This window comes from Janthinobacterium sp. BHSEK (genome assembly GCF_056174685.1).
The window spans coordinates 1-57,135 of record NZ_JBWBYV010000083.1 but is presented as its reverse complement, the minus strand read 5'-3'; the positions used below and the strand labels follow the sequence as shown (position 1 = coordinate 57,135).

Genomic DNA, 57,135 nt, shown 5'->3' with positions numbered 1-57,135 from the left:
CGGCCAGGCTTTCCGCTTTTACATCATCGACCAGCTTGTTGTTGTAGGCGATATGGTCATCCATGCTCTTTTTCGCCGCGGCGGCCGTGATGGCCAGCGGCGTACCGGCCAGCAAGGTGGCGCGCACGCCATCCATGTCGCCCGCGTAGGCGGCGGCAAAGAATGGCACCAGCGCCCGGCGGTAGGCTTCCATGGCGGCCTGGTCGGCGTCGAGCATCTTGCTGTCCGTCGCATCGTACAGGCGCTCGGCGCGGTAGGTGGCGATCACCTTGTCGAAATTCGTGTTGGCGTCGGCCACGGCCTTGTCCAGTGCCGTCTTGTCGGCCAGATTCGAGAACACGGACAGGCGGTAGCCGGCCAGGCGCGAATCGGCCAGGAAACCCTTGGCCGCATTCAAGCCCTGGATGCTGGGAATGATGCGGTTTTGCACGGTGTCGAAACGCTCCTGGGCGCGCTGCAGCTGGATGGCGCCGCCGGCGCCCAGCAATAGCAGGGCCAGCAAGGCGATGGTGAGGGTCAGGATTAATTGCTTGGTGATATTCATGGTGTTTCACAGTAAAAAGGGTGGCCTGGCAAGGCCAGGCGGGATGAGTAGCTGCCGATCAGGTGGCCGGGACCGGTTGCAGGCGGCGCGGGCTTAGGCCGCCAGCGGGGCAGCATCAGGCGTGCGGCGCAGCAAGTCGCCATGCTGGCGGCAAAACGCCAGGCCCGCCTTGTGGCCCACGTCGAACAGCAGCTGCATGTTCGAGCTGGACCAGTCCAGGGTGTCGGGCCAGTGCTGTTCCGGAATGCCGCCCATCAAGTCGAGTTTCAACAGACGCCGCTTGGGCTGGCCCGTACTTCTGTCCGTGTTGTGCTCGAGTTCAAACAGGCGCAGTTCGCTCTTGGAAATCTTCACCAGCGGCGTGATGATGGAGCGTACCCAGGCGTCGTACAGGTTGCGCGGCTTGCGCAGCAGGCGCTCGTCGCCGAGGATGTCGAGGATGACCAGGGTGTCGGCGTCATGGTGCTCGCCCTTGCCTTCGATAAAGGGGTCGAAATTGAGCGTGTCGAGCGCCGCGCCCTCGATGTAGTCGTCGCCGGCGATGGTCGTCGGTGCATACAGGAAAGGAAACGACAGCGCGGCGCGCACGTGGATGGCTTCGATCTCGTGCTTGCCCCAGATTTGCATGCGGTGCTCGCTGAGGTTGTAGGCATTGATGTAGAAATCGGGACGCATGCGCGCCACGCCCGAGAAATCGACGGCTTTTTCCAGGAAGGGCAAATGCGCGCACAGCCCCAGGCTTTTCGCCGACAGGTCCGATGGCGACAGCGATGACACCATCAGCTTGCCCCAGTCCGACCAGGCCGAGGGAATGCCCGCAAACGTTTGCTGGAAGGCCTGAAAAAAAGGATTGTTGGCCGGCGGCTGGAAGGCGTCGCGGAAGGTGCTCGCGTGCATGCCCGGCTTCTGGAACACCTTGTAGTTGATCGGGATCATCTTGTAGATGCTGTCGGCCACGCCCGTGTCGGCCCAGCTTTGCAAGGCCTGGCGCGGCGTGGCTTCATGCGGCGTCGTGTAAAGCAAACCCATCAGCACACCGGCGCCGGAGGCGGAAATGACGTCGAACTCGATGCCCTCGTCGAGGAAAGCGGCCAGGGCACCGGCGATCAGGGTGGAATTTGGTGCGCCGCCACCCAGCAGCAAACCCGTTTTGCGTGCCGGTTTCGCGGTCGCGGCTGGCGCCGGATTCGGCGGCGTCGTCATCACTGTCTTCATGCACACTCCCTGAACGGAACGGGGTTACCATCCCTTAATTGTTGGTTACTACACGCTTATGGCGCCTAATCCTGCACATGTCCCGGCAACGGCCGAAGCGATGCAATGTTGCAGAAACAGATATGAAATTAACATAAATAAATTCCTTATGGCAATTTCCATAACGAATAACCGGTATTCAGGAAGGGTATAAGCTGATGCTGTGCGGCATAGACTGATGCAGCGCAGCAAATATAAATCCAGCAGCACTAGGATTAATCTCTTTGGGGTAGGAATATTCCGCAACCAGCCGCCAGCGCGGCAGCCAGCGGTATCAAGGGAAGGACGCAGGGTCCGGAGGGGATGAGGAAAAATGCAGGTGGGTACACAAATGGTCAACAAAGACGCGAATCTTGGGCGACAGGTGGCGGCTTGACGGCCACAGTACCCAGAACTTGCTCGAGTAGAGCAAGCAGTCGGCCAGCACGGCTTGCAGTTCGCCGCGCGCGATGGCGTCGCGCACGATAAAGTCCGGTAAATAAGCGAGGCCCACGCCCTGCGTGGCGGCACCGATCAGCGCTTCGATATTGTTGCAAGTCAAGGCGGTCGGCAAGCGCAACTCGCCGCCGCTGTCGCCCCCGGCGCGCTGCAGCGCCCATTCCTGCAACTTGCCCGTGGTGGGGAATTTATAGCGCACGCAGGCGTGCCCTTCCAGCGCACGCGGCGTGGCCGGCACGCCGTGGCGGGCAAAATACGCTGGAGAACCGACGATGGCAAAGGCAAACGGCCCCAGTTCGCGCGCCATCAGCCGCGAATCCGTGAGCGTTCCGCTGCGCACGGCCACGTCGACGCCCTCGGCCACCACGTCGACCAGGCGGTCGTTGAAATCGAGGTCGAGCTCGATCTCCGGGTACTGGCGCGTAAAATCCGCCAGCAGGGGCAGGATGATGCGGTAGCCGATCACGGGCAAGCTGACGCGCAGCTTGCCGCGCGGCGCCTCGGCCAGGTGCGACAGTTCCGCCTCGGCATCGCCCAGGTCGGCCAGGATGCGCTGGCAGCGCTCGTAAAACAGCGCGCCCTCGTTGCTCAGGCTGATGCGCCGCGTGCTGCGGTTGAGCAGGCGCACGCCCAGCTTTTCTTCCAGCCGCGCCACGCTCTTGCCCACGGCCGAGGCCGACACGCCGAGCAGCCGCCCGGCCGCCACATAACTGCGCGTTTCCGCCGCGCGCACGAAGGCGGCAATGCCATTCAGATTATCCATGTCTTCACGATTAAGGAATATTTGTCCGCTATGAGTGGATTTTCAGCCACTTTTTCATGGATTGCATCCATATTATCATCAGATTCCCTCTTTCTGGAATCATTCCCATGGATACGAATCTTCCCGCGCATGCCCCGGACCAAGCGACTCTACGGCGTATGCTGGTCCTGGCCGCCGTCTGCCTGGCCGCGCTATGCATGCCGCTCAGTTTCACGGGGCCGGCCATCGCCATTCCCGCCATCGCCGCCGACCTGCACGGCTCGCCGCTGGCGCTGGCCTGGATCACGAATGCCTTCATGCTCAGCTTTGGCGGCTGTCTGATGGTGGCCGGCGCGCTGGCCGACCGCTATGGCCGCAAGCGCGTGTTCTTGCTGGGCATGGGCGTGTTTTCCGCCGCCGCGCTGGCCCTGGCGGCCGCGCCCGGCATCCTGTGGCTCGACGTGCTGCGCGCCGTCCAGGGCCTGGGCTGCGCCATGGCCCTGTCGAGCGGACTGGCGGCCCTGGCGCAGGAATTCGACGGCACGGCCCGCGCGCGCGCCTTCAGCCTGATCGGCACGGCCTTCGGCGTGGGCCTGGCCTTCGGCCCCTTCCTGGCCGGCACCTTGATCACGCATACGGGCTGGCGCGCCATCTTTGTCTCCACGGCCGTGGCCGGCCTGGCCGCCCTGCTGGCCGCCGCGCGCGCCATGCGCGAATCGCGCGACCCGCAGGCGCAAGGCGTCGATTGGCCCGGCGCCCTGACGTTTACGGGCGCGCTGTCCCTGTTTACCTATGGCTTGCTGCAGGCGCCGCACAAAGGCTGGGGCAGCGCCGCCAGCCTGGGGCTGTTTGGCGGCGCGGCCTTGCTGCTGGCCGCGTTCATCCGCGTGGAGCGGCGCGCGGCGCGGCCCATGCTGGACTTGACCCTGTTCCGCCTGCCAGCCTTTGCCGGCGTTCAATTGCTGGCGGCCGCGCCCGCGTTTTCCTTCGTCGTGCTGCTGGTGCTGCTGCCGGCCCGCTTCATCGGCATCGAAGGCTACAGCGCGCTGGAAGCGGGACGCATGATGATCGCCCTGTCCGCGCCCATGCTGGTGCTGCCGGTCCTGGCCGGCCTGGCGGCGCAGCGCCTTGCCGCCGCGCACATCTGCGCCAGCGGCCTGCTGCTGGCGGCGGGCGGCTTGCTGTGGCTCTCCACCTGCGCGCCAGGGCAAGCGCCCGCTACCGTGATCGGGCCGCTGCTGTTGATCGGCTGCGGCATCAGCCTGCCGTGGGGCTTGATGGATGGCCTGGCCATCAGCGTCGTGCCCGTCGAACGGGCCGGCATGGCGGCCGGCATCTTCAATACGACGAGGGTGGCGGGCGAAGGCCTGGCGCTGGCCATCGTCAGCGCGCTGCTGGGCACGTTTACTGTCGCAGCGCTGGGCGGCGCCGGCATTGCCGGCATCGGCGCGGAGCAGGCGGCGCGCGCGGGCCCGTTCCTGGCCCTCGGCGAGCTGCGCCATGCAGCGACCCTGTTGCCGCAAACCGGCGCCGCCGAACTGGCGCAAGCGTACGGCACGGCCTTCCGCCACTTGCTGTATGTGCTGGCCAGCATCACGATGGCGTCGGCCTTGCTGATCCTGGTCTTTTTGCGCCATCCGGCCCCTGCGGCAACGGACACGACCGCCCTGCCCGCCTGCGACGCTCCCTCCTGATTCCCTCTTGCCGTACCCGGCGGCGCCCATGTGCCGCCGCCCTCCCTGATGTTTCTCCGCAACACCTCAAAAGTTTCAAGGATTAAAACTAGTTTACCGATCAAAGCGCTTTGAACTATACTCAAAGCGCTTTGAAACATAACTAAAGCGCTTTGGCTGCGCAAAGTGATGCGCGCCGATCCCACACCTATAAAAACACTGGAGACGCAATGAACCAACATTTCTTGAAAACTTTGCCTGCCGCCGTGGCGTTGGCCTTGAGCGCTTCGGCCGCCCAGGCCGCCCTGCCGATCGATTTCGGCGGCTACATCCGTTCGGGCTTCGGCACCAGCAGCGAAGGCGGCAAGGAAGCGTGTTTCGGCCTGGCCGGCGCCTCGTCCAAGTATCGCTTGGGCAATGAGTGCGAAACCTACGGCGAGCTGAAATTCGGCGGCGAAGCCTTCAAGGCAGCCAACGGCACCACCTTCCGCATCAATACCCTGGTGGCGTTCTCCGTCAACCAGAACCAGGACTGGGAACAATCGGACCCGTCGTGGCGCGAAATGAACGTGGTGGCCGACAAGATCGGTTCGGGCGCCTTCGCCGACGCGCGCGCCTGGGTCGGCAAGCGCTATTACGACCGCCAGGACGTGCACATCACCGATTACTACTTCTGGAATAACAGCGGCCCCGGCGCCGGCCTGGAAAACATCGACCTGGGCGCCGCCAAGCTGGCCTACGCCATCGTGCGCACGGCAGACGACAAGGACAGCAATCGCATGGGCCTGTCCCACGACCTGCGCTTCTCCGGCATCAAGGTCAACCCGGACGGCGAACTGACCTTGGGCCTGCAATTCAACCAGAAACGCAACGCGCAAGGCGCGGCGCCCGTCGCCAGCGGCCACTTGCTGACCGTCATGCATACGCAAGGCAACCTGCTGGGCGGCTTCAACAAGGTGGCATTGCAGTACGGCAAAGGCAGCGCCGCCAACACGGGCGGCTTCAGCCTGGGCGCCGGCAAGGATGACAAGGTCGTGCGCCTGACGGAACAGATCATGATCCAGCCCAAAGGCGCCTGGTCGGGCATGGGCACTTTCGTCTACGAAGACAAGGAAACGGCGGGCGTGAGCAGCAAGTGGACGTCGATCGGCGCGCGTCCCGTCTACCACTTCACGGACAACTACAGCCTGGCCGTGGAACTGGGCCACGACATCGTCAAGCCGGAAGGCGGCGAGAGCCGCAACCTGACCAAGCTGACGTTCGCGCCGCAACTGTCGGCCGGCAACAGCTTCTGGTCACGCCCCGTGCTGCGCGCCTTCTACACCTACGCCAAATGGAACAAGGCAGCCCAGTCGGCCGCCGCGGCCGAATCGGCGCTGTCGTCGACGGGCGTGTTTGGTGGCAAGACCAACGGCAGCTCGGTCGGTTTCCAGGTCGAGTCCTGGTGGTAATCGCCGGCATCTAGAACGTTGGCACGCGTCCCCGGACGCTTGCCGGTGGCAGCAACACCGCCCGCTATCAAAGGGGTACGCATTACCCGGACCCACCATTTCGCCGCTGCACGCGATGGCCGGCAGCTTCAATGTAGTGATTCAGCAGTATCCTCTTTTAGCGCGGGCGCCCCTGGGTTTGCCCGCGTATTTTTTTGGGCACTGCCGCCGCTGGCCATACCCCTGATCATTCCGGCATTTATCAGATAAACTACCCGTCATCGCACCGCATCGCTCCCGACTCACCCTGGATAGACCCCGACTGCAGCATTCATGAACCTCAAAAATCTCGCCAAAACGCTAGGAATATCCGAAACCACCGTCAGCCGCGCCTTGAATGGCTATCCGGAAGTGAGCGAACGCACGCGCGAGCGGGTGCTGGCCGCCGCGCAGGCGGCCGGCTACCGCCCCAATCCCATGGCGCGCAGCCTGGCCGTGGGACGCACGAACATCGTCGGTATCATCTACCCGCTGATGCCGAACGACCTGGCCGACCCCATGTTCATCGACATCGTCGGCGGCATGTCCGAAGCGCTGGAAGCGCAGCAGATGGACATGATGATCGCGCCCGCCTCGGCCACCAATGAATTCCACACCTATGAACGCATGGTCAAGGGCCGCCGCATCGATGGCCTGATCGTCGGGCGCACGAAACCGTTCGACGAGCGCATCGCCTATCTGGCGCAGCAGGGCATGCCGTTCGTCGCGCATGGCCGCACGCAGCTGAACCAGCCGCACGCGTGGTTCGACTACGACAACGAGGCGGGCATGCGCCTGGCCGTCGAACGCCTGGCGCAGCTGGGCCACCAGCGCATCGGCCTGATCAGCGCCACGCCGGACCTGAACTTCGTGCGCCAGCGCGTCGAGAGTTTCCAGCACGCCATGCAGGCGGGCGGCCTCGCCGTCGATCCCGACAATCTGGTCGACAATGCGCACGACCGCCGCGCCGGCTACCAGGCCATGCAGCGCCTGCTGGCCCGCTCGCCCCGCCCCACCGCCGTCATCGTCGACAACCACATGTCGGGCGTGGGCGCCGTGCGCGCCCTGCTCGACGCGGGCATCGCCATCGGCAGCGAAATGTCGCTGATCGTCTGGGGCGTGATGGAAGATTCCCTGGCCGGCCACAACGTCACCACCGTCGTCCAGCCCGACCCGCGCGGCGCCGGCGCGAAGATGATCCACATGCTGCTGGCCCTGATGGACGGCACGCCCGTCACCGACCTGCAGGAACTGTGGCCGTGCGAACTGTTGCCAGGGGAGTCGGCGGGGCAGGTGCCGAACTAGGCGATTTCCGCCCATCCATGCCGCCGGCCGCCTGGCCGGCGGTGCCATCTTGTTGTCCTGAATCACCCTCATAAAAAAATCGTATGTCTGGCGCGTGTATCGCTTTACTTTTCAAAGCGCTTTGAACTATACTCATTTCATACCCAAAGCGCTTTGAATTTTAAAATAAGACGTTCGCCTACCAACCAGCAGCGCGCCCTGATAGCCACGGCTACAGGCAACTTTTAAGAAATCATTCATGCCGACCATCCAGAACAATCTCGCCCACCTGCCCGCCGACTGGTGGCGCAGCGCCGTCATCTACCAGGTCTATCCACGCAGCTTCCTCGACAGCAATGGCGACGGCATCGGCGATTTGCCCGGCATTACCTCCAAGCTCGATTACATCGCCGCCCTGGGCGCCGACATCGTGTGGATTTCGCCCTTCTTCACGTCGCCGATGAAAGACTTCGGTTACGACGTGGCCGACTTCTGCGACGTCGACCCCATGTTCGGCACCCTGGCCGATTTCGACCGCCTGGTGGCGCGCGCCCATGAGCTGGGCTTGAAAGTGATGATCGACCAGGTGCTGTCGCACTCGTCCGACGTCCACCCGTGGTTCGTGGAAAGCCGCTCCAGCCGCGACAATCCCAAGGCCGACTGGTATGTATGGGCCGACCAGAAACCGGACGGCACGCCGCCGAACAACTGGTTGTCCGTGTTCGGCGGTTCCGCCTGGCAATGGGAACCGCGCCGCGGCCAGTACTACCTGCACGATTTTCTCGTCAGCCAGCCCGACCTGAACTTCCACAACCCCGCCGTGCAGCAAGCGCAGCTGGACAACCTGCGTTTCTGGCTCGAGCGCGGCGTCGACGGTTTCCGCTTCGATTCCTGCAACTTCCCCTACCACGATCAGTTGCTGCGCGACAATCCGCCCGCCGCGCAACGCGACGCCAGCAGTGTGTCGGCCATCAATCCGTACGGCATGCAGGCGCACGTGTACGACAAGACGCAACCGGAAAACATCGCCTATCTGCAGCGCGTGCGCGCCGTGCTTGACGAATATCAAGCCATTTCCATCGGCGAAGTGGGCGACGACAATGCGCTGGCCACCATGGCCGCCTACACGGGCGCCGACAAGCTGCACATGGCTTACAGTTTCAACCTGCTGACGGCCGAGTTTTCCGCCGCGCATATCCGCAAGCAGGTGGAAGAATTCGAGGCGCAAGTGGCCGACGGCTGGGCATCCTGGTCCGTGGGCAACCACGACAGCGTGCGCGTGATGACGCGCTGGGGCGGCCAGAACCCGTCGCCGTCGCTGGCCAAGGTGGTGCTGGCCGTGCAGGCGGCCTTGAAAGGCACGCCGTGCCTGTACCAGGGCGACGAGCTGGCCCTGACGGAAGCGGACATTCCTTTCGAGGCGCTGCAAGACCCGTACGGCATCCCGTTCTGGCCCCAGTTCAAGGGCCGCGACGGCTGCCGCACGCCGATGCCATGGGTGGCCGATGCGCCGCATGGCGGCTTCAGTAATGCCAAACCTTGGCTGCCCGTGCCGCCCGAACACCTGGCGCGCGCGGTGGATGTCGAAGAAAACGATTCTGCTTCACCATTGCAGTTTGCGCAAAATATCCTCGCCTGGCGCCGCACCTTGCCGCAATTGCTGCGCGGCGATATCGTCTTCTTCGATGCGCCGGAACCCGTGCTGGCCCTGCGCCGCGACTTGCCGGGACAGCCGTCCGTGCTGGCGGCCTTCAACCTGGGCACACAAGCGGTCACCTTCGCCTGGCCCGATGCGGCGCCAGCGGCCGACCTGACCGGTCACGGCTTGCCAGGCAGTAAAGATGGCCAACAGATCAGCCTGCCCCCGCATGGCGGCTGGTTCGGCACCCTGGCGTAAATCGCAGGCATTGGCGGCCATGCCGCCAATTACAATAACGAGCCCCGCGCATCAGCAGGGACGGATAGACACAGTGAGGACGACATGGCAGGACTGAAATTAGCAGGGCTGAAGAAGGCATATGGCGACGTGCAAACCCTGCATGGCATCGACCTGGAGATCGCCGATGGCGAATTCATGGTCTTCGTGGGCCCGTCGGGTTGCGGCAAATCCACCTTGCTGCGCAGCATCTGCGGCCTGGAAGAAATCAGCGGCGGCGACTTATTCATCGGCAAGACGCGCATGAACGACGTGCCGCCCGCCAAGCGCGGCATCGCCATGGTATTCCAGAGCTACGCTCTGTACCCGCACATGAGCGTGGCACAGAACATGGCCTTCGGCTTGAAACTGGCCGGCATGAGCAAGGTCCAGATTGCCGACGCCGTGCAGCGCGCCGCGCAGATCCTGCGCATCGAACCTTTGCTGGAACGCAAACCGAAAGACTTGTCGGGCGGCCAGCGCCAGCGCGTGGCCATCGGCCGCGCCATCGTGCGCAAGCCCGACGTCTTCCTGTTCGACGAGCCGCTGTCGAACCTGGATGCCTCCTTGCGCGTGCAGATGCGCATCGAACTGGCGAATCTGCACCGTGAATTGCGCTCGACCATGATCTACGTCACGCATGACCAGGTCGAAGCGATGACCCTGGCCGACCGCATCGTCGTGCTCAACGCGGGACGCATCGAGCAGGTGGGCGCGCCGCTGGAGTTGTACCACCATCCCGCCAACCTGTTCGTGGCCGGCTTCCTCGGTTCGCCCCGCATGAACTTCCTTAAAGGCAAGATCCACAGCTATGTCGACGGCGTGGCCACCGTCGCCACGAATGCGGGCGGCATGCTGCAGGCGGCGTTGACGCAGCCGCTGGCCAGCGGTATGCCCGTCACCGTCGGCGCGCGCCCCGAGCACGTGCAGGCGTGCGCACCCGGCGCCGCTGCCGCCATCACGGCCACCGTGCAGGCGGTGGAAAAGCTGGGCGACATCAGCTATCTGTATGTGCAGGTACCCGGCGGCGACGAGCCGCTGGTGGTGCGCGCCGATGCGGATACGGACTGGGCGATTGGCCAGTCCGTATCTCTGCAGGTGGCGCCCGCCCGTGTCCACGTGTTCGACGAACACGGCCAGACCCGCACCTGATCTATCCGCTTTAGGGGCCAGGCGCTACAGGCGCCGCCTGGCCTGGTTGCATCGTTTCAGCCTTGATACTCAACATAAACTTAGCATAAAAAAAGATACTGGAGATTGACATGTCCTTCACGCACCCGAAACGCAGCTTCATCAAAACCACCCTGATCGCCGCCGCCCTGGCCGGCATCGGCAACCTGGCCGCCGTCAGCATGGCAAACGCGGCCGAAGCAGGCACCCTGTTGATCTGGATCAATGGCGACAAAGGCTACAAGGGCCTGGCCAAGGTCGGTGAGGAATTCACCAAGAAGACGGGCATCAAGGTCGTCGTCGAGCATCCGGAAGATGCGCCGAACAAATTCCAGCAAGCGGCCGCCGCCGGCAAGGGCCCGGACATCTGGATCTGGCCGCATGACCGCATCGGCACCTGGATCGACGCGGGCTTGCTGCAACCAGTGACGCCAAGTAAGGAAGCGCGCGCCGCCATCCTGCCGCTGGCCTGGAACGCCTTCACCGTGGGCGGCAAGACCTGGGGCTACCCGATCTCGATCGAAGCCGTCGCCCTCGTCTACAACAAGGATCTGGTGCCGACCCCGCCAAAGACCTTCGAGGAAATCGCCGCGCTGGACAAGAAACTCTCCGCGCAAGGCAAGAAAGCCATCCTGTGGGATTACACGAATACCTATTTCACGTGGCCTTTGCTGGGCGCGGGCGGCGGCTTCCCGTTTGAAGTCAAGTCCGACGGCCGCTACGATGCAGCCAAGACGGGCGTGAACAATGCCGGTTCGCAAGCCGGCGTGAACGCGTTGATGACCCTGATCAACAGCGGCGCGATGCCGAAGGGCGCCGGCTACGCGGAAATGGAAGCGGGTTTCAACCAGGGCAAGATCGCCATGATGATCAACGGTCCATGGTCGTGGGACAATGCGCGCAAATCGAAGATCAATTACGGCGTGGCAACGATTCCTACCGTGGCAGGCAAGACGGCCACCCCATTCGTGGGCGTGCTGGGCGCGATGATTTCGAAAGCCAGCCCGAACAAGGATCTGGCGACGGAATTCCTGGAAAACCAGATGCTGCAACTCAATGGCCTGAAAACCATCAATGCCGACGTCCCGCTGGGCACGCCGGCGAACAAGGTGCTGTTCGCGGAATTGAAAGCCAATCCGAACATCCAGGCGACGATGGAAAGCGCGCAAGCGGGCCGCCCGATGCCGAACAACCCGGAAATGGGCCGCTTCTGGTCGTCGATGCAATCGGCGCTGGAAAACATCACCCAAGGCCGTCAGAGCACCAAGGATGGCCTGGATGCGGCGGCGAAGCGGATTACGACCGCCAATTAAGCCATATTTTGATTGAGCGTAGGTCGGATTAGCGTGTAGCGCGTAATCCGACATGTGCCGCCAACAATGTTGTCGGATTACGGCCCTTTGGGCCTAATCCGACCTACGTATCACTACAGGTATCCCATCGTGCGCAAGTTTATCGGCCCTACGGTATTGACCATCAGCATGGCGCTGGGTCTGTATCTGCTCTTCATGTTGTACATTTCCGGCCAGACCATGCTGGCCGCCGTTTTCCTCGGCTTGCTGACCCTGACGACGTTTGTCTTCACGTCGCCGCGCGCCTATGCCTACCGTTATCTGTTTCCCGGCATCACGGCGGTGATCGTCTTCGTGCTGTTGCCGATGGTGTACACGGTGTCGATCGGCTTTACCAATTTCAGCTCGCGCAACCTGCTCACCTACGACAGGGCCACGCAATACCTGCTCGACGAGACGCAGCGCGTGGAAAGCGCCGGCTATGCCATGACTGTGCATGCCGACAACAAGGAATACCGCTTGCGCCTGGAAAGCCCGGACACGGGCGAAGTGCTCTTGACGCCGCCGCTGGCCCTGAAGCGCGCCGTCCCGCTGAAGGTGGACGTGGCGCCGGCTGACCCCGTGCAGGCGCCCGTGCTAACCCCTGCCCTGCCCATCAAGGACATCATCGCCCTGCAAAAGGATCTGAAGCTGCTCACTCTCGTGCTTCCGAACAGGATCGAGCTGCGCATGGTGGGCTTGCGCGAATTCGGTCCCGTCGCGCATGTCTACAAGCAATTGCCGGACAAGACCCTCAAAAAAGTCGCCACGGGCGAACTCGTGACGCCGAACTTCAAGACGGGCTTTTATGAAATGCCGGACGGCACCAAGCTGGAACCGGGCTTCAAGGTCAACGTGGGCTTTGCCAACTTCGTGAAAATCTTCTCGGACGAAGCGTTCCGCGGCCCCTTCCTTCGCATTTTCGTCTGGACCATCGTTTTCGCGCTGATCAGCGTGGCCACCACGACGGGCCTGGGCATGGTGCTGGCCGTGCTCTTGAACTGGGATGCGCTGCGCTTCCGCGGCCTGTACCGCACCCTGCTGTTCCTGCCGTACGCCGTGCCCGGTTTCATTTCCATCCTGGTCTTCAAGGGGCTGTTCAATAACAACTTCGGCGAAATCAACCTGGTGCTCGACGCCCTGTTCGGCATCAAGCCCGCCTGGTTCTCGGACACCACCCTGGCCAAGGCGATGATCCTGATCGTCAACACCTGGCTCGGCTATCCCTACATGATGGTCGTGTGCATGGGCTTGATCAAGGCGATCCCGTCGGACCTGTACGAAGCGTCGGCCCTGGCTGGCGCGGGACCGCTGACGAATTTCTTCAAGATCACCTTGCCGCTGATCATCAAACCGCTGACGCCGCTGATGGTGGCCAGCCTGGGCTTCAATTTCAATAATTTTGTCTTGATCAGCTTGCTGACGGGCGGGCGTCCCGATTTCCTCGACACGACGTTACCGGCCGGCACGACGGACTTGCTCGTGTCCTACACCTACCGCATCGCGTTCGAGGATTCCGGCCAGAACTTTGGCCTGGCCGCTGCCATCTCGACCCTGATCTTCTTCCTCGTGGCCGCGATTTCGCTGGTCAACATGCGCCTGACGCGCATGAACAAAGCATAAAGGACAGCATATGGCTATCGTTGTCGACCGTTCCAACCGCTGGCGCATCCTGGCGGCCCACGTCGCCGTAATCGCGCTGATCGCGCTGGTGATGTTCCCCTTCCTGATGATCCTGTCGATTTCATTACGCCCAGGCAACTTCGCCTCGGGCAGTCTGATACCGCCCGAGATCAGCTTCGAGCACTGGCGATTGGCGCTGGGCATGTCTTACCAGGCGCCCAACGGCGCCCTCGTCGAGCCGGACTTCCCCGTGCTGCTGTGGCTGTGGAATTCCATCAAGGTGGCCAGCATGAGCGCCACCGTCACCGTGCTGCTGTCGACCACGTGCGCGTATGCGTTCGCGCGCATGCAATTCCGCTTCAAGTCGCAGACGCTGTCCGCGCTGATGCTGCTGCAGATGTTCCCCGCCGTGCTGGCCCTGGTGGCCATCTACGCCATCTTCGACGTGCTGGGCAGCTACGTGCCGTGGCTGGGCATCGACCACCACGGCAGCCTGGTGCTGGCCTACACGGGCGGCATCGCGCTGCATATCTGGACCATCAAGGGCTATTATCAAACCATTCCCGTCGAGATCGAGGAAGCGGCCAAGGTCGACGGCGCCACGCAGTGGCAGGCCTTCGTCTACGTGCTGCTGCCGATGACGGTGCCCATCCTGATGGTGGTGTTTTTGTTGTCCTTCATCGGCGCCATCATCGAATACCCGATCGCGTCCGTGCTGCTGCATGAACAGAACAACCTGACCCTGGCCGTCGGCTCGAAACTGTTCCTGTACGAGCAAAAATACCTGTGGGGCGACTTCGCCGCGGCGGCCATCCTGTCCGGCTTGCCCATCACGGCAGTGTTCCTGCTGGCGCAAAAATGGATGATCTCCGGCCTGACGGCCGGCGGCGTGAAGGGCTGACCATGCGACGCTCCCTGACTACGCTGGCCGCCCTGTTACTCAGCGCTTCGGCGCAGGCAGGCAGCTTCAGCTTCAGCTTCGCCGACAACCCCATCGTCTACTTTGCCGTGACGGACCGTTTCGCCAACGGCAATCCCGGCAACGACAATTCTTACGGCCGCGCCGCCGACCCGCAAGGCGGCGACGTGGGCAGCTTTCACGGCGGCGACATCGCCGGCATCACGCAGCAGCTGAAAGCCGGCTATTTCCGCGACCTGGGCGTCAACGCCCTGTGGATCACGGCGCCCTACGAACAGATCCACGGCTGGGTGGTGGGCGGCAAGCAGCAATTCCAGCACTACGCCTACCACGGCTACTGGGCGCTCGATTACACCACGATGGACGCCAACATGGGCACGCGCGACGAGCTGCGCGAGATGATCGCCACGGCGCATGCGCAAGGCATCCGCGTGCTGTTCGACGTGGTGCTGAACCATCCCGGCTATGCAGACTTGCGCACCCTGGCCGAATACAAGGTGCCCGTGCTGTGGCCCGGCCATGACAAGGCCGTGCTGCGCGACTATCACAGCTTCATCGACTACAACAACTTCGAATTCAAGCAGTGGTGGGGCCCGGACTGGGTGCGCGCCGGCTTGCCCGGCTATTCCGACGGCGGCAAGGACGACTACACGATGCAGCTGGCCTACCTGCCCGACTTCCGCACGGAGAGCGGCAAGGCCGTGGGCTTGCCGCCCATCCTGCAACGTAAAAGCGACACGCGCGCCGTGGCCCTGCCCGGCACCACGGTGCGCGGCTACCTGGTCCACTGGCTGGCGGACTGGGTACGCGAATTCGGCGTCGACGGTTTCAGGGCCGACACCGTCAAGCACGTGGAGCCGGCCAGCTGGCTGGCCCTGCGCGCGGCCGCCACGGAGGCATTACAAGACTGGAAGACGCGCCATCCGGAACAGAAGATCGACGACGCACCGTTCTGGATGACGGGCGAAGCGTGGGGCCATGGCCCCGAGCGCAGCAGCTGGTTTGATGCCGGCTTCGATTCGATGATCAATTTCGACTTTCAACACCGCGCCGGCGGCGACTGGAAAAGCATCGACGGCGTGTACCGCCAGTACGCGGGGCTGCTGGCCAAGCGCATTGGCAATGAGCCCCATTACGACATCCTGTCGTACATCTCCTCGCACGACACCAGCCTGTTCCCGCGCGAGCGATTGAAGCACGGCTTGTCCGCGCTGCTGCTGGCGCCGGGCGGCGTGCAGCTGTTCTATGGCGACGAAAGCGCCCGCCAGCCTGGCGCGGCGCCCATCGGCGACGAACAGCAGGCCACGCGGTCAAGCATGAACTGGGGCTCGCTCGATGCGGCGACGCTGGCGCATGCGCGCAAGCTGGGCCAGTTCCGTTTGCGCCACCCTGCCCTGGCGCGCGGCGCGCATCGCCTGATCGATGAAAAACCGTATGCGTTCGCCCGCGTGACGCAGGATGACGCCGTCATCGCCGCGCCCGAGGCCCAGGGCGCCATCTCGTTGAAAGTCCACGGTGTCTTCGCCGATGGCGCCCTGCTGCGCGACGCCTACACGCATCAAACATACTTGGTCAAAGATGGCGCCGTCGCGGTGAACGCGGCCGGCACCGTCCTGTTGGAAAAGGCGGCACCATGAGTACCTATGATATTTTAGTGGTCGGCGGCGCCGGCATCGACACCATCGTGCGCGTCCCCGACCTGCAATTGTCCGTGGCCGATTCGCTGCACGTGCCGCCCATCCGCGACTACGTGGCGCACACGGGCAATGGCGTGGCGCTCGGCTGCCACGCGCTGGGCCTGCGCTGCAAGTTCATCGACTTCATCGGCGACGATGCGCAAGGCGCGGCCATCCTGCAGCGCTATAAAGAAACCAAGCTCGATTTTTCACACATCGTCGAACCGTCGGGCACGCGGCGCAGCGTCAACCTGGTCGACCCGCAGGGGCGCCGGCTGTCGCTGTACGACGGCCGCCACCCGGAAGACGTGCGCATGCCCGCCGCTTTTTATCTTCCCTACCTGGGGCCGGCGCGCCACGCGCACTTTTCCATCATGGGCTGGGTGGCCGAACTGTTTGACGATGCGCTGACGTGCGGCACGACGGTATCGACCGACCTGCACGACTGGGATGGCGTCAACCCGCACCACAAGGTCTTCGCGCTGCGCGCCGACCTGGTCTTCCTCAGCACGGCCGCGCTGGGCGAACGTACGGAGTCCGTCATGCGCGCCATTATTTCGCAAGGCCGCGCGCAAGCCGTCATCGCCATGGCCGGCGCGCACGGCGCCTACCTGCTGGAACGGGGCAGCGCGTCCGTGCGACACACTCCGACGGCGGGCTTGAAGCTGCCCGTGGTGGACACGAACGGCGCCGGCGACTCGTTCGTGGCCGCCTTTTTACACGCCTGGCTGGCAGGACTGCCGCTGGAGGACGCCATGCGCCGCGGCGCCATCGGCGGAGCATTCGCCTGCGCACAGCATGGCACGCATGAACGGTTTATCGGCCAGACGGAGCTGCATGACTTATATCAAGACCGCACTAGCTTATGACTTAATATTCTATCAAGCGTAGCAAGCAGTTAACGGGGGCATGGCACAATGGCTGCGAATTTCAAACGCTTCACCACCGCAGACCAATCGAACCGGAGACCACATGAGAATCGAAACCCTGGCCGTGCACGCCGGCTACACCCCCGACCCGACCACCAAGGCCGCCGCCGTCCCCATCTACCAGACGGTGGCCTACGCCTTCGACAATGCCCAGCATGGCGCCGACCTGTTCGACCTCAAGGTCGCCGGGAATATCTACACGCGCATCATGAATCCCACGCAGGACGTGCTGGAAAAGCGGGTCGCGGCGCTGGAAGGCGGCGTGGCCGCGCTGGCCGTCGCGTCGGGCATGGCGGCGATTACCTACGCGATCCAGACCATCGCCGAAGCGGGCGACAATTTCATCTCCGCCAGCCAGCTGTATGGCGGCACCTACAACCTGTTTGCCCACACTCTGCCGCAGATCGGCATCGAAGTGCGCTTCGCCGATGCGCGTCAGCCCGAGAGCTTCGCCGCCCTGATCGATGCGCGCACCAAGGCCATCTTCTGCGAATCGATCGGCAACCCGCTGGGCAATGTGACGGACGTGGCGAAACTGGCCGAGATCGCGCATGCGCACGGCATCCCGCTGATCGTCGATAACACCGTGCCGAGCCCCTATCTGTTCCGTCCCATCGAGCATGGCGCCGACATCGTCGTCCATTCGCTGACCAAGTACCTGGGCGGCCACGGCACCACCGTGGGCGGCGCCATCGTCGACAGCGGCAAGTTCCCCTGGGCCGAGCACAAACAGCGCTTCAAGCGCCTGAACGAACCAGACGTGTCCTACCACGGCGTGGTCTACACGGAAGCATTCGGCCCCGCCGCCTTCATCGGCCGCGCGCGCGTCGTCCCGCTGCGCAACATGGGCGCGGCCATTTCGCCGCTCTCCGCCTTCCAGCTGATCCAGGGCATCGAAACCCTGGCCCTGCGCATGGACCGCATCTGCGACAATACGCTGGCCCTGGCCAAGCACCTGAAGCAGCATCCGAAAGTCGCGTGGGTCAATTACGCGGGCCTGGAAGACCACCCGGACCACGCGCTGGTGAAAAAATACATGCACGGCCGCGCCTCGGGCATCCTGTCCTTCGGCCTGAAACTGGCGGCAGGTGAAGACCCGCGTGCGGCCGGCGCCCGCGTGCTCGACGCCCTGCAGCTGTTCACGCGCCTGGTCAACATCGGCGACGCCAAGTCGCTGGCCACCCATCCGGCATCGACCACGCACCGCCAGCTCAATCCCGAGGAACTGGCCAAGGCAGGCGTGTCCGAAGACATGCTGCGCCTGTCCGTGGGCATCGAGCATATCGACGACTTGCGCGAAGACCTGGAACAGGCCTTGAACGCGGCCTGAGACACACGCCGCCTGGAGGGGACTTCATGCCATAACCGGCGCCATGTCCAGTCAGGTGGCCGCGCCAGCATCACCAACCTGCCCGGCGGGCGCTATAGCAATATCGTCGGATTACGCGGCATGCGCCGCTAATCCGACCTACGCTGCGGTATCCGCGTGCGCCGCCGTGGCAACAACGTAGGTCGCATTAGCGCAGCGTAATCCGACACCGCCGCGCATCCGTCATTAAGATCCCGCCAGCACTTTTTCCACATGCCTGATCCTGTCGTCCACCGAACCAGACACATTGATAAAGGCGATCCCCCGCCGCGCCAGTTCGGCCTGGTACCACGCATGCTGGCGCGCGCGAAAATCCTCGTCGCGGCGGGTGCCGTCCTGGATGAAGGGAAAGTCGGGGGCGCACAGCAGCACCAGGTCGTAGCGGTGTTCGGCCAGCCGGGCCAGTTCCTGCTCGGCCCTGCCGAACATCTCGACGCAGTAAAAATACGTGGTCATGGGCGACGTGTCGCAAAACAGCCAGCGCCGCGCAGCCAACAGCGCCTGCGCTTCGCGGCGCAGCTGTTCCCGGCCGATCTTCAGCAAATCATCATAGGCCAGCACGCCATCCTGGCTTTCCCATAGCTCTCGGCCGTATTCGGCCACCCAGCCGGTATCGAAATGCGCCGCCAGCGCTTGCGCCAGGGTCGTCTTGCCGCTCGATTCGCCGCCCAGCACGCACACGCGCGTGACGAAATCGGCGCGCACAATGGGCGACAGGAAGGCGCCGTGCGCCTGCGGGTCTTGCCGCACGACGGTGCCGGACACGGGTACCAGGCTCCTCGCCTGGTCCACGCTGACGTGCGCCACCGCGCCAGCTGCATAATGCCGTTCCAGCACCTGCGCGAAGCCGGGACCATACTCTTCGCTGGTGAAGACGGCATCGACGGGCAAGTCCAGCACCGTCCAGCACAGCCAGCCCATGAAATGGCGATGCAGTTCGCCATCGGCGTCGTTGTGCGGCAGCGCGCGCGCCGGCATGCCGCGCGCCGCGCACAGGGCGGCCAGGCGCGCATCGTCCAGCACGACGACGTGCGCCTGCGGGAATTGCGCGCGCAGCCACCGTTCCCGGCGCGCCGGTTCCAGGCCGGGAAACTCAGGCTTGGTGTAGCTGACCACCAGCAGCTCTTCGCAAGCGTCTTGCGCAAGGTTGATCAACAACTCGTGGCCCAGGTGCAGCGGACAGAATTTGCCGACCACGAGGCCGCGCTTATAAAGGTTCATGCTGCCGCTTCCTGCAAATCCGAGGTGTATTGAATGATCTTGTCTTCCGCCAGCAAGGTCTCGACCGTGATGGCGCCGAAAAAGGGCGCCAGCAAGGCGCGCGCCTGGCCGGCCTGCGGCATGGCGCCCGGCGCCAGGCGCAGCACGACGCTGCCATCGCCATGCTGGTGCACGCCGAACAGGGCGATGGCCAGCGGTTTCAAGGCGTGCGTGATGTCGATATTGTTGATCCATGCGCCGCTGACCGTCCTGTAGCGCAGGGGGCTGCGTCCTGCCAGGCCCACCAGCACGGGACCGTCGGGGCCATGCGCCAGCGAGGCGTAGTCGCCCGTGCGGTAGCGCACGAGGGGCAGGCAAAAATTGAAACCGCCCGTCACCGTGATCTCGCCACGGACTCCATCGGGCACGGGACGGCCATCCGCGTCGAGGATTTCCACGTACAGCCGGTGCTGCAGCAGCACGTGACCGCCCGCCCGCTCGTCGTACACGGCCACCGGCCCCACCTCGTTGAGCGAATAGATGTCGAGCACGGGGCAGCCGAACGCCGCTTCCAGGCGCGCGCGCATGCCGGGCAACAGCATCATCGAGACGGACAGCAGCGCGGCCGGCTTGTGCGTCATGGGCAAGGTCAGCAGCTCGGCGAACGAGATGGGGTCGCCCGCGATCAATTCAGGTGCCATGGCATCGAGGTAGCGCGCGCGGTCTTCAGGCTGGCGCCAGTCGTCCACGTGCAGGTTGATCTTCGCCAGGCCCGACTCACCCATCGTGGGCGTGACGGAGACATAGGTGAAGCAGCGGCGCTGGTGCCCCAGCAGCATCACACCCACCTGGCCCGCGCCATGGCGCAGGGTCACGCCGAAGCGATGCAGCGCGCGCTTGTGGAAGGCCAGGTAGCGCCCCGCCACCAGCGGGTGCGAGGCGATCAGCAAGGGGTGGCCCGTGGTGCCCGTCGTCTGGAAGTTGATCATGCGCGCCAGGTCCGCCTCGTCGGGCACGAAGGCGGCGATGTCGTGCGCCAGCTCGGCGCGGCTGATGGGTGCCACGTCCGCAAGGCGCGCGGGGGGCGAGCCGCAGGCGCGGTAATGCGGCACCGTGGCGTAGGCCGTCCTGAGAAAATCCGCCAGCCAGGGCGGCGGCGCAGCGGCGCTCCAGCCGATCGCCGCCTGCATGACTTCCTGCTCGTAGGCGCGCAGGGCGTCGACTTCCGCCGCCTGCAGCTTGTTGCCGCTGCGGTTGCGGTACCGGGGCGCGCAAGGATGGCTGCGCAGTTTGTCCAGCATGCGCGCGCCCGCCGGCGTCAGGGTGGGACAATAGTCGCGGTCCGATTCCCACGCGCCGCCGGGCAGGTTGACGTCAGGTTTGCCAGCGAGCGTCATTCGCGCGACCACTTGTCGGCCGATTCCTCGGCCGCCTTCTTCGCCAGCGCCTCGCGGATCTCTCTCGCGCGCTGCTCGGCCAGGCGGCTTGCTTCGAGCAGGCGGCGGCGCTCCGTGCCGCTGATGGCGGACAATCGGTCCGTGGCTTGCGCCACGCTTTCGTCGCGGGGCCGAAAGCCCAGGCGGGCCAGCACGATGCGCGCCAGTTCCTCGCGCCGCTCCGGGTCTTGCGTGAAATGGTGGGCCGGCGTACTGGCGGCCAGTTCGCGCGCCGCCTCGCCCAGCACCTGCAGCAGATCATGCTGCGGCAACCGCTGTGCGATGAACCACTCGTCGGCCAGCAGCCAGCAGACGATCATGGCCAGCGCCAGCCGGTTGCGGTCCGCCTTGACCTGCGCGCCGACAAAACCCTGCAGTGACGCGGCCGGCGCGCGCGCGCCATGCAGCAGCAGGATATCGTTGACCAGCGCGGCCACCGCCACTGCCTGCGCATTGGCGACGCCGGCGATACGGGGTTCGCCGAGGAATTCGACGGGCGTGTCGGCCAGACGATGGGTCAGGGTTTCGAGGTGGGGTCCGGGAGTCTGCATGTCATGGTTGTCTATAGTGGCGCCGGCTGAACGCCCGCGCAAAGTCCAGCAAGTCCTCGTAGCGCTCGACGGCATGGATATCCCAGCCCTGCTCGCGGCGCGCGCGTTTCAGGTCGTCATAGGTCTGCTGCAGCCACTTGTGACTCGCCGCGCCATCCCAGTCGCGCGCCAGGTTCAGGGCCATGGTGCCGCCCGCGCCGCCCCGGGCCAGCGCTTTCGCCGAGATATCCCAGCCGCTGTTGCCCAGTTCATCCTTATCGAACATGGTGGTGATGCCGTCGTCGGAAATCATCAGGATGTGCGCGGGCCGTTCGCACCTGGCCGCATAGGTCTGGCGCAGACAGTGGATGGGGAAGCAGGTGCCGCCGCCAAAAAACTCCGTCAGCACGCCCAGGATCAGGTCTTCATCGCGCACGAAGCCGGGCGTCTGCATCACCTGGTTCTTGCCGCTCCACAGGGTCACCTGCACTTTCGCGCCGGCGCGCAGGGCGGACAGGGCGATGACGGCGCCGGCCAGGGTCAGGAACGAGGTGTGCGCCTGCGGGTTCGGCATGGAGCCGGAACTGTCCACGTACATGTCCAGGTCGACGGGCACGGCGTCGATGGCGCGCGCCGGTTCGCGGCCGTACACGCGGCGCACGGTGGTCACGCCCGGCACGGGGCGCGGCGACTGCATCACGGATTGCAGCCAGTCTATTTCCTCGAGCGGGTCGCCGATCTCCCACGCTTCCAGCCCCTCCATCTGCGGCTCCTGCGACTCGGGCGCGGGGCGGCTGGGAAACGCCACCAGGTGCGGCAAGGCCCGCTCGCGGTAGTAGCGGATGGCGATTTCATGGTCGCTCAGATCGATGCCCGAGGCTTTTAAAATGTCGCCCAGCTCGAACGGTTCGCGCAGCTGGCCGCCGCCCTGCCTGGCCGGCGCCTCGCCTTGCGGCTCCTCGCCATCGAGGCCGGAAATGCGCTTGTCGTGCACCGGGTGGATGGCGCCGCCCTCCTCGTCATCCTCGATCTGCTGCGCGCCATACGTCTGGCAGCCACGGGCCGCGTCGCGCGTGTCCTGCAGATAGCGGCTCGGGCTCAGAGCGTCCGTATCGTCGACCAGATAGGGCAGCAGCAAGGTGGCGAAGCGCCCCGCCGCCACCATCCAGTCGTTCGCATACACGCGTATCAGGCGCGCGCCCAGCCAGGCATCCGTATCCAGGCGTTCGTCCGCCTCGTTCTCAGCCCCTGCTCCGCCCAGCTCTCCCTTTTCCAGCTGCCACAGGTTTTCATAGATGCGCATGTAAAGGGTCCACACGCCGCCGCTCTTGGCGTCAGCTTGCGCCGTGCGCCCCTGCTGCAGCTTGCGGTAGATGTCGGCCATGCGCAGGTTTGCCTGGCGCTGCAGGCGGTCGTTGATGAACAGGTCCGTGTACAGGTTGGCCACCATGGGCGCATGCTGTTCCAGAGTGGGCAAGGCGCGGCGCATGCGCGCCAGCAAACGGAACTGGTCGCCGGCGCTGCCCGGCGCGAGGATATGGTGGCCGATTTCATGCGCGAGGATTTCCAGCGCATAGCCGTCCAGCCCCAGCTCCGTCACCAGCGGCAAGTCCACCACCACGCTCTGGTCCAGCAGGCGGATCATGGCGAAGCTGCCGGACAAGCCCTGCTTGCTGGCCTCGACATGGCTGGCGCACAGGCTGGGGTCGCGCAAGCGCGTGAACTTGCTCCACACGGCCAGGGCCTCGGGCCAGGCGGCGCGCCAGGCGTCGATCAGCGCGGTGTCGGCATCCTTCTTCATGCGAGCGGCAGCAGGCGGATCGCATGCGTCCACGGCGACGTGATGGCGATAGTGTGCGCATTGGCGGCGATGGCGATGTCGCCGGCCGGCACATCGAGTTCGATGCGGCGCGCGCCGAGATGCAGGGTCGTCCCGTCGAGGCGCACGGCCGATGGCATGCCCGTTTGCGCCTGCTCGAACTCCTGCGCCGTGGCGCTGTGCAGCACGGCGCCATAGGCGTCGGCCACCAGCAGGTAATGGCGCTCGGCGCTGCGCACGACAAATCCGTCTGCCGCAGCGCGCACCTGGGGCGGCGTGCCGAAGTCGCCACCGAGGCCTGTGAAGCTGCCGAACTCCCGGCCCTCCGCATTGCCGCGCCACGGATTGCCCAGCAACTGCGCATGCACCTGCGGCCATTGCGCGCCGGGTTCGCCAAAGGCGGCCAGCGCCAAGGCGGGCGGCAAGGTATCGGCGGCGGTCAGCGCGCCCTGGCGGAAATGCGCGACGCCCGCGCGCCAGGCCAGCACCTGGCCCACGGCGCGCAGCTGCGCCAGCGAGGCGATCCGCGCCGCCAGCGCGGCCAGCTCGCGCTGCCACTGCGCGGGCCGCGCGCCCGCCACGGAGGCGATGTGGATGGCGGCGTTGCTCAGCATGCCCAGCACGTCGACAGGGGCAGTGGCCAGCAGCGGCGCAAACGATGGCGCCAGCTCGCGCCAGATGGTATTGAGGAAGGGATTTTTTGCGGCCGGACCGGCCAGCCCATGGCCCACCAGTTCCAGGGCCATGTCGTAGGCGGCCAGGGTCACGCTGCCCGCGCGCTCGGGCGCGGCGGCGGCCACGGCGACCACCAGCGGATCGACGCCGTCGTACAAGAAGACGCCGAAGGCGGCCATGTCGAGCGAGGGAAAGCGCCGGCGCGCTTCCGCCGCGCGCGCATTGAACTGGGCGCGGCCGCTGGCAAGTATCGAGGCAAAGGCAGGAGAGATCATCGTTGCCCCTCAGTCGCTGTGCGAAAAGTGCAGCAGATAGCGTTCATCGCCCAGTTCGAACGCGATCTCGTCCCAGTGGATCGCGTACCAGAAACCGGCGGGCGGCGTCATCCTCACGGCGTACGGGGAAAAACCGCCCAGCGCCTCATCGAGCAACTCCAGGAACCTTGCCACCGGCTGGGCGCGAAAGCGTCCCGGCGGCGCCGCCTGCATGTGCCGCGACGAGAAAAACCAGCGCTGGCACACCTGCTCCAGCTGCGCGCGCCCGCACGGCGCCAGCTTGATGTGCCATAAGGGGGCCGGCAAGTCGCGTGCGGGTGCGATGACGTGCAAGGCATGGTCTTCCACGCGCAGGCCCAGCGCCGTGGCAAGGTCCGGCGCGTCGGGCAGGCGTGACAATTCGTAGCTCGCGCACAGGTCGCTCGCCTCGCCATTGAGCATGGCCAGCGCTTCCAGGAAGCCTTGACAGTGCGGCACGCTCATTGCGAACGCAGCCAGCTGCGGTAGTTGGTATAGCGCTGATGCAGGTATTTGAGCTTGAGCAGGTCGTCGTACAGGGGGCCGTACAGCTTGCGCCCTTTCGTGCGCTCGCCGATCAGCTTTTCGATGCGGTTCAGGCGCGCCAGGGTTTCGCGCTCGCTGACGCCGTCGAGGCCCAGGTCGAATTCGGCCGACAGCACGCCCACCGGATCGTCGCGGTCCAGGTCCAGGCGGTTGAATTCATCGTTGGACAGGTCGAACAGGCGGCGCAGCCAGCCCAATCTGTCGCTGCGGTAGGCGGCGTTTTCCGGCAGCGCGAAAAACGGCGCGTCCGGGTCCGGCTGCAGCTTGTTATGCAGGACGAAGGGCAGCACCTGGCGCAAGTCTTCCAGCTCCACTTCGCCATTGCCGCGGAAATAAGCCATGGCCTTGGCGTAGATCATGAGCGCCATCAGGGTGCGCACGGAGATGCCGTTCAAGGTCTGGCAACCGAGATCCTTCAAACGGTCGCGCCCATTGTCGGCCGCCTGCGCGGCGCCCCGGTCGGCACCGGCCAAACGGGCCGTGTCCTTGGTCATGTATTCGAATTGGCCGCCGGCCGTCTCGAACAGCTCGAACTGGCTGGCAAAAAATTCCAGGCGGCGGCGCACGGCGTCGGGTATGCCCACCTGGCGGATCGCCTCGCCGATCTGATCGACCTCCCCTTCCGTGAAGATGATATCGGGCGGCACCAGCTCTTCGGGACGCACGTTTTCTTCCACGCGCAGCAGCAGCTCGTTCAGGAAGCGCGGGTTGAAGGCCAGCGCCTGCACCGTCACGTCGACCCGGTCGCGCAGCGCCTCGATCACCTGATACGTGCCGCCGCCCTGGTCGTCGTTGGCCGTCAGGTACCAGGCCGCTTCCGGGCATTCGTAGATATGGTTCAGCACTTCCGCGTAATTGTCGCCCATCACGGTGAGCAGCGCGCTTTGCGTGCGCGTGGGGATGCGGTTGTATTCATCGACGATTTTCACGCGCATGCCCAGCCAGGCGCGCCAGGCGATGCGGATATCGTCCATGCTTTGCGCGTTGACCAGGTCGGCCGGCAAGGGATTACCCAGCAAGTCGGCCACCGTCATCTGCGGGTGGCCATGCTGCATGGCGCGTTTGACTTCCTTGACGGTGGAACCGGCCAGCACGCCCATCAGCAGCGCGCTGGCCGTCTTGCCCCGTCCCGGCCCGCCGACGAACAGGCATTTGCGGCGCGTGGCGAACGTCAGCAGGGGCAGCAAAATAAAGCTGGAATAGCTTTGCGCCGACGGCAAATTCAATGTGCGGCGGCTGTCGCCCACGGAATACGTCTGCGACGGGCCGTCGTTGTATTCGATATCGTAATGGGGGCTGATGATGGCGTGGTTGACGATCCAGAAATACGCCTGACGCAGCTTTTCATCGAAAGGCCGTGCTTGCGCCTCGCCTTCTGCGCCCAGCGCGATGGGTCCCTGGTACAGATCCGCCACGTCGAACTGGCGCGCGGCGGGCGCGGCCTTGGGCTTGGTGGGGGCTTGGGACAGGCGCTGGAACAAATTGAATGCAGACATTTTGGTTAACGCCTGTCAAAACCTGCTGCGCGTCGTAATTTGCGGCCTGCGATGCTCACTGTACCTTCGTACAGTTGCGCTTCTCGACCACAACTTCCTTCCGCTCGCTACGGTTTTGTCAGGCGTTGTTATTTAATGTGGAAATGAAATTATTACATATCAAGTGCCTTCGGCCTTGTTCAAATCGACAACGGTTTCCTCCAGCTTGCGCCAGCGCCACCAGCCCAGCGCCACGCAGGCCAGCAGCAAGGCCAGCAAGCCCGCCACTTCATGGCGGATTTCATACAGCGAGGCACCCATCTGGTTGAGCGCGACAAAGCCCTGGATGCCGGCCGTGGACGGCAGCAGCCAGCGCAGCCATTGCAGCACGACGGGCATGGACGACACGGGCCAGGTCAGGCCCGCGAGGAACAGCACGGGCATCGAGGTGGCGATCATCAGCTGCGTGCCCCGCTCGCGCGTGCGGAACAGCATGCCCAGCAGCATGCCGAACGCCGCCTCCGCCAGCGAGAACAGCACCAGCAGCAAGAGCATGCCGCCGAAGTTGCCGCCACGGGGGTAATCCTGGAACCAGAAGACGAAGCCGAAGAAATAGCAGCAATTGAGGAAGGCCACGCAGGCAAACGCCAGCAGCATGCCCGCATAGCCGCCCGCCGTGCGCTTGCCTGCCAGCGGGAAGCTCTTGCGCTGATACCAGGTACCGAACAGCATGGTCATGCCGATCAGCAAGGTCTGCTGCACAATGAGCGTCGCCACGCCGGGCACGACATAGGCGCCATAGCCTTCCTTGACGTTAAACAGGGGCACGGCGTCAAACACAATGGGCGAGCGCTGCTGGTTGGCCTGCACGGTCGACGGCGTGCCTGCGCCCAGGCGCTTGAGCTCGATGCCGGCCGACACCGTGCCCACCACTTCCGCCAGGCCGTTCAGGGCCACCTTGTTCAGCATCAAATACAAGCCATTGCCCGCCACCTGCGCATGCGCGGCGCGGCCGGCCAGCACGTCCGTTTGCAAGCCGTCGGGGATGATCAAGACGCCCATGACCTTATCGCGCCACAGCAAATCTTGCGCGACGGGCAAGTCCGGCGTGACGGCGATCACGTGCAGCGACGGATGGGCCATGGCAAAGCGCGTCAGCTGGCGCGACATGGCGCTGCGGTCCTGGTCGACGACCGCCACCGGCACGCGCTGGACGATTTCCGTCGAGTACGGCAGCGGATAGAAGAAGGAATAGATGATACCGCCGATGAACAGCAAGGTCAGCGCGCCCTTGTCCGTCAGCATGGCGCGCCAGGTGGCGAGAAAGGCCGGCCACATCATGTGCGTCCCCAGGCGGCAGGCGCATTCGCGCGGCGCGCCAGCAGGAATACGCCCACGGCGCCGCAGCCGATGGCGATGCCGGCCAGTATCAGCATTTCCTGCACGCCATAGCGCCACGGCGCGCCGGCCAGCCAGTATTTCGTTTGCAGCTGCAGATAATGCGTGAGCGGCAAGGCTTCCGCCCAGGCGCGGGCTGGCGCCGGCATGGCCATCAGGGGAAAGGCCTGGCCCGCAAACGCAAAGGCTGGCGCCGTGATGAAGGCGGCACCGGACAGCGCCAAACGCAGCGACAAGGTGGCGGCGATCAGCAAGGTGGCCAGGCCACAATACGCGAGCACCAGCAGCAGCATGCTTAGCAGCAAGGCCGGCAAGCTGCCCGCCACGGCCCAGCCCCGCGCCAGGCTGAAGAACAGCAAGTACAGCAGCGCCAGCGCGCAGTAGGCGACGAGGGGAAACAGCAACTTGGCGCCGATGGCGCGCAGCCAGCTGCCATCGGCCGAGGCCAGCCATTGCGGCACCGTGCCGTCGCGCAACTCGCGGCCGATACTGGTGACGACGGCAACGACGATGAAAATCTGCAGCATGGCCGGCATCAGGGCCAGGGTCAAAAATGCTTCATAGCTGGTGTTTTCGTTGTATAAACTGTTCAAGGTCGTGCGTATCGGTTCGAACTGGGCCGCCGCCTGCACGCCCGACAGACCCTTCTTGACGCGCGCCGTCATCTCGATGCCGGCCGACAAGGTCGTGCTGACCGTGCGCACGTCGCGCAGCAAGGCGCCCGCGTGCGAGGAAAACTGCGCGTTGTACAGCCATTGCACGGTGGCTTGCCGGCCGCCCAGCAGTTTCTGTTCGAAATCGTTCGGAATCAGCAGGTAGCCGTACGCCGTGCGCTCGCGCAGCCGGTGCAGGGCTTCGTCGCTGGACGCCACTTTCGCCGCCACGGCGATGCCGGGCGACGCGTCGAGCCAGCGCGTGAGCTGGCGCGACAAGGTCGAGTTGTCGTTATCGATGATGACGATGGGCAAGTCGCGCGCGATGCCGGCGGAAAACACCAGCCACAGCATGCCGCACAGCACCACCGGAATCCAGCTGAGCATGCCGAAGTCCCAGACATCGCCGCGCAAGCGCCGCCACTCGCGCGCCAGCGCTGAATCCGGCCCCTTATCCGCTTCGTTCATCGCGTATCAGAGCGGGGGAAACACGACCGACATGCCAGGACGCAAGCCCTCGACCTTGATGGCGGGACGCAGCCGGATTTCAAACGTGCGCAAATCCGTGCCGCCCGGACGCGCCGCGCGCCACGTGGCGAAATCGGGCAGCACGGCGACTGAGCTGACCTTGAAGCTCACTTGCTGTTTCAGCGCCGGCACATTGGCCGTATGCGTGCTGCCCATGGCAAACGCGGCCATTTCATCTTCGCGCACCTGCAGCACGGCCCAGGCGTCGTCGAGGTTCACCAGAGTGATCACGGGGAAACCTTGCGGCGCCAGTTCGCCCGGCTGTATCTGTATCTTGCTGACCTGCCCCGCCACAGGCGCGGCGATCTTCGTTTCCGCCAGGGCGATCTGCGCTTCCGTCAGCACGGCGCCCACCTGGCGCGCCTGGGCGGCGGCGGCCGTCTTGTCTTCCGGACGGGCGCCTTTTTGCGCCATGTCATATTGCGCGCGGGCCGCTTGCGCCAGCTGGTCGGCGGCGCGCCATTGCGCCTGCGCCTCATCGCGTTTCTGCTGGGCAATCACGCCTTGCTCGTACATATTGTTGACGCGGGTATACGTGGTCTTGGCGATGGCGGCGCCCGTTTGCGCCCGCTCCCAGTTGGCTTTGGCGGCGGCGATTTCTTCGGGACGCGCACCGGCTTGCGCCTTTTGCGCCACGGCATCGGCTGCCTGCGTGGCGGCCGTCGCTTGCGCAACCTTGGCATCGACTTCCGGACTCGTCAGCTGGAACAGCAACTCGCCTTTCGGCACCGTCTGGCCCAGCTTGACGTACAGCTCGCCCACCCTGCCCGGCACTTTCGACGACACATTGACTTCCTGCGCATCCATCTGTCCCTGCAAAGGCAGGCGCTGCGGCTGGAACGCCTGGTACAAGCCCCAGCCCACGAAGCCGAGGACGATGATGGCGGCGACTATGGCCAATGGTTTTTTGGAGGTGCTCATTATTATTTGTCCACAGGTAATTGGATATCGGCAGCGGCGGCCAGGCTGCCCAGGCGCTGCGTCTCGCCCGTCGCTTCCAGCAATTGCGCCAGGCCCATCACATAGTTATAGGCCGTCTGCGCGCGCTGGGTCTCGACCTTGGCCAGGTTCAGGCGCGCGTCGACCACTTCCAGCGACGTCACTTGCCCTTGCTGGAAGGCGACCGTTTGCAAACGGATATTTTCGCGCGCCAACTCCACCGACGACGCCGTGGACAGGTACTGGATGCGGGCGTTTTCCAGCGCGCGCCAGTTCTTTTCGATCAGGGTGGGAATGTCGCGCTCGGCCTGGCGCGCCACCACTTCCACGCGCTCCTGGTCCAGCTTGGCGGCGGCGATCATCTTGCCCGTGTTGATGCGGTGCACCAGAGGCACGGCCACGACGAGGCCGATGGCCCAGTTCGAGCGCACGAGTTTTTCGTTACCGCGATTCAGGTTGTAGTTACCGATGGCAAAGACGGTGGGCGCGTATTCCTTGCCGTGCAGCTTCAAGGCTTGCTCGGCCTGCACGCGCTTGCTGTCGATCTTTTTCCAGTTCGCATTTTCGCGCATGCCCGTGCTGATGAACGATTGCAAGGTGCCGACGGGCAAGCTGTTGACGAACAATGGCGTGCTGGGAAGCACTTGCGTGTTGACGGCGAGCAAACGGTCGAGCGCCACCTGGGCGATTTCCTCGTCGCTGCGCGCCTGCGCCTCGTCGCTGCGGGCGCTGTCCAGGGCCACGTCGGCACGCAGGCGTTCCGCGCGCGAAATCAGGCCGCCCTTTTCCAGCCTGGCCGCATCGCGCTGGTGCTGCGTCACGCCGGCCGTCACTTCGGCCCGCACGGCCACCACGCGCTTGGCCAGCAATAATTGAAAATAGCGCTGCGCCACCAGGGTCGCCAGCTGCTCTTCCGCTTCCGTGCGCTCCGCCTGCGCGGCCAGGGTCAGGCTCAAAGCGAGGCCCTTGACGGCGTCCAGCCGCCCGCCCGTGTAGATGGGCCACATGCCCAGCAAGCCGAACGAGGTCAGGTCCGTTACCACTTCGCGGCTCAGTGAATTGGGAATCTGTGGCTTGGGCAAGCCGGGAATCGATGGCAGCACGGACTCGATGCCGCCCACCACGCCGGACAAGCCGCTCGTATCGATATTCAAGTCCGTCGACAGGCGGCCGCGAAACGCCGTCAGGTCCACGGAGGGACCATCGATATTCGACAGCGCCTCGGCCTTGAGGGTTTTCGCGCGCACGTCGAGGGCCGCGCCCTGCACGGCGCCCGAAGCCTTGGCCGCTTGCTGCAGCGCTTCATTAAATGTAAGAGGTTCCGCCAGGGCGGGCGTGGCCGCGCCCAGCGCGCTCGCCAGCAATAATGATAAGTGTCCTTGCAATCTGCCCATGTAGCGTCCAGTCAATGAATGAGGGGAAAGCACGGGGTTGCCATGTTTATACTTTCACAATAACAATTATATCCACGGATGTCCATTCCAGCCTGCACTATTGGTTACGCAAGCTGACAGACAAAAACGGGCGCCTCATGCGGGGCGCCCGTCTTGCTCAAACTAGGCGGCTTACTTCTTCGCCTTCTTGCCGCCCTTCTCCTTTTCCTTTTCAAACACGGCGAAGAACTCGGACGCCATGCCGCGGATGGCGCGGCCGATATTCGCGTAGTCGTATTCGTTCAGGTTGGCCAGCGAGACGCGGCCGGACGGATGCGTGGTACCGAAGCCGCGGCCCGGCAACAGGATGACGCCCGTTTCCTCGGCCAGGCGGAACAGCGCTTCGTTCGGTTTGAGTTTTTTCAGCAGCCACTGCGAAAACTCCACGCCGTGCATCTGCGCGGCCAGGGATTCCATGTCCAGCAGATGGTAGTAGCGCACCGAATTGGCGTCGTGCACCATCGGCAAGCCCAGTTCGCGGTACAGCGCTTCCTTGCGGCGCAGCACGATGCGCTTCATCGACTGCTTGTACTTTTGCTCTTCATCCATCAGCGAGAACAGCGAGAACAGGGTCATCTGCGCCTGCACGGGCGTGGACAGGCCGGCCGTGTGGTTCAGCGCCACGGTACGGCTGTCGGCCACCAGGCGGTCGATGAATTTCAGCTGGCGCGGCTCCGTCGTGATGGAGTGATAACGGGCATCGAGCTGTTTCTTGATGGTTTCCGGCAACTTGGCGATCTTGTCGTCGAGCACATTATTCTCATGCGTGGCCACCACGCCCATGCGCCATCCCGTCGCGCCGAAGTATTTCGAGAACGAATACACGAGGATGGTGTTGAATGGGCAGATGGCGAACAGCGAGACGAAGTTGTCGGCGAAGGTGCCGTACACGTCATCGGTCAGAATGATCAGGTCCGGACGCTTCTTGATGATCTTGGCGATGTATTCCAGCGTCTCGTCGTCGATCTTGACGGAAGGCGGATTGCTGGGGTTGACGAGGAAGAAAGCTTTCACTTTCGGGTCCAGCAGCTTGTCCAGCTCCTTCTTGGTAAATTGCCAGTTGTTCGATTGCGGCGCATCGATGTGCACGGTGTTCAGCTTGTAATCGTTGAGCTGGGGAATCTCGATGTAGGGCGTGAAGATCGGCATGCCCAGGGCGATGGTGTCGCCTTCCTGGATGATGTGGTTCGACTTCAGGCTGGCGAACAGATACGTCATGGCCGCCGTGCCGCCTTCGACCGCGTACATGTCGAAGTTGCCGACGAACGGGTGCTCGCCGATCATCTCGCGGTGAATATACTGGCCGACAATTTTCTCGGACAGGCGCAGCATGCGGTCCGGCACGGGATAGTTGCAGCCGAGGATAGCTTCGCACATCTCATAGATGAAATCGCCCGCGCTCAGGCCCAGCTGGTCGCGTACATACGACACGGCCGCCTCGATGAAATGCACGCCCGGTGTATCAGCATGCTGGCGCACGAAGATTTCAAAGCGCGCCTCGATGCCCTCGCGCGTGGGAAAGCCGCCCACGTCGTCCATGTATACATACGAGCGCTCCGCTTCCGTCATGGCGAACTGGCCGAACTGGAAGAAACCGTGGCGCGGCGTGGTGGCCAGGAAATTCGGGTTGCCACGGCCCGCATTGAGCATCAGGCGGTTGCTTTGCTTGGCCGTCTGGATCAGCGCATCCTTCAATTCGAATGGGCTCAACAGGGCGAGTTTGCTTGGGTTACTGAAATCCATTTTTGCTACTCCTTATCAGACTGATCATTTCGAGGGTTCTTGCAATGGTTCTTGCACATACATGCAGACTCAGACGAAGGCCACAATCAGCGGCCCCAGCAAGGTCAGGAAAACGTTGGCCAAGGCATACGTGATGGCAAACGGTACGGTGGGAATCGAGTTTTGCGCCGCGTTCAGCACTTCGCCGAACGCGGGATTGGCGCTGCGCGAGCCGGACAAGGCGCCGGCAAACACGGCAACGTTGTCATAGCGCAAGATGTAACGGCCGATCAGCATGGTCAGAATCATCGGCAGGATGGTCACCACCACGCCCACGCCGAACAGGGTCAGGCCGTGTTCGCGCACGGTTTGCACGGCTTGCAGGCCGGACGTGAGGCCGACGACGGCAACGAAGCCGGCCAGGCCCAGGTCCTTGAGGATTTGCACGGCGCCGCTGGGCATGTAGCCAAACGTCTGGCGCTTGGCGCGGAACCAGCCGAACACGAGGCCCGACAGCAGCACGCCGCCGCCGCTGCCCAGTGTCAGCGGAATCGAACCGATGCGCGCCACCAGCAAGCCGACCAGCAGGCCGACGACGAGGCCGGCGCCCATGTAGACGAAGTCCGTCTTGGCGCTCGGCACGATCATGTAGCCCACTTCGGCCGCCACCCGCTTGACGTCCTGCTCGGCGCCATAGATGGTCACCACGTCGCCCGTCTGCACCACGGTTTCCGATTGCATGGGCAGGATCTTGCCCATGCGGCTCAGCTGCACGACAAAGATGCCGTGACGCACGCCCGGCGCCGTCGCGCTGCGGATTTCGCCCACCGTCTTGTTGTGGTAAGCCTTGTTGGTCAGCACCATGTCGCGGCGCTGCATCACCAATTCCATGCCTTCCACGGCGTGCAATTCCTTGCCCAGCTGGGAAGAGACGCTGAGCATGGCTTCGCGGCGGCCCACCAGCAGCACGATATCGTCGGCCGCCAGCACCAGGTCCGGGCTGACGTCGATGATCTGGCTGTTGCGCTTCACGCGCTCGATGGTAATCGCCGTGTTCGGGTTGGCGCTTTCGATCTCCGCCACCGTACGGCCGGCGCCCGGCCCCACAGCATAGATGCGGCCGATCAAGTCGGGCGCGGCCGGCGTCTGGCCCGGCCCCAGCACCTGCACGCCCGCCTGCAACGCCGTTTCCGCCTTGATCGCATCTTCGCGGATGGTGCGTTTCATGAGCTTAGGCAAGATGTTGACGCAGACGATGATGGCGCCGAACGAGCCGAACACATAGGTGACGGCATAGCCGACGGCCACGTTGCCCTGCAGGCGCGCCACCTCGTCGGCCGCCAGGCCCAGCTTGGTGATCGCATCGCCCGCCGTGCCGATGATGGCCGACTGCGTCAAGCCGCCCGCCGCCACGCCGGCCGCCAGGCCCTTGTCCAGGCCGAACACCTTGGCCATGATGACCACCGTCAGCAGCGCCGTCACGGCCAGCACGACGGCCAGGATGATTTCGCGCACCGACTGGCGCCCCAGCGAATTGAAGAACTGCGGCCCGCTTTCATAGCCGACCGCGTAGATGAACAGCGCGAACAGCACCGACTTGACGCCGGGATCGATGGCCACGCCCACCTGGCTGACGAGGACCGCCACCAGGAGCGAACCGGCGACCCCGCCCAGCTGAAACGAGCCGAACTTGATCTTGCCGATGTAGTAGCCCACTGCCAGGGAGAGAAACAAGGCAATTTCGGGCGACTTCTTGAATAACTCGTGCAACCATTCCATGCGGACCGCCTTTCGTGTTGAAGGAATTCTTTACTGCCTGTGCCCTTGCTGGCTGCTCATGCGTGGACGGAGCCGGCCAGGGCCACGATGAGCGGCCCCAGCAGAGGCAGCACCACGTTCGAGATCGCATACGTGATCGTGTAGCCCAGCAAGGGCGTGGAATTTCCGGCCGCGTTCTGCACGGCCGACAAGGCTGGCGTGCTGCACTGCTGGCCGGCGATGGCGCCCAGCAGCACGGGCGCTTCCAGCTTGAGGAAAAAGTGGCCCACCAGCAACGACAGCGAGGCGGGGATGACGGCGATCAAGACGCCCATTAAGGGCAGCGACAGGCCGTACTGGCGGATCAGGTCGATCGCCTGCGGTCCCGACGCCAGGCCCACGCAGGCGATGAAGGTGGCCAGGCCGATATCCTTCATCATGTCGAGCGCGCTGGGGTGGATGCCCGGCATGCCAGGTTTTCTCGCCTGGTACCAGCCGAACACGAGGCCCGTCAGCAAGGCGCCGCCGCCCGTGCCCAGCGAAAACGGGATGCCGCCCAGCCTGGCGCTAAAGCCGCCGATATACACGCCCAGCACGATGCCGATGCTGGCGTAGACGATATTGCTGCGCTCGCCCGTGGGCACGCGCTTGCCGATGGCGGCCAAGGCCGTGTTCAGTTCGCGTCCTTCCGTCGTGCCGTACAGACGCAGCACGTCGTCGCGCTGCAGGGCAAGGTCGGGCAGCGGCGGCATGCTGTGCTCGCCGCGGACGACGGCCGCCACGTGCACGCCGGTGGGCAAGGCCAGCTGGCGCAAGGGCTGGCCGACCAGCGCGGCTTGCTGCAGCACCACTTCGACGGCGGAGACGGCCATGTTCAAGCCCGTCGTGTCGGCGAATTCCTCGCCCAGGATGGCTTCGGCCGCCACCAGCGCGGGACGGTGGCCGATCACCAGCACTTCGTCGTTATTGCGCAGGCGCAGTGCTGGCTCCAAAGGCAATACCTTGCCGTGCCGGCGCACGCGCGTGATGCTGGCGCGGCCCGCAAAAATATGCTGCAAGGCATCGAGACGGCGTCCCGCGCCGCGGCTGATGCGGTAGGCGCGGCCCACCATTTCCGGCGTCGCCTGCACCCCATCGCCATCGGTTTGCGCGCCCCCCATCTTTTGCCATAATTTATCCGCCTCCTCGCGCAGGTTGACGCGCAACAACAGCGGAAAGATCTGGCTGGTGACGATGACGATGGCGATCAGGCCGAAGATGTACGTGATGGAATACGCGGTGACCACGTTGGCTTGCAGCTCGGCGATGCGGGCCGCCGGCAAGGCCAGCTTGGAGATCGCGTCCGTGGCCGTGCCGACGACGGCCGATTCCGTCGCCGCGCCCGCCATCATGCCGGCCGCCGTGCCCTGGTCCAGGCCCAGGAACCGCGTGGCCAGCAGCACCAGTGCCAGCACCACCACCACTTCGATCAGGCACAGTATTCCCAGGCGCAAGCCCTTGGCATTCAGGTTGGCAAAGAACTGGGGACCGCCCGCGTAGCCGAGGGCAAAGATGAACAGCATGAAGAAAACGTTCTTCACGCTGGCGTCCAGCGTGATGCCCAGCTGGCCGATCAGCAGCGCGGCGATCAGGGTGCCGCACACGCCGCCGAGCTGGATCGGGCCGAAGCGTATCTGCCCTACCGCGTAGCCCAGCGCCAGCGCCAGGAACAGGGCCAGTTCCGGCACCTGGTGCAATACCGACGTGATCGACTCGAGCATGGGCAAACCTTCGAAAAGATAACGGATGGTTACAAGGGAACTGGGCGTTCGGTGGCTGGCGGCGGCTTGCCGTTGAACGGGCGCACGGGTCCCGCACGACAGCCGCCATGGCGGCTATCGCTGGGAAAGTGTTGCAAAGTAGAACGATGTTCGGCGAAAATTTTATAAGTGTCAACAGGTGTTCTGTTGAACTCGCTTTGCGTTTCCTCAAACATCCTGCGCACGATTGGAGCGGCTGTTTGACACTGATCAATAAAACTATTAGTAATGTTTTGGACGATACCAAAGTGCCTTGCGCGCCAGCGGCGTCTCCTCCGGCAGGTCCGGATTGGCCAGCTCCAGCACGTACCGATGGGACAGTTGCAAAGCCTCCGCCAGGCGGCCGAAATGGCGCTGGAACAGCTGCGCGAAGCTGCCATCGGCCAGCATGGTTTCCAGCCCGGTCTCGATGTGGCGCGCCAGTTCCGGCCGGTGCTTGCCGACAAAAAAGTACAGCGCGGCCGGGTAGCGGATGACCAGGTGGGTGTCTAGCGCCAGCGGCAATTGCGCATGGCTGGCCAGCTCGCTTTGGGCTTCGATCACGGAGCGGGGAAAGTAATCGATGCGTCCCGCCGCCAGTTGCTGGAACAGGCCTTCGTAGGTGCTCGAGGTATCGAGGCGCAAGCCATTCGCCTGCAGGATGGCGGAGTCGGGCCAGTCGCGCATCTGCCCGGCCGAGAGCCGCGCCAGGGCGGCGATGCTGCGCACGCCCCGCAGCAGCAGCGGCTGGCGGGCGTGGATCAGGGCCACGCGCCAGCCGATCAGGCCGCGGTCGATGGGGATGCGCACCGGCAGCAATTGCGTTTCGCGCGCGCGGCTCGTCATGGCCCAGACGACGTCGACGCTGCCCGATGCCATGGCGATTTCCTGCATGGCGCGCGTCTGCACCATGCGCATTGCGGAGCGGCGCAAGGCATACGCCTGGCCCGACCGGGCCAGCGCCTGTTGCAGCAAGGCCGTCACATAACCTTGCTGCGGATCATCGAGCGCCTGGTGGCGCGGATACACGAGCGGCAGCGGCGTGCCGGCCGCAGCGCCCAACGGCCACAGGCCGGCAAGCATGAGCAGGGGGCGGCGCCGCATGGCCCCTCCTTTCCAGCGCTTTCATCAGCGTTCTTATCAGAATGACAGTATCGCGCAGCAGGGCACGCTTGTCGACTGGATTATGGAAACTGTGTATAAAACAACAGCAGTTCAGGCCGGAGTGAAGCGGTACGAATTAATCCAGATCAATAAAACCGCAAATACAAAATAAATCTTGCGTGCTGCTCTGGACGGCATGCGCGCCCCTCGCCTACGCTGTTTTTTTATCTGAAAAACAAGAGGAACCCATGCAGACAGCGCGCTTGAATATTATTGGAATGGATCACGAAGGCTGCGCCGACAGGTTGACGGGCGCGCTTGAAGCGGTCACGGGCGTGGCCACCGTCTGCGTCTCGCTGGCGCGCCACGGCGCCACGGTGCAATTCGACGAACGCCTGGCCACGCAGGAACGCTTGCTGGCCGCCGTCAACGGCGCCGGCTTCATGGGCGAGGCGACGGATGAAGAACAGCTGGCCTCGTGCAGCGGCGCCTGCGGCCACTGCCGCCACTGAACGCCTGCCGCCGCCAGCTCCCCGCTCAGCCTTCCCGCGCGCCCCGGTCGCGCAGATGCGCCAGCACGCGGCGCGGTCCCAGCGCCTGCAGGTCGAACGGCGGCAATTCGATGGCGTCGAGCGTATTCTTGAACAGCAGGCCCAGCTCCGTATCGCCTTCCAGGCTCAGGCGGCGGCTGAAGAACAGGGTGTCCGGATCTTCCTGGCGCCGCGCCAGCAGCATCAGATCATGCACGCTGGCGGCGATGCACAGGTCGGGCACGTCGGCATAGCGCTCGGCTACGAATACCGTGCCCTGCCACTCGAAATCGAAGGCAATACCGGCGTCCAGCAGCCGCAAGCGCAGGCTGCGCCCCTCCAGGCTGCGCCGCACGTCGTCGGGCAATTGCGGCGCCAGCAGGCGGTTCAAGCCTTGCACGAACAGCCACGAGGCGGGATATGGCGGCAGCTTGGACAGCAGTTCGGCCAGCGGTTCGGGCAGCCGGTACGACACGGCGGGCTTGCTCATGCCGGGTTTGGCCGGGACCGGGGCCGGGACGGGCAATCTTTCCAGTTGATCTTGCATGTTCTTCCTTTCGATGCGTTCAATGGGCGGCGTGCTGTTCCATGCCGGGCTGGCCGTGCCAGTAGCCGTCGCAGGCGCCGGCCGGCTGGCAGGCCGCCAGCTGGGCCTGGGCGCCGATGCCGCTGACCTGCCCTCGGCGGGCGCGGTCGAAGATGGCGATCACCTGTTCCGTATGCATGGCTTGCGGACTGATGCGCGCCACCGACACGCCCATGTCGCGCATGGCGTCGAGTTCGCGCACCAGGTTGTAGACCAGCGCCGACTGCGTCTGCGTGCCGTTCAACACGAGGAAGGGCACTTCATCGCGCGTGCGCAGCAGCAGACCGTCCGGCTCTTCCAGGCAGCTGTAGCCGCAATCATCCTTCGGCAGGTTGCGGTTGCGCGCCGTGAAGCAGCGCGCGGAAAACGCCAGCGGCATGCGGCCATAGGCGAACACTTCCGTCTCCAGCCCTTCCGGTTTCTGGCGCTGCATCTCGGCCAGCGCCGTCTGCCCCATTTCCAGCGGCATCACCCAGCGCCGTGCACCCAGGCGCGCCAGCAATTGCAGGCTGGGGCCATTGAACAGGTTCAAATGGGGACCGGCGACGAAGGACGTACCCTTTTCCATGCAGTGCACGGCGCCCATGTCGTTGGCCTCGACGCCATAGCGGCCATTGCCCGTGATGCGGCGCAGGGTCGCCAGTTCGGCGCCCGCCTCGATCAGCGCCTGCGTCGACAGCACCACTTCCTTGCCGGCGGCGGCCAGCATGTCGGCGATATCGAGCCAGTCGGCCAGACGCACCTCATGCCGGCGCGAGCAGACGGTTTCGCCCAGGTACACGATATCGACGGCGGTGCCGGCGATCTGCTGGTAAAACTCGAAGACGGTGGCACGCGGCCAGTAGTACAGCAAGGGACCCAAAGAGAGTTTTAGCATGCCTTTTCCAATATTTTTTAAGTTACAAAACCGTAGCGAGCGGCTCGCGGCGGGGCCGAGAAGCGCAGCCGTGCTTTAGCACGGGGCCGCCGAGGCGGTGAGCATCGCAGGCCGCGCCCCGGGACGCGCAGCAGGTTTTGCTATTTCCAAGAGCGGTGATACGCGCCCAAGGTGTGCTGCTGGCCTTCGGCCAGCTTGTCCATGGCCGCCATCCAGCCCGGCTTGACGGCGTAGCGCGCATTGCCTTCGCGGCAGGCGTCGATCGCTTCGCGCCACACGCGCGTCACCTGCGCCACATACGCGGGACTGCGCTGGCGCCCTTCGATCTTCACGGCGCTCACGCCCATGGCGATCAGCTGCGGCAGCAGCGCCAGCGTGTTCAGGCTGGCCGGCTCCTCGATGGCGTAATACTCTTCGTCGTTGACTTCGAAACGCCCCTTGCACAGGGTCGGATAGCTGGCGTTTTCGCCCGGCGCATAGCGGTCGATCAGCACGCCGTTCAGGCGCGATTCGAGGCCGTTCGGCGTTTCCAGCCAGCGCACGGATTTCGCCGGCGAACACACGCCGTGCGTGTTCGGCGCCTCGCCCGTCGCATACGAGGACAGCGCGCAGCGTCCCTCGACCATCACGCACAGGCTGCCGAAGCCGAAGACCTCGATCTCGACTTCCGTCTTGGCGATCAATTGCTCGACCTGCGCCATCGACAGCACGCGGGGCAGCACGGCGCGGGCGATGCCGAAGTGTTCATGGTAAAAATTGATGGCTTCGTAGTTGGTGGCCGAGCCCTGCACGGACAGGTGCAGGCGCAGCTGCGGGTGGTGCTCGCTTGCATACGCCATCAAGCCCGGATCGGCCACGATCATGGCGTCGATGCCGGCCTGCGCGGCGCGGTCGATGGCGCTGCGCCACACGGCCCAGTTGTGCGGCTGCGGATAGGTGTTCAGCGCCAGCAGCACCTTGCGTCCATATTGGTGGGCGTAGCGCACGCCCTCGGCGATGGCCTTCTCGTCGAAATTGAGGCCGGCGAAATTGCGCGCATTGGTGGCGTCGCGAAAGCCCAGGTAGACGGTGTCGGCGCCATTGTCGACGGCCGCTTTCAAGGCGGGCAGGCTGCCGGCGGGGCAGACCAGTTCCAGCGGTCCGGCCACGCGGGTGGCGGTGGTTGATTCAAGCATCATGGTGTTCACAGTCCTGTATCGGCTCAGGGTGCAGACTATAGCCCCGCCCATACCGCCCAGTCCTTGACGCAGGTGAAGGAATGCATGCATGGCTGGCGCGCGTTCAACTTGCTTGACCTGGCTGTAAAATGCCCCCCTTTTCTCCCTGTCCAATTGCCCGCCATGCCCCGCAAACCGCTGCTGATCTTCCTGCTCACCCTGTTCCTCACCGTGCTGCAGGTGCAGTGGGCCGCGCCCACGGAAGGCTACGACGCCGAGGCGCTGTCCATGCTGTCGCCCGAGGTGCTGGGCGCGTATCCGGGCGTGCTGCTGCTGTTCCTGCAAGCCGTCCTCTCCCGCCGCGCCATGCCCGTGGTGCGCCAGGCCGCCACCAGCACGGGCTTGCTGGCCTTGTACTGGCTGCTGGCGAACTACGTCACGTTCGATATCCGCGTCGCCAGCTGGAGCACCTTCTCACCGCTGGAAATCTGGGCGCACGTGCTGCCCGCCTCCAGCATCAGCATCGCCGCCTGCGCCGCCGCGCATTTTGGCCTGAGCTGCTTCATCCTGCACCAGGGACGCGCGAAAAAGTAAACGGGGGATGCTTTTTTCACCTGCATCAAGGATTCGCCACGCAACTGCACGCGCCCTTTGACGTCACTATATTTAGTGATTAATCTCCATAAAAACACCGCATGTTGTGTTTATTGGAGGTTTCATGACGACAAATGCAGTTCCATCCATGCGCGGCCAGGTCGATGTCGCCGCGTCCATCAATGAATACCTGGACCGGCGCGACTGGCGTGTCAACGCCAACGCCAACCAGGGTTACTCGCTGGGCGGCCTGATACTCAACGTGTCGGGCAAGGTCATCGCCAACTACTGGCTGGACCAGGTGTATCCGCCGGAAGTGGGCGCGGCGCACCGCGAAGCGGCGCTGCACATCCACGACCTCGACATGCTGGCCGGCTATTGCGCCGGCTGGTCGCTGCGCACCCTGCTGCACGAAGGCTTGAATGGCGTGCCGGGCAAGATCGAATCGGGTCCGCCCAAGCACATGTCGAGCGCCATCGGCCAGATCGTCAATTTCCTCGGCACCCTGCAGAACGAATGGGCCGGCGCGCAGGCGTTCAGCTCCTTCGACACCTATATGGCGCCCTACATCCGCCAGGACAGCCTGCGCTATGAAGACGTGCGCCAGTACATGCAGGAGCTGATCTTCAACCTCAACGTGCCATCGCGCTGGGGCACGCAGACGCCGTTCACCAACCTCACCTTCGACTGGGTCTGCCCGGACGACCTGCGCGAGCAGATTCCCGTCATCGCCGGCCAGGAGATGGACTTCAGCTATGGCGAGCTGCAGGCGGAGATGGACATGATCAACCGCGCCTATATCGAGATCATGATGGCGGGCGATGCCAAGGGCAGAGTCTTCACCTTCCCCATCCCCACCTACAACATCACCGAGGATTTCGACTGGCATAGCGAAAACGCGGAACGCCTGTTCGAGATGACGGCCCGCTACGGCCTGCCCTACTTCCAGAACTTCATCAATTCGGAACTCAAGCCGAACATGATCCGCTCCATGTGCTGCCGATTGCAGCTGGACTTGCGCGAACTGCTGAAAAGGGGCAATGGCCTGTTCGGTTCCGCCGAGCAGACGGGTTCCCTGGGCGTGGTGACCATCAACTGCGCGCGCCTGGGCCACCTGTGGCGCGGCGACGAAGCGGCGTTGATGGCGGACCTGGACCGCCTGCTGGAACTGGGCAAGACCAGCCTGGAAATCAAGCGCCGCACCATCGAGGAACTGATGCAGCAGGGCCTGTTCCCGTACACGAAGCGCTACCTGGGCACCCTGCGCAACCACTTTTCCACGCTGGGCGTGAACGGCATCAACGAGATGATCCGCAATTTCAGCGGCGACGCCTGGGACATCACGAGTCCCGAGGGCCATGCGCTGGCGATCCGCCTGCTCGACCACGTGCGCGCCCGCATGGTGGCCTTCCAGGAAGAGACGGGCCATATGTACAACCTGGAAGCGACGCCGGCCGAAGGCACGACGTACCGCTTCGCCCGCGAAGACCGCAAGCGCTATCCCGCCATCCTGCAGGCGGGCACCGTCGACAATCCATACTATACAAATTCGTCGCAGCTGCCCGTCGGCCACACGGACGACCCCTTCGAGGCGCTGGAATTGCAGGATGCGCTGCAGCGCAAGTACACGGGCGGCACGGTGCTGCACCTGTACATGACGGAAGCGCTGTCGGACGCGAATGCCTGCCGCGAGCTGGTGAAACGCGCCCTGAGCCGCTTCTCGCTGCCCTACATCACCGTCACGCCCACGTTTTCCATCTGCCCGCGCCACGGCTATCTGGCCGGCAAACATGAATTTTGCCCCACCTGCGACGCGGAGCTGATCGCCCGCAAGCAGGCCCACCCTGCTCCATCACTTGAGGAAACGCCATGAATGCACGTCCCGACTTCACTCCCGCCATCACCCTGCTCGACACCGAACGCCAGCGCTGCGAAATCTGGACCCGCGTGATGGGCTACCACCGCCCCGTCGCCTCGTTCAACATCGGCAAGCAGGGCGAATTCCACGAGCGCCAGTATTTTACGGAAGCGGGCGCACGGCTTGGCCAGCCCGCCTGCCATGGCTGAGTTGAAAGTGGGCGGCCTGACGCCCTTTTCCGCCACCGACTACCCGGGCAAGCTGGCCGCCGTGGTCTTCGTGCAGGGCTGCCCCTGGCGTTGCGGCTATTGCCACAATCCGCACTTGCAGGCGCGCACGCCGGCAGGCGCCATGCCGTGGCAGGACGTCCTGACCTGGCTGCGCCGCCGCGTGGGCCTGGTCGACGCCGTCGTCTTCAGCGGCGGCGAGGCGTGCATGGACCCGGCGCTGGGGCGCGCCATGCAGGACGTCCAAGCGCTGGGTTTCGGCATCGGCCTGCACACGGCCTGCATCTATCCGCAGCGCCTGCAGGAAGTGCTGCCCCTGGTCGACTGGGTCGGCTTCGACATCAAGGCGCCGTTTGCCGACTATCGCCATGTGACCCGCGTGGCCGGCAGCGGCGACCCGGCGCGCGCCTGCCTCGACGCCATCCTCGCCAGCGGCGTCGCCTACGAATGCCGCACCACCACCCACCCGGACCTGCTGCCGGACGCACAGCTGCTGGCACTGGCCGCCACCCTGGCCGCGAAAGGCGTCGACAACTACGTGCTGCAGCAGTTCCGCGCCGAAGGCTGCGCGGACGCGGCGCTGTCCGGCCGCCCCCTGCACGGCTATCCGGCGGCGGCTACTGTGGCGCAAATCGGCGCCATGTTTCCGCGATTTACATTCCGTAATCATGGCAGTTGATCCAGCCGCCACATAATGGCTGAAAACTCTACAAAATTCCCCGTTCTGCAACGCTGAAATGTCTTGCGTACTGTAATGTATCAACTGCGCCGCGCACCATGCGCGGCCCATCAGATTCTTCATTCCGCATTACAGATAAGCGTCATCCATGAACGATTTCACCGCAGTCAGTCCAGGCACCACCTCCACCCACGCCGACATCCTGTACGGCCCGCCGCGACCGGATTTGCTGCGCGAGGAAGTGCTGGCCGACCTGCTGGAAGCGACGGCGCGCCGCTGCCCGCAGCACATCGCCCTGATCGATGGCGCGCGCCGCATCACCTATGCGGAACTCGATGCGCAAGCGGGCCTGGCGGCATCGCGCCTGGTGGCGGCCGGCGTCAAGCCCGGCGACATCGTGGGACTATGGCTGCCGCGCGGCGCCCCTTTGCTGCTGATGCAGGCGGCCATCGCCAAGGCGGGCGCCGCCTGGCTGCCCGTCGATGAAGACACACCCGTCGAGCGCCTGCAGGTGTGCCTCGATGACGCCAACGGTGCCGGCGTCGTCAGCTGCGCGCAGTTCGCGCCGCGCCTGGAGCAGGCCGGCGTCCAGCGTCCCGTATGGACGGCGGAAAGCCTGCTGGCCCCCGCCGCGCCGGGCGAACTGCTGCCCGCGCGCGGCACAGTCTTGCCCGAACACCCGGCGTACGTGATCTACACGTCCGGCTCCACGGGCAAACCCAAGGGTATATTGATCAATCAGCGCAGCATCTGCCACTTCCTGCGCAGCGAAAACGCCGTGCTGGAAGTGGCGCAAGGCGACACCGTCTACCAGGGCTTTTCCGTCGCCTTCGACATGTCGTTCGAGGAAATCTGGATCGCCTACCTGGTGGGCGCGACCCTGTGGCTGGGGCCCAAGGAAATCTCGGGGGACCCGGAAGCCTTGCCGCGCGCGCTGGCCGCCAACCACGTCACGGTGCTCCACGCCGTGCCGACCCTGCTGGCTCTGTTCGCAGAAGACGTGCCAAGCCTGCGCCTGATCAACCTGGGCGGCGAGATGTGCCCCGAGTCCCTCGTCGAGCGCTGGTCGCGCCCGGGCCGCGCCATGTTCAATACCTACGGTCCGACGGAAGCGACCGTCTCGTGCAGCCTGGCGCGCCTGCGGCCCGGCGAACCTGTCACCATCGGCACGCCGCTGCCCAACTACGGCTTGCTGGTGCTGCAGGTGGCCGAGCCGGGCGAAAGCCGCCCCCTGACTTTGCTGCCGCGCGGCGAAACGGGAGAATTGTGCATCATCGGCCCCGGCCTCGCCGAAGGCTACCTGGGCCGGCCCGACCTGACGGTGGAAAAATTCCTGCCCAATCCCTGGGCGAGCAGCGACGATGACGCGCGCCTGTACCGCACGGGCGACCTGGCCCGCATCGACCCGGACGGCCAGGTGCTGTGCCTGGGCCGCGCCGACGACCAGGTGAAGATACGCGGCTTCCGCGTGGAGCTGGGCGAGATCGAAGCCGTGCTGGCGCAGCAGCCGGGCGTGGGCACGGTGGCCGTCCTGCTGCGCAAGGATGACGGCATCGACCAGCTGGTGGCCTACATCGTCGGCAGCGACGATGCACCCGGCGACGCCCTGGCGGCGAAAACCCTGCGCGCGGCCCTGAACCTGCATTTGCCGCCCTACATGGTACCGGGCCGCTTCGAACTGCTGCCGCTGATGCCGCGCCTGACGTCCGGCAAGATCGACCGGAAAGCCTTGAAGGCCATGCCATTGTCCGCGCCGCCGGCTGATGAAGCGGGTGAATCGGACGCGCCGGAAACGCCAGCCGAGGCGGCCCTGTTCGCGGCGCTGGCCAAGCTGTTCCCCGGCCAGCCCATCCTGCGCCAGCAGGACTTCTTCAGCGATCTCGGCGGCCACTCCTTCCTGGCCGCGCGCCTGGCGTCGAGCCTGCGCGCCGATCCGGCCTACGCCCACATGACGGTGCGCGACATTTACCAGAACCGGCAGATCGGCAAGATCGCCGCCGTGCTGAACGAGGCGCCCGCGCTGGCCACGCCGGAAGCGGATTGGACGCCGCCGTCGGCCTGGAAGCGCTGGATCTGCGGCGCGGCGCAGGCGGCGGCCGTGCCGGGCCTCGTCACCCTGCGCATGGCGCAGTGGATGGCGCCCTTCTTCACCTACCACTTCTTCACGGGCGACACGGGCGACACCGTGCCGCGCGCCATCGCCGCCTCGATCGGCGTGTTCTTGCTCGCCACCCTGGCCGAATTTGCCATTGCGATTGCCGGCAAGTGGCTGATCGCCGGGCGGCTGAAGCCGGGCAGCTATCCCCTGTGGGGCGTCACGTATTACCGCTGGTGGCTGGCCGACCGCCTGGTCGAATCGGCGCCCGCATATCTGCTCAGCGGCTCGTCCCTGAACAGCTGGTGGCTGCGCGCGCTGGGCGCGAAAGTGGGCAAGGAAGTGGTCATCGGCTCGATGACCCTGCGCGCGCCCGACCTGCTGTCCATCGGCGACAACGTCAGCGTGGGCAATGCCGTCAACTTTGAAAACGCCCGCGTGGAACGGGGCCGCTTGCTGCTGGGCCGGATCCGCATCGGCGACGATGCCTGCATCAGCTCTTACGCTATCCTGGAAGGCAATACCAAAGTAGGCGCGTTTGGCCACCTCGAGGGACAATCGGCGCTGGCCGATGGCGCGGCGGTGCCCGACGGACGTGTGTACACGGGTTCGCCCGCGCGCGACATTGGCGCGTTTGACGCAGCCAGCCGGCCGCCGCGCCCCGCCGTCTCGCGCCTGCGGCTGACGGGCGAGACCGTGTTCTTCTGCTTCGGCATGGTCCTCATCGCCGTACTGTTCTTCATGCCCGTCTTCCCCAGCTTCGTGCTGATCGACGGGTTCGACGAGCGCGAAATGATGCCATGGCTGCAGGGGCGCGACGTGACGACCCAGCTGGCCCGCTACTTCCTGCTGGCCTTCCCCGCCAGCGCCGTGCTGATCGTGCTCACCGCCCTGCTGTCGGCCGCCATCCGCTGGGGCGCGCTGCCCCGCCTGAAGCCGGGCAGCTCGCCCGTGCACAGCAATATCTATTGCGCTAAGTGGCTGGTCAGCCATATCCAGGAATCGAGCCTGAACGTCCTGCACGGCATCTACGCCACCGTGTACGCGCCGTACTGGTACCGCCTGCTGGGCGCCAAGGTGGGCAAGGGCGCGGAGATTTCCACGGCCTTGGGCGTGGTGCCAGACATGCTGACCCTAGGCGACGACACCTTCATCGCCGACGCCGTCATGCTGGGCGACGAGCAGATCGACGGCGGCTGGATGACCATGCGCCCCACCGTCATCTCGCACCGCAGCTTTGTCGGCAACGGCAGCTATATCCCGGACGGCACCGTGCTGCCCGAACACGTGCTGATCGGCGTGCACACGCACGCGCCGCGCAATGAACAGATGCACAGCGGCGACACGTGGCTGGGCTCTCCGCCCATACATTTGCCCGCGCGCGAACAGGTCAGCGGCTTTGCCGAGCACTTGACCTTCAAGCCATCGTTGCTGCGCCGCCTGGGCCGCAGCCTGATCGAAGCGTTCCGCATCGTCGCGCCGCACGCCGTGGTAATCGCGGTCGGCTACACCCTGGTGCTGGACGTGATGCCGATCGCGGGCGCCGGGCGCTGGGGCGAAGTGGTGGGCGACCTGGCCATTGCCGGCCTGGCCTACGGCATCGGCAATTTTTTGGTGGTCGTGCTGTTCAAGTGGCTGCTGCTGGGACGCTACCGCAAGCATGCGGCGCCCATGTGGACGCCGTTCGTGTGGATTTCGGAAGGCGTGACCAACCTGTATGAAGGCATCGCCGTGCCCAACTTCATGCGCTACCTGCGCGGCACGCCGTGGCTGCCGCTGGCCTTCCGCCTGTTCGGCTGCAAGATCGGCCGCGGCGTCTACATGGATACGACGGACATCACGGAATTCGACTGCGTGCACATCGGCGACTACAGCGAATTGAATGCGCTGACCTGTCCGCAGACGCATCTGTTCGAAGACCGCGTGATGAAGATCGACCACGTGGAAATCGGCCAGCGCGTCTACATGGGCCCGCGCAGCTCCGTGCTGTACAGCGCCAAGGTGGGCGACAATGCGCGCCTGGGAGCGTTGACCCTGGTGATGAAGGGCGAGCACATCCCCGCCGGCAGCAACTGGGCGGGCTGCCCGGCCGCGCCTTTGCGTAGCTGATTGCAGCTGATGGATTTTACGGTGCTCTTGTCAAGAGACGGCGTGCTGGTGATCGGCATTGTGCCGCCGCCGTCACGCATCGAAGCGCGCGCGCGCCTGCGCCAGGCCGTGCGCGAGGCGGCGGCGCAATGGCGAAACCTGGACATCGAGGCGATTTCGGCGGAGTCGACGCCGGGCGCCCCTCCCCGCCTGCTGCTGGCAGGACGCGCGGCGGGCCTGTCGTTCAGCCATGACGAGGGACTGTCGCTGGCCGCCATCGGCCTGCATGGTCCCGTCGGCATCGACGTGATGCGGGTGCAGGACATTGCCGACTGGTTCCATCTGGCGCGCGATTACCTGGGGCCGCAGGTGGCAGCTGAGCTGGCCGACTGCCCCGCCGAACAGCGCCCATTGGCCCTGGCGCAGGCGTGGACGGCGCGCGAGGCGGCGCTCAAGTGCGCGGGGCTGCCGCTGGCGGAGTGGAATGGGGCCGCACCGGCCTGCCGCCTGAAAACGCTGGCGTTACCGGCACCGTATGTGGCGACGTTGGCATATTAGTCCTCCTTGCCCTCGGCCGCGCCGCCGATCTGGACGAAAATCAGTTTTACGATAATACTGATAAGTACTCCCAACACCCCGAGCAATTCCAGCATGGTCTTTCCTTCGCAGTGACAGCGGACCAATGCACTGTAGCGCGAACGCCGGGGCAAGGCTAATATCAAATCAGGCAGTCACCGATCTCGAAAAGGCATACGATTGATTTCCATCAGACAGTTCCGCTATTTTGTCGAAGTCGTCGATGCGGGCAGCTACTCGCGCGCGGCGGAAAAGTTATATATCGCGCAGTCGGCCCTGAGCCGGCAGATCAAGGAGCTGGAAGGCGAAGTACAGGCCCTGCTGCTCACGCGCGACGCGCGCCATATCGAGCTGACGCCCGCGGGACAGGTCTTTTATGAGCGGGCCAGGCGCATCCTCGACGACATCGACGAGACCGTGCGCCAGACGCGCCACGTGGGACAAGGGGCGCAAGGCATCATCCGCCTGCTGCATTCGAGTTCCGTCACCCTCACGCCCGCCATCGGCGCCGTGCTGAACCGGCTGCTGGCGCAGTTCCCCGGCGTCTCGCTCGATGTTTCAAAGGGCTCGTCGGAAAACCAGGCTGCCGACATCGAGGAAGGCCGCGCCGACCTGGGACTCGTGCGCCTGCCCACCCTGCGCAAGCATGCCAATATCGTCGTGCACGAACTGTTTGCGGAAAGGCTGGTGGTGGCCGTGTCGTCGGCCTCGCCGCTGGCTGCTCTGGAGCGCACGACGATCGCCGCCCTGCGCGACGAGGCGTTCGTCTCGATCCCGCACAAGGACCGGGGAGGCCTCAGCTACCTGGTGGCGGGCCTGTGCCTGGCGCAGGGCTTCTTCCCGAAGGCGGCGCGCGCCCTGTCGCGCAAGACCTCGCAGCTGAACCTGATCGAAGCCAATATGGGCATCGCCATCGTCCCCGACAGCATGCGCCTGGTGGCGCCGCCCGGCGTGCGTTTCATCGCCCTGCCGGACGAGGAATCGCATTCCGTCGTCGGCCTGATCTCGCCGCGCGCGGCCGGCGGCATGGTGGCCGCATTTACGGAAGCGTTCGTGCGCGAGATGAACGCAGTAACGACCGTGGATTAGCCTTCCGCATACAGCACCGCATCCGCGTCGCGCACGGCCGCCATCAGCAAGGCCAGCTTCATGACGTCGAGCTGGCCGTCCGTGCGCACGCGCGAGCACAGGTCGATGCCGTAGGGGCGCACCTGGCGCAGCGCCTCCATCACGTTATTCGCATCGAGGCCACCGGCGAGGAAGACGGGACGGGGGCTGGCGCGCACGAAGCGCGCACTGACGGACCAGTCGTGCGTGCGGCCCGTGCCACCCAGCTCCGGCACAGCCGCGCCGGGGCGGCCCGAGTCGAGCAAAAAGGCGTGGACATGGGGCGCGTAGGCGGGAATCAGCGCCAAAGCCTCGGGTCCCTCCACGTGGATCACCTGCACGCGCCGCACGTGCGGCAGCAGGCGCGCCAGCTGCGCCACTTCGCCGGGGTCGATATGGCCGACGATCTGCACGGTGGACGGCTGCGTGGCGCGCACGTGTTCGGCGATGGCTTGCGCCGTCGTCTCGGACGTCAGCAGGAAGGTGGCCACGGGCGGCGGCGTCCAGGCGGCGATCTGCGCGATGCGCGCGTCGGGAATCGGGCCGGGACCGGACGGCATGGCGGCCACCAGGCCCAGCGCGTCGGCGCCGGCGGCAATGGCCAGTTGCGCTTCGTCGATGGAAGCGATGCAGCAGATCTTGATGCGGGTTCTCATGGCCTTGCGTACTGAGTCGGGATGATCAACATTACAACACAGGGCGGCGCGCACGCCAAGGCACGCGGTCAAGGCCGCACGCGATTGTGTGCCAAAATGGGCCATTATCCACTCCCCGAGGAAGCCATGGCCGACTACAAGAACCCCAGCTACGTGGCCCGTTCCATGCACCCGCGCTTCGATGAACTGACCTCGCCCGGCGAAGCCGTGCCGTATTCCGGCATCTACCGCTGCGACGGCTGCGCGCACGAGATCGTGTCGACGGAAGGCCACGTCATGCCGCCGCAAAACCACCACCAGCACAGCAGCGAACAGGGGCCGATACGCTGGCGCCTGATCGTCAGCCCGCGCTGATTGACAGGCACGAGGCGGCGGACGATACTTGATTGATCCCGGTTCGCCATTCGAACGTCACTGGAACACCAGCATGCGCATCGTCGACTTTGAAATCCGCAAGGAGTGCCCGCCGCAGCTATGCGACTGCGAGCGCGAGCGCCTGCTCGACGATCCGCAGGCGGACCTTGCCATCCTGCGCCTGAACCTGACGGAAGAAAAGCGCCTGCTGGCGCACATCGAGGGCATTGCCACGTATGCACAGCTGCAGAAGCTGCAGCGGCTGCTGAAAAGCAACCTGGGCGTGGAATTGCAGATCGCGCCCGGCAGCGGCGAAGTGCGCACCGTGCGCGGCTTCCATATCCGCCTGCTGGAGCGGCCCGGCCTGTGCCGCAAGACGCGCGCCGCCATTCCCGCCGCCGTGCGCCGCTGCCTGGCCGCACATCCCGAGATCGCGTTTGCGATCCTGAATGAAAACGATTTGCTCGGTGGAGTGCGGGGCGAGTAGGTCGGATTAGCGGGCACCGCGTAATCCGACATCATTGTTGGCGTATGGGCGAATGTCGGATTACGCTCCGCTAATCCGACCTACGCCGTCACGCTGGCGTGGATGGGAATGACCTTGCCCTTCGCTTCGCGCGCCCGCAACTGCCCGCAGCCCCCCTCCACGTCCTGACCGGCCGAATCGCGCAATTTGGTCAGCACGCCGCGCGCGTGCAGGGCGGCGGCAATGGCGCGCGCCTTGTCCCAGCTGGGGCGCCTGAACGGCAAGTCATCGATGGTGTTATACGGGATCATGTTGAGCACCGCATACTTGCCCTGCAAGAGCGCCACGATGCCGTCCATCTCGTCCTCGCCATCGTTGACGCCCTCCATCAGGGTCCACTGGTACTGCACCGGGTAGCCGGTCAGGCGCGCGTACGACTCGCCGAAGTCCACCAGTTCGCGCGGGGATAATTTGGGCGCGCGCGGCAGCAGCTGTTCGCGCAGCGCCGGCTTCGTCGTGTGCAGCGACAGGGCCAGCGCCGGCTTGACGCGACCTTGCGGCAGGCGCTCGAAGGCGCGCGGATCGCCCACGGTGGAAAACACGAGGTTCTTGTGGCCGATATTGCCCTCGGTGCCCAGCAGTTCGATGGCTTCCATCACATTGTTCAGGTTATGCGCCGGCTCGCCCATGCCCATGAAGACGACTTTCTTCACGGGGCGCAGGGTGCGCGCCAGCACCACCTGCGCGACGATCTCCCCGCTCGTCACCTGGCGGATCAAGCCGTCGCGGCCCGTCATGCAGAACTGGCAACCGACGGCGCAGCCCACCTGGCTCGACACGCACAAGCCATCGCGCGGCAGCAGCACGCTTTCCACCGTCTGGCCGTCATGCAGCCCCACCAGCAGGCGCGCGGAACCGTCGGCGCCCGGATGGGTGCTGAGCAGTTTCAGCATACCCTGCAATTCGAGGTCGAGCGCGGGCAAGGCGTCGCGCACGGGCAGCGGCAAAAAGTCTTCGGCGCGGCGCCGGCCCTGGTCGTGCGGCTGCCCCTGTATCCAGTCGCGCAGCACGCGCTGTTCGTGCAGGGGCTTGGCGCCCAAGGCGCGCAGGCGCTGGCGGAGATGGTCGATTTGCATGGATTCCGAATAAAAAAACAGCGCACCGGCAGGAATGCGAGGCGCGCCGCGGATGGGAATAAAAAGCTTAGACTTTTTTCACGAATTCCGTTTTCAGGCTCATGGAACCGAAGCCGTCGATCTTGCAGTCGATATCGTGGTCGCTGTCGACCAGGCGGATGTTCTTGACCTTGGTGCCCATCTTGACGACACCGCCGCCGCCCTTCAGCTTCAAGTCCTTGATGACGCTGACCGTGTCGCCGTCCTGCAGGATATTGCCGGCCGCATCGCGGTACACCTTGGCGCCTTCTTCCACGGCTTCGCCAGCCGTGGCCGACCATTCATGCGCGCATTCAGGGCAGATCAACTGGCTGCCGTCTTCGTACGTGAATTCGGATTGGCATTGCGGGCATGGTGGTAATGTGCTCATTTTCTTCTCTGTCTGGTGAACAGCGCGTGCTGTAAAAGCCGACATTATACGGCCTACGCCCCGTATCAGCGGGCTTTTTTCCCCATCATTATCAAGTCCGGCGAATAAGCTCGATGGTGCTGTGGACGATTTCCTCGTGGATGCCGATGCGCGCGCGCAGCTGGGCGGCCGTCAAGGCGGCATCGCGGCTGACGACGGACAAGGCGCACGAATACAGCTGCTTGCCGACTCGCCGCACATGCAGGTCGACGATGCGCGGCGTGTCGCCGGCGCTTTCCACTTCCACCGCCTCGCGGTCCAGCAAGACCTTGCCCGTCTCCTGCATCAGCTTTTTCGCCCACAGCGCGGCCAGCACGGCGCCCGCGATGCCCATCACGAGGTCGAGCCAGCTCCAGCCGTAAGCCCACGCGCCGGCCAGCGCAAGGATGGCGTGTGCGAACTCATATGCCAGCCATCGGCCAGCAGGGCCATGGAGTTGTACCACCAGCCGGCGGCGATTTTCAGCGCCATGGTGGCCAGCGTGACTGGCCACGGGCTCGCGCAAGTGTTCTTCGATCACTTCGGCCATCAGGCCATTTCAGGGAGCGGGCGCGATCTTCCGCAGCTTGCTGGCCAGCGAGGCATCGGACAATTCGCCCAGGTGGGTATCGGCCAGCCGCCCTTGCGCGTCGTAGAACAGCGTGGTGGGCAGGGCCGAGGAACCGGCCGCCTCGCCCAGCGCCGCTTCGCTGTCGAGCACCACATTGCGCAGGGTCGCGCCGCTCCCGTCCAGGAAAGCGCTGGCGGCAGCCGCATCCTCGCGCTGGTTCACATACACGAAGACGATATCGGCGCGCGCCTGCTGCGCGGCGGCCAGCACGGGCATCTCGCGCCGGCATGGCGGGCACCAGCTGGCCCACAGGTTGACCACCACGGGCTTGCCGCCGGCCAGCGCCGCCAGGCTGGTGGGCGTGCCATCGACCGCCCGCAACGCCACGGCCGGCAGAGCCGTCGGCTTGTCGTAGGCGAGGGATATCCCTGCGCTCAACACGGCCCAGGCCAGCGCGCCGGACGCCACGCTGACGGCCAGCGGACCGCGCATGGCCGCCATGGCGGGTCCCCTGCAGCGCCATGCGGCGATGGCCAGCGCGGCGGCGACGCCGGCCGGCGCCAGGAAGCCGCCATCGCGGATATTGATGATGGACCACGGCGCGGCCCAATACTGTTCGTGCCAGCGCAGCACGAACGCCAGCCGCGCCGCCAGCAGGCCGGCGATCAGCATGTCGGAAACGAGGGGGCCGGCGTCCGGCAACTGGCGGTACTTCCGCAGCCACCACGCCGCGCCGTAGGCGACGCACAGGGAAACGAACAACAGGACCAGGCCCGTGGGCAAAGCCAGGGGGCCGATTTGCAGGGACAGCATGGGCGCTTTCTATAACGTCGAATGGACGGCCATTGTGGCCCATGCGGATTAGACAGGCGTTAATCCGGCATCAAAAAGCGGACAGCGCCTCCTTGCGCACGAAATGCATGGCTTGCGGCCGGTCCACCAGCACGCATTGCTTGCCCGTGCGCTTGCAGTGGTCATGCACGCGCCAGTAGGCGTCATGGCTGACGCAGCCCGTCTGGCAAATCACCAGGTCGGCCGCCACCAGACCCGCTTCCAGCGCGGCCGCATCGTCGGCGCCGTCATCGCCGCCCGGGTGATGAAGGAAGCGACCGCCGGCCTGCTCGATGGCTCGCTGCGCCACGTTGGCGCCGGCCGCGTCCTGGCCCGGCTCCAGCTTTGAAGAGCTGCCCACGTAGAGCACGGCTTTTTCGCGCACGTCGGCCTGCAAGGCTGGCACGGACACGACGGAAGGCGCGGGCAGCCACTGCAGGCGCAGCAACTCGCGCATCAGGTCCTGCACGCGCTCGCTGAGCCACTCGACCTTGCGGGCCAGCCGGGCACGCGTCGGCAAGCCCGGCACGCTGGCCGCCAGTTCGGCCAGTGCGTCGCGCGCCAGCGCCAGCTGGGTATCGCGGATCACGATCTGCGCCCGCGCGCGCATCAATTCCGACTCCAGCTGCGCGATGCGGGCCGCCTGCGCCGCCAGCTGCGCACTGCAGCGCGCCTGCGCGCGGCCATACTCGCCCATCAGCACGCGATGCTCATGCGCGATCAAATCCTCGTTGCCATGCATACTGCCCATCATGCCCTCCTTTACCGCCCGCGGCGCCATGGCGCCAGCCCATCGCTACCCCATAGATCTGCATTATAAATGAGAATCATTACTATTTGGTTATGCACATGCCCGCAGCAGGGGTATGCGCTGGCCGCGCCTGCCGCAAGCCGGTGGCACCGCGATAGATGTCCAGCGTGTTCGGCCACGCGATATCGATGAACAACTGCCGTGCCGGATCGGCCAGCAATGACTGCCCCGCACAGTTCCCCTTGATCTCGCCCTTGTTCACGGTCAGCAGGCGCGCGCCGCCAAGGCAAGCGCCTGGCTGTCGAGCTTGAACACCCCCACTTCCCGCACCAGGCTGGCTGCCTGCTCTTCCAGGCTGCCGGCGGCGGCCGCCGCTTCCTCGACCAGGGCGGCGTTCTGCTGCGTGACTTCATCCATCTGCGTGATGGCCTGGTTGACCTGTTCGATGCCCAGGCTCTGCTCCTGGCTGGCGGCGGCGATCTCGCTCATCAGGTCAACCACCTGCTTGACGGACGTCACGATCTTGTCCATCGTGGCGCCCGCCTCGTCCACCAGCTTGCTGCCCGCGTCGACGCGCTCGACCGAGTCGCCGATCATGGCCTTGATTTCGCGCGCGGCGCTGGCCGAACGCTGCGCCAGGCTGCGCACTTCGCTGGCGACGACGGCAAAGCCGCGTCCCTGCTCGCCCGCCCTGGCCGCCTCCACGGCCGCATTCAGGGCCAGGATATTCGTCTGGAAAGCGATGCTGTCGATCACGTCGACGATATCGACGATCTTGCGCGAGCTGGCATTGATGGCGCCCATCGTATCGACCACGCGCCCGACCACCTGTCCGCCCTGCACGGCAAATTCCGACGCCGACACCACCAGCTGATTCGCCTGCCGCGCATTGTCGGCATTCTGCTTTACCGTGCTGGTCAGCTCCTTCATCGCGGAAGCCGTTTCTTCCAGCGAACTGGCTTGCGCCTCCGTGCGCGACGACAGGTCGAAATTGCCGGCCGCGATTTCGCGCGAAGCAACGGTGATGCTTTCCGTGCTGCTGCGCACCTGGCCCACGGTGCGCGACAGGCTGCCATTCATCGCCTCGAGGGCCTGCAGCAATTGACCGGGTTCGTCGGAATAGCGCTTGTCGACGCGATTGGTCAGGTCGCCGGCCGCCACCCTCTGCGCGGCCCGCAGCGCCTCCTGCAAGGGGCCGCTAATGCTGCGGCTGATCAGCACGGCGCCGGCGATGCTGACGCCCAGCGATGCCAGCAGCAAGCCCGCCAGCAGCGCGGTCGCCGAGCGCGCGCTATCGGCCGACTCGGTCTCGAACGCGGCCGAACGCTTGCTGGTCATGTCGACCACGCGGTTGATGGCCGCCAGATGGCTGTCGTAGCTGGCGGCCATCGCCGCCATGGCAGTGGCGACGCCCGCCTTGTCCTGCCCCCGCAGCGCGGGGATGAAGCGCGTGAATGCCGTCTCGTAGAATGCCACGGCTGGAGCGTGCGCCTGCGTCAGCAAGGTCTCGGCGATATCGCGGTCGATATCCTGGGTACGCCAGAACTGGTGGCGCGTATCGTACTCGGCTTTCAATGCCTTCAGGCGCTCGACCAGTTTGTCTTGCGCGCCCCTGTCTTCGGACGCCATCAGCTGGAAGGCGACCAGGTAGGATTCGAGGATGTATTCGGGCGGCGGCAGCACGTCGGCCACCAGGTCCTTGCCCTGCACGATGCGGTGATACACAGGGCCGTTGACCTTCAATTCGTGCAGCACGCGCAGCGACCAGCCGCCATACACGATCATGCCCAGCGAAAAGATGGCGACCAACAAGGCCAGCCGGCGCGACAGTTTGACTTGGCGAAGCAGCTGCATGTGCGTATCCCCTCGGTTGTCCGGGCCATGCCGCCAATGCCGCCGGCATAGACCGCGCTGGCCAGTATGAATTTCTGCGCGGCATTTGCGGA

General features: G+C 64.9%; 50 protein-coding genes (1 of these 50 only partly in view). 22 read left to right on the top strand and 28 right to left on the bottom strand.

The annotated features are described in order from the left end of the window. The 3 genes from AC0V2Y_RS24550 to AC0V2Y_RS24540 form a co-directional block, all read right to left on the bottom strand. A protein-coding gene (locus AC0V2Y_RS24550) for a methyl-accepting chemotaxis protein (RefSeq protein ID WP_475416483.1) crosses the window boundary here: on the bottom strand, window positions 1-544 show its beginning. The gene continues 1,103 nt to the left of window position 1, outside the view; 544 of the gene's 1,647 nt are visible here — the first part of the coding sequence; it begins with the start codon at window positions 542-544; the stop codon falls past the left edge of the window. A 93-nt stretch (window positions 545-637) separates the two neighbouring features. Next, window positions 638-1,759, bottom strand: coding sequence for a patatin-like phospholipase family protein (locus AC0V2Y_RS24545; RefSeq protein ID WP_475416484.1), 1,122 nt, complete (start codon window positions 1,757-1,759; stop codon window positions 638-640). A gap of 313 nt (window positions 1,760-2,072) precedes the next feature. Continuing rightward, the gene (locus tag AC0V2Y_RS24540; RefSeq protein ID WP_475416485.1) at window positions 2,073-2,999 is read right to left on the bottom strand and encodes a LysR family transcriptional regulator; all 927 of its coding nucleotides are present in this window, start codon (window positions 2,997-2,999) and stop codon (window positions 2,073-2,075) included. Between the two features lie 107 nt (window positions 3,000-3,106). On the opposite strand from AC0V2Y_RS24540, the gene AC0V2Y_RS24535 reads away from it, so the two are divergent. The 11 genes from AC0V2Y_RS24535 to AC0V2Y_RS24485 all read left to right on the top strand — a co-directional run bounded on the left by AC0V2Y_RS24535 (window position 3,107) and on the right by AC0V2Y_RS24485 (window position 18,297). Then, the gene (locus AC0V2Y_RS24535) at window positions 3,107-4,672 is read left to right on the top strand and encodes an MFS transporter (RefSeq protein ID WP_475416486.1); all 1,566 of its coding nucleotides are present in this window, start codon (window positions 3,107-3,109) and stop codon (window positions 4,670-4,672) included. Window positions 4,673-4,881: 209 nt separating this feature from the next. Next, window positions 4,882-6,102: a carbohydrate porin gene (locus AC0V2Y_RS24530; RefSeq protein WP_475416487.1), complete on the top strand. Its 1,221-nt coding sequence runs from the start codon at window positions 4,882-4,884 to the stop codon at window positions 6,100-6,102. Window positions 6,103-6,414: 312 nt separating this feature from the next. Beyond that, window positions 6,415-7,425, top strand: coding sequence for a substrate-binding domain-containing protein (locus AC0V2Y_RS24525; protein WP_475416488.1), 1,011 nt, complete (start codon window positions 6,415-6,417; stop codon window positions 7,423-7,425). A 238-nt stretch (window positions 7,426-7,663) separates the two neighbouring features. Next, complete coding sequence (locus AC0V2Y_RS24520; protein ID WP_475416489.1) at window positions 7,664-9,301, top strand: alpha-amylase family glycosyl hydrolase; 1,638 nt, start codon at window positions 7,664-7,666, stop codon at window positions 9,299-9,301. An 84-nt stretch (window positions 9,302-9,385) separates the two neighbouring features. Then, window positions 9,386-10,471, top strand: a complete 1,086-nt coding sequence (locus tag AC0V2Y_RS24515) for an ABC transporter ATP-binding protein (RefSeq protein WP_475416490.1) — start codon at window positions 9,386-9,388, stop codon at window positions 10,469-10,471. Window positions 10,472-10,581: 110 nt separating this feature from the next. Beyond that, window positions 10,582-11,802: a maltose/maltodextrin ABC transporter substrate-binding protein MalE gene (gene malE / locus AC0V2Y_RS24510; protein WP_475416491.1), complete on the top strand. Its 1,221-nt coding sequence runs from the start codon at window positions 10,582-10,584 to the stop codon at window positions 11,800-11,802. Window positions 11,803-11,931: 129 nt separating this feature from the next. Then, complete coding sequence (gene malF / locus AC0V2Y_RS24505; protein ID WP_475416492.1) at window positions 11,932-13,443, top strand: maltose ABC transporter permease MalF; 1,512 nt, start codon at window positions 11,932-11,934, stop codon at window positions 13,441-13,443. A 10-nt stretch (window positions 13,444-13,453) separates the two neighbouring features. Then, entirely contained in the window at window positions 13,454-14,344 is an 891-nt protein-coding gene (gene malG / locus AC0V2Y_RS24500) for a maltose ABC transporter permease MalG (protein ID WP_070218276.1), read from the top strand. A 2-nt stretch (window positions 14,345-14,346) separates the two neighbouring features. Further along, entirely contained in the window at window positions 14,347-15,999 is a 1,653-nt protein-coding gene (locus AC0V2Y_RS24495; RefSeq protein WP_475416493.1) for an alpha-amylase family glycosyl hydrolase, read from the top strand. Next, a complete protein-coding gene (locus AC0V2Y_RS24490; protein ID WP_475416494.1) occupies window positions 15,996-16,907 on the top strand; it encodes a carbohydrate kinase family protein in 912 nt (303 codons plus the stop codon). The genes AC0V2Y_RS24495 and AC0V2Y_RS24490 overlap by 4 nt, the downstream gene beginning before the upstream one ends. A gap of 103 nt (window positions 16,908-17,010) precedes the next feature. Continuing rightward, window positions 17,011-18,297, top strand: a complete 1,287-nt coding sequence (locus AC0V2Y_RS24485) for an O-acetylhomoserine aminocarboxypropyltransferase/cysteine synthase family protein (protein WP_475416495.1) — start codon at window positions 17,011-17,013, stop codon at window positions 18,295-18,297. 225 nt (window positions 18,298-18,522) lie between these two features. Here AC0V2Y_RS24485 and AC0V2Y_RS24480 read toward each other — a convergent pair whose 3' ends face one another. The 15 genes from AC0V2Y_RS24480 to AC0V2Y_RS24410 form a co-directional block, all read right to left on the bottom strand. Then, a complete protein-coding gene (locus tag AC0V2Y_RS24480) occupies window positions 18,523-19,557 on the bottom strand; it encodes an AAA family ATPase (RefSeq protein WP_475416496.1) in 1,035 nt (344 codons plus the stop codon). Beyond that, a complete protein-coding gene (locus AC0V2Y_RS24475; protein ID WP_475416497.1) occupies window positions 19,554-20,933 on the bottom strand; it encodes an AMP-binding protein in 1,380 nt (459 codons plus the stop codon). The genes AC0V2Y_RS24480 and AC0V2Y_RS24475 overlap by 4 nt, the downstream gene beginning before the upstream one ends. Further along, window positions 20,930-21,523 carry a hypothetical protein gene (locus AC0V2Y_RS24470; RefSeq protein ID WP_475416498.1) on the bottom strand — a complete coding sequence of 198 codons (594 nt, stop codon included), beginning with the start codon at window positions 21,521-21,523 and terminating at the stop codon, window positions 20,930-20,932. The genes AC0V2Y_RS24475 and AC0V2Y_RS24470 overlap by 4 nt, the downstream gene beginning before the upstream one ends. A gap of 1 nt (window position 21,524) precedes the next feature. Beyond that, entirely contained in the window at window positions 21,525-23,303 is a 1,779-nt protein-coding gene (locus AC0V2Y_RS24465) for a VWA domain-containing protein (protein WP_475416499.1), read from the bottom strand. Next, a complete protein-coding gene (locus AC0V2Y_RS24460; protein WP_475416500.1) occupies window positions 23,300-24,271 on the bottom strand; it encodes a hypothetical protein in 972 nt (323 codons plus the stop codon). Before AC0V2Y_RS24460 ends, AC0V2Y_RS24465 begins: the two co-directional genes overlap by 4 nt. Before the next feature lie 9 nt (window positions 24,272-24,280). Continuing rightward, window positions 24,281-24,748, bottom strand: coding sequence for a hypothetical protein (locus tag AC0V2Y_RS24455; RefSeq protein WP_475416501.1), 468 nt, complete (start codon window positions 24,746-24,748; stop codon window positions 24,281-24,283). Between the two features lie 2 nt (window positions 24,749-24,750). Next, a complete protein-coding gene (locus tag AC0V2Y_RS24450; protein ID WP_070218287.1) occupies window positions 24,751-26,331 on the bottom strand; it encodes an AAA family ATPase in 1,581 nt (526 codons plus the stop codon). A 159-nt stretch (window positions 26,332-26,490) separates the two neighbouring features. Continuing rightward, a complete protein-coding gene (locus AC0V2Y_RS24445) occupies window positions 26,491-27,651 on the bottom strand; it encodes an ABC transporter permease (protein WP_475416502.1) in 1,161 nt (386 codons plus the stop codon). Then, the gene (locus tag AC0V2Y_RS24440; protein WP_475416503.1) at window positions 27,648-28,829 is read right to left on the bottom strand and encodes an ABC transporter permease; all 1,182 of its coding nucleotides are present in this window, start codon (window positions 28,827-28,829) and stop codon (window positions 27,648-27,650) included. Before AC0V2Y_RS24440 ends, AC0V2Y_RS24445 begins: the two co-directional genes overlap by 4 nt. A 6-nt stretch (window positions 28,830-28,835) precedes the next feature. Further along, window positions 28,836-29,810, bottom strand: a complete 975-nt coding sequence (locus AC0V2Y_RS24435; RefSeq protein ID WP_475416504.1) for an HlyD family secretion protein — start codon at window positions 29,808-29,810, stop codon at window positions 28,836-28,838. Window positions 29,811-29,812: 2 nt separating this feature from the next. Then, on the bottom strand, window positions 29,813-31,222 hold the full coding sequence (locus AC0V2Y_RS24430) for a TolC family protein (protein ID WP_475416505.1): 1,410 nt from the start codon (window positions 31,220-31,222) through the stop codon (window positions 29,813-29,815). Window positions 31,223-31,393: 171 nt separating this feature from the next. After that, window positions 31,394-33,004 carry a bifunctional aspartate transaminase/aspartate 4-decarboxylase gene (locus AC0V2Y_RS24425; protein ID WP_475416506.1) on the bottom strand — a complete coding sequence of 537 codons (1,611 nt, stop codon included), beginning with the start codon at window positions 33,002-33,004 and terminating at the stop codon, window positions 31,394-31,396. Between the two features lie 69 nt (window positions 33,005-33,073). Then, the gene (gene aspT, locus AC0V2Y_RS24420; protein ID WP_475416507.1) at window positions 33,074-34,762 is read right to left on the bottom strand and encodes an aspartate-alanine antiporter; all 1,689 of its coding nucleotides are present in this window, start codon (window positions 34,760-34,762) and stop codon (window positions 33,074-33,076) included. Between the two features lie 56 nt (window positions 34,763-34,818). After that, window positions 34,819-36,501, bottom strand: a complete 1,683-nt coding sequence (gene aspT, locus AC0V2Y_RS24415) for an aspartate-alanine antiporter (protein WP_475416508.1) — start codon at window positions 36,499-36,501, stop codon at window positions 34,819-34,821. Window positions 36,502-36,762: 261 nt separating this feature from the next. Then, window positions 36,763-37,623, bottom strand: coding sequence for a substrate-binding periplasmic protein (locus AC0V2Y_RS24410; protein WP_475416509.1), 861 nt, complete (start codon window positions 37,621-37,623; stop codon window positions 36,763-36,765). Between AC0V2Y_RS24410 and AC0V2Y_RS24405 the strand changes: the two genes are divergently transcribed. Together AC0V2Y_RS24405 and AC0V2Y_RS24400 are read left to right on the top strand one after the other, a co-directional pair. Then, entirely contained in the window at window positions 37,622-37,795 is a 174-nt protein-coding gene (locus AC0V2Y_RS24405; RefSeq protein ID WP_475416510.1) for a hypothetical protein, read from the top strand. The genes AC0V2Y_RS24410 and AC0V2Y_RS24405 overlap by 2 nt on opposite strands. 76 nt (window positions 37,796-37,871) lie before the next feature. Beyond that, entirely contained in the window at window positions 37,872-38,135 is a 264-nt protein-coding gene (locus tag AC0V2Y_RS24400) for a heavy-metal-associated domain-containing protein (RefSeq protein WP_475416511.1), read from the top strand. A gap of 25 nt (window positions 38,136-38,160) precedes the next feature. Here AC0V2Y_RS24400 and ubiT read toward each other — a convergent pair whose 3' ends face one another. From ubiT to ubiU, 3 genes are all read right to left on the bottom strand, one after another. After that, window positions 38,161-38,700 carry a ubiquinone anaerobic biosynthesis accessory factor UbiT gene (ubiT, locus tag AC0V2Y_RS24395; RefSeq protein ID WP_475416512.1) on the bottom strand — a complete coding sequence of 180 codons (540 nt, stop codon included), beginning with the start codon at window positions 38,698-38,700 and terminating at the stop codon, window positions 38,161-38,163. A gap of 19 nt (window positions 38,701-38,719) precedes the next feature. Then, complete coding sequence (ubiV, locus tag AC0V2Y_RS24390; RefSeq protein WP_353657874.1) at window positions 38,720-39,616, bottom strand: ubiquinone anaerobic biosynthesis protein UbiV; 897 nt, start codon at window positions 39,614-39,616, stop codon at window positions 38,720-38,722. Between the two features lie 140 nt (window positions 39,617-39,756). Continuing rightward, on the bottom strand, window positions 39,757-40,794 hold the full coding sequence (gene ubiU, locus AC0V2Y_RS24385; protein WP_475416513.1) for a ubiquinone anaerobic biosynthesis protein UbiU: 1,038 nt from the start codon (window positions 40,792-40,794) through the stop codon (window positions 39,757-39,759). A 162-nt stretch (window positions 40,795-40,956) separates the two neighbouring features. On the opposite strand from ubiU, the gene AC0V2Y_RS24380 reads away from it, so the two are divergent. The 7 genes from AC0V2Y_RS24380 (at window position 40,957) to AC0V2Y_RS24350 (ending at window position 49,979) form a co-directional block, all read left to right on the top strand. Beyond that, on the top strand, window positions 40,957-41,367 hold the full coding sequence (locus AC0V2Y_RS24380) for a hypothetical protein (protein ID WP_475416514.1): 411 nt from the start codon (window positions 40,957-40,959) through the stop codon (window positions 41,365-41,367). Window positions 41,368-41,491: 124 nt separating this feature from the next. Then, window positions 41,492-43,240, top strand: coding sequence for a ribonucleoside triphosphate reductase (locus AC0V2Y_RS24375; RefSeq protein ID WP_475416515.1), 1,749 nt, complete (start codon window positions 41,492-41,494; stop codon window positions 43,238-43,240). Then, a complete protein-coding gene (gene nrdD / locus AC0V2Y_RS24370; protein WP_076569997.1) occupies window positions 43,237-43,434 on the top strand; it encodes an anaerobic ribonucleoside-triphosphate reductase in 198 nt (65 codons plus the stop codon). Before AC0V2Y_RS24375 ends, nrdD begins: the two co-directional genes overlap by 4 nt. Beyond that, a complete protein-coding gene (locus tag AC0V2Y_RS24365) occupies window positions 43,427-44,131 on the top strand; it encodes an anaerobic ribonucleoside-triphosphate reductase activating protein (RefSeq protein ID WP_475416516.1) in 705 nt (234 codons plus the stop codon). The genes nrdD and AC0V2Y_RS24365 overlap by 8 nt, the downstream gene beginning before the upstream one ends. A 148-nt stretch (window positions 44,132-44,279) precedes the next feature. Continuing rightward, on the top strand, window positions 44,280-48,335 hold the full coding sequence (locus AC0V2Y_RS24360; RefSeq protein ID WP_475416517.1) for a Pls/PosA family non-ribosomal peptide synthetase: 4,056 nt from the start codon (window positions 44,280-44,282) through the stop codon (window positions 48,333-48,335). A 21-nt stretch (window positions 48,336-48,356) separates the two neighbouring features. Then, on the top strand, window positions 48,357-48,872 hold the full coding sequence (locus tag AC0V2Y_RS24355) for a 4'-phosphopantetheinyl transferase family protein (RefSeq protein WP_475416518.1): 516 nt from the start codon (window positions 48,357-48,359) through the stop codon (window positions 48,870-48,872). Between the two features lie 198 nt (window positions 48,873-49,070). Further along, window positions 49,071-49,979 carry a LysR family transcriptional regulator gene (locus tag AC0V2Y_RS24350; protein WP_475416519.1) on the top strand — a complete coding sequence of 303 codons (909 nt, stop codon included), beginning with the start codon at window positions 49,071-49,073 and terminating at the stop codon, window positions 49,977-49,979. On the opposite strand, the gene AC0V2Y_RS24345 is transcribed toward AC0V2Y_RS24350, so the two are convergent. Next, a complete protein-coding gene (locus tag AC0V2Y_RS24345) occupies window positions 49,976-50,653 on the bottom strand; it encodes a phosphoribosylanthranilate isomerase (RefSeq protein ID WP_475416520.1) in 678 nt (225 codons plus the stop codon). The genes AC0V2Y_RS24350 and AC0V2Y_RS24345 overlap by 4 nt on opposite strands. A gap of 21 nt (window positions 50,654-50,674) precedes the next feature. Here AC0V2Y_RS24345 and AC0V2Y_RS24340 point away from each other — a divergent pair, with 21 nt between their 5' ends. Continuing rightward, window positions 50,675-51,007, top strand: a complete 333-nt coding sequence (locus AC0V2Y_RS24340) for a hypothetical protein (protein WP_475418149.1) — start codon at window positions 50,675-50,677, stop codon at window positions 51,005-51,007. 73 nt (window positions 51,008-51,080) lie between these two features. Further along, complete coding sequence (locus AC0V2Y_RS24335; protein ID WP_475416526.1) at window positions 51,081-51,494, top strand: hypothetical protein; 414 nt, start codon at window positions 51,081-51,083, stop codon at window positions 51,492-51,494. Between the two features lie 80 nt (window positions 51,495-51,574). On the opposite strand, the gene AC0V2Y_RS24330 is transcribed toward AC0V2Y_RS24335, so the two are convergent. From AC0V2Y_RS24330 to AC0V2Y_RS24305, 6 genes are all read right to left on the bottom strand, one after another. After that, window positions 51,575-52,609 (bottom strand): RNA methyltransferase, encoded by a 1,035-nt coding sequence (locus AC0V2Y_RS24330; RefSeq protein WP_475416522.1) that lies wholly within the window; start codon window positions 52,607-52,609, stop codon window positions 51,575-51,577. 67 nt (window positions 52,610-52,676) lie between these two features. After that, window positions 52,677-53,018 carry a zinc ribbon domain-containing protein YjdM gene (locus tag AC0V2Y_RS24325; protein WP_092799573.1) on the bottom strand — a complete coding sequence of 114 codons (342 nt, stop codon included), beginning with the start codon at window positions 53,016-53,018 and terminating at the stop codon, window positions 52,677-52,679. A 91-nt stretch (window positions 53,019-53,109) separates the two neighbouring features. Beyond that, window positions 53,110-53,586 carry a hypothetical protein gene (locus tag AC0V2Y_RS24320; RefSeq protein ID WP_475416523.1) on the bottom strand — a complete coding sequence of 159 codons (477 nt, stop codon included), beginning with the start codon at window positions 53,584-53,586 and terminating at the stop codon, window positions 53,110-53,112. Between the two features lie 9 nt (window positions 53,587-53,595). Continuing rightward, window positions 53,596-54,420 (bottom strand): TlpA family protein disulfide reductase, encoded by an 825-nt coding sequence (locus AC0V2Y_RS24315; protein WP_475416524.1) that lies wholly within the window; start codon window positions 54,418-54,420, stop codon window positions 53,596-53,598. A gap of 70 nt (window positions 54,421-54,490) precedes the next feature. Continuing rightward, entirely contained in the window at window positions 54,491-55,189 is a 699-nt protein-coding gene (locus tag AC0V2Y_RS24310; RefSeq protein WP_475416527.1) for a DUF2325 domain-containing protein, read from the bottom strand. A gap of 264 nt (window positions 55,190-55,453) precedes the next feature. Next, on the bottom strand, window positions 55,454-57,043 hold the full coding sequence (locus AC0V2Y_RS24305) for a methyl-accepting chemotaxis protein (protein WP_475416525.1): 1,590 nt from the start codon (window positions 57,041-57,043) through the stop codon (window positions 55,454-55,456). Window positions 57,044-57,135 lie beyond the last annotated feature (92 nt).

What these genes read in the sequence shown, in the direction of transcription:
- AC0V2Y_RS24425 (WP_475416506.1), bottom strand. Translation starts at nt 33,004, where the DNA reads ATGGATTTCAGTAACCCAAGCAAACTCGCCCTGTTGAGCCCATTCGAA.
- AC0V2Y_RS24375 (WP_475416515.1), top strand. Translation starts at nt 41,492, where the DNA reads ATGACGACAAATGCAGTTCCATCCATGCGCGGCCAGGTCGATGTCGCC.
- AC0V2Y_RS24310 (WP_475416527.1), bottom strand. Translation starts at nt 55,189, where the DNA reads ATGGGCAGTATGCATGGCAACGAGGATTTGATCGCGCATGAGCATCGC.
- ubiV (WP_353657874.1), bottom strand. Translation starts at nt 39,616, where the DNA reads ATGCTAAAACTCTCTTTGGGTCCCTTGCTGTACTACTGGCCGCGTGCC.
- AC0V2Y_RS24535 (WP_475416486.1), top strand. Translation starts at nt 3,107, where the DNA reads ATGGATACGAATCTTCCCGCGCATGCCCCGGACCAAGCGACTCTACGG.
- AC0V2Y_RS24340 (WP_475418149.1), top strand. Translation starts at nt 50,675, where the DNA reads ATGATCAACATTACAACACAGGGCGGCGCGCACGCCAAGGCACGCGGT.
- AC0V2Y_RS24480 (WP_475416496.1), bottom strand. Translation starts at nt 19,557, where the DNA reads ATGAACCTTTATAAGCGCGGCCTCGTGGTCGGCAAATTCTGTCCGCTG.
- AC0V2Y_RS24380 (WP_475416514.1), top strand. Translation starts at nt 40,957, where the DNA reads ATGCCCCGCAAACCGCTGCTGATCTTCCTGCTCACCCTGTTCCTCACC.
- aspT (WP_475416508.1), bottom strand. Translation starts at nt 36,501, where the DNA reads ATGCTCGAGTCGATCACGTCGGTATTGCACCAGGTGCCGGAACTGGCC.
- AC0V2Y_RS24445 (WP_475416502.1), bottom strand. Translation starts at nt 27,651, where the DNA reads ATGATGTGGCCGGCCTTTCTCGCCACCTGGCGCGCCATGCTGACGGAC.
- AC0V2Y_RS24305 (WP_475416525.1), bottom strand. Translation starts at nt 57,043, where the DNA reads ATGCAGCTGCTTCGCCAAGTCAAACTGTCGCGCCGGCTGGCCTTGTTG.
- AC0V2Y_RS24470 (WP_475416498.1), bottom strand. Translation starts at nt 21,523, where the DNA reads ATGCAGACTCCCGGACCCCACCTCGAAACCCTGACCCATCGTCTGGCC.
- AC0V2Y_RS24520 (WP_475416489.1), top strand. Translation starts at nt 7,664, where the DNA reads ATGCCGACCATCCAGAACAATCTCGCCCACCTGCCCGCCGACTGGTGG.
- AC0V2Y_RS24315 (WP_475416524.1), bottom strand. Translation starts at nt 54,420, where the DNA reads ATGCTGTCCCTGCAAATCGGCCCCCTGGCTTTGCCCACGGGCCTGGTC.
- AC0V2Y_RS24335 (WP_475416526.1), top strand. Translation starts at nt 51,081, where the DNA reads ATGCGCATCGTCGACTTTGAAATCCGCAAGGAGTGCCCGCCGCAGCTA.
- AC0V2Y_RS24345 (WP_475416520.1), bottom strand. Translation starts at nt 50,653, where the DNA reads ATGAGAACCCGCATCAAGATCTGCTGCATCGCTTCCATCGACGAAGCG.
- AC0V2Y_RS24495 (WP_475416493.1), top strand. Translation starts at nt 14,347, where the DNA reads ATGCGACGCTCCCTGACTACGCTGGCCGCCCTGTTACTCAGCGCTTCG.
- AC0V2Y_RS24330 (WP_475416522.1), bottom strand. Translation starts at nt 52,609, where the DNA reads ATGCAAATCGACCATCTCCGCCAGCGCCTGCGCGCCTTGGGCGCCAAG.
- AC0V2Y_RS24430 (WP_475416505.1), bottom strand. Translation starts at nt 31,222, where the DNA reads ATGGGCAGATTGCAAGGACACTTATCATTATTGCTGGCGAGCGCGCTG.
- AC0V2Y_RS24485 (WP_475416495.1), top strand. Translation starts at nt 17,011, where the DNA reads ATGAGAATCGAAACCCTGGCCGTGCACGCCGGCTACACCCCCGACCCG.
- AC0V2Y_RS24365 (WP_475416516.1), top strand. Translation starts at nt 43,427, where the DNA reads ATGGCTGAGTTGAAAGTGGGCGGCCTGACGCCCTTTTCCGCCACCGAC.
- AC0V2Y_RS24525 (WP_475416488.1), top strand. Translation starts at nt 6,415, where the DNA reads ATGAACCTCAAAAATCTCGCCAAAACGCTAGGAATATCCGAAACCACC.
- AC0V2Y_RS24360 (WP_475416517.1), top strand. Translation starts at nt 44,280, where the DNA reads ATGAACGATTTCACCGCAGTCAGTCCAGGCACCACCTCCACCCACGCC.
- ubiT (WP_475416512.1), bottom strand. Translation starts at nt 38,700, where the DNA reads ATGCAAGATCAACTGGAAAGATTGCCCGTCCCGGCCCCGGTCCCGGCC.
- AC0V2Y_RS24320 (WP_475416523.1), bottom strand. Translation starts at nt 53,586, where the DNA reads ATGGCCGAAGTGATCGAAGAACACTTGCGCGAGCCCGTGGCCAGTCAC.
- AC0V2Y_RS24475 (WP_475416497.1), bottom strand. Translation starts at nt 20,933, where the DNA reads ATGACGCTCGCTGGCAAACCTGACGTCAACCTGCCCGGCGGCGCGTGG.
- AC0V2Y_RS24435 (WP_475416504.1), bottom strand. Translation starts at nt 29,810, where the DNA reads ATGAGCACCTCCAAAAAACCATTGGCCATAGTCGCCGCCATCATCGTC.
- AC0V2Y_RS24410 (WP_475416509.1), bottom strand. Translation starts at nt 37,623, where the DNA reads ATGCGGCGCCGCCCCCTGCTCATGCTTGCCGGCCTGTGGCCGTTGGGC.
- AC0V2Y_RS24490 (WP_475416494.1), top strand. Translation starts at nt 15,996, where the DNA reads ATGAGTACCTATGATATTTTAGTGGTCGGCGGCGCCGGCATCGACACC.
- AC0V2Y_RS24545 (WP_475416484.1), bottom strand. Translation starts at nt 1,759, where the DNA reads ATGAAGACAGTGATGACGACGCCGCCGAATCCGGCGCCAGCCGCGACC.
- AC0V2Y_RS24540 (WP_475416485.1), bottom strand. Translation starts at nt 2,999, where the DNA reads ATGGATAATCTGAATGGCATTGCCGCCTTCGTGCGCGCGGCGGAAACG.
- AC0V2Y_RS24460 (WP_475416500.1), bottom strand. Translation starts at nt 24,271, where the DNA reads ATGATCTCTCCTGCCTTTGCCTCGATACTTGCCAGCGGCCGCGCCCAG.
- AC0V2Y_RS24465 (WP_475416499.1), bottom strand. Translation starts at nt 23,303, where the DNA reads ATGAAGAAGGATGCCGACACCGCGCTGATCGACGCCTGGCGCGCCGCC.
- AC0V2Y_RS24450 (WP_070218287.1), bottom strand. Translation starts at nt 26,331, where the DNA reads ATGTCTGCATTCAATTTGTTCCAGCGCCTGTCCCAAGCCCCCACCAAG.
- aspT (WP_475416507.1), bottom strand. Translation starts at nt 34,762, where the DNA reads ATGGAATGGTTGCACGAGTTATTCAAGAAGTCGCCCGAAATTGCCTTG.
- AC0V2Y_RS24405 (WP_475416510.1), top strand. Translation starts at nt 37,622, where the DNA reads ATGGCCCCTCCTTTCCAGCGCTTTCATCAGCGTTCTTATCAGAATGAC.
- AC0V2Y_RS24400 (WP_475416511.1), top strand. Translation starts at nt 37,872, where the DNA reads ATGCAGACAGCGCGCTTGAATATTATTGGAATGGATCACGAAGGCTGC.
- malG (WP_070218276.1), top strand. Translation starts at nt 13,454, where the DNA reads ATGGCTATCGTTGTCGACCGTTCCAACCGCTGGCGCATCCTGGCGGCC.
- malE (WP_475416491.1), top strand. Translation starts at nt 10,582, where the DNA reads ATGTCCTTCACGCACCCGAAACGCAGCTTCATCAAAACCACCCTGATC.
- AC0V2Y_RS24325 (WP_092799573.1), bottom strand. Translation starts at nt 53,018, where the DNA reads ATGAGCACATTACCACCATGCCCGCAATGCCAATCCGAATTCACGTAC.
- AC0V2Y_RS24440 (WP_475416503.1), bottom strand. Translation starts at nt 28,829, where the DNA reads ATGAACGAAGCGGATAAGGGGCCGGATTCAGCGCTGGCGCGCGAGTGG.
- AC0V2Y_RS24515 (WP_475416490.1), top strand. Translation starts at nt 9,386, where the DNA reads ATGGCAGGACTGAAATTAGCAGGGCTGAAGAAGGCATATGGCGACGTG.
- ubiU (WP_475416513.1), bottom strand. Translation starts at nt 40,794, where the DNA reads ATGATGCTTGAATCAACCACCGCCACCCGCGTGGCCGGACCGCTGGAA.
- nrdD (WP_076569997.1), top strand. Translation starts at nt 43,237, where the DNA reads ATGAATGCACGTCCCGACTTCACTCCCGCCATCACCCTGCTCGACACC.
- AC0V2Y_RS24530 (WP_475416487.1), top strand. Translation starts at nt 4,882, where the DNA reads ATGAACCAACATTTCTTGAAAACTTTGCCTGCCGCCGTGGCGTTGGCC.